Source organism: Klebsiella sp. KPN54798, assembly GCF_021184225.1.
Taxonomy (GTDB): domain Bacteria; phylum Pseudomonadota; class Gammaproteobacteria; order Enterobacterales; family Enterobacteriaceae; genus Klebsiella; species Klebsiella pneumoniae.
The window spans coordinates 4,628,112-4,683,476 of sequence record NZ_CP089234.1 but is presented as its reverse complement, the minus strand read 5'-3'; the positions used below and the strand labels follow the sequence as shown (position 1 = coordinate 4,683,476).

The following is a 55,365-nucleotide window of genomic DNA, read 5'->3' as shown; positions in this document are numbered from 1 at the left end:
TGCTTAGCGAAAACAACGTTACCCGGGCGGCGCAGCGGCTGAATCTGTCGCAGCCCTCGGTGAGTATTCAGCTCGCCAGGCTGCGGGAGATTTTCGCCGATCCGCTGCTGATGCCGGGCCCGCGCGGCATGCAGCCCACCGCCCGCGCCGATGAGCTTCGCCAGCCGCTGCGCGCCGCATTAGCCGCGCTGGAGCAGGCGGTGGCGCCGGTCAGCCCTTTTGATCCGGCCACGGCGGCGGAGACCTGGCGGGTGGCGGCGACGGACTATATGGCCTCGGCGATCCTCCTGCCGATGCTGGCTGGGTTACGCCAGGCCTCTCCCGGCAGTCGGCTGGCGGTATTCGAATTACAGCCGGCGCGGCTGGAGCAGCAGGCGGCCAGCGATACAGTAGATCTCTTCTTTCATACCCGCGAGGGCGCGCCGCCGGGGCTGCATCAGCGCCTGCTGTTTCGCGAACGCTACGTGCTGGCTGGACGGGCGGAACATCCAGCGCTGCGGCCTGGGCTTAGCCTGGAAACGTTCTGTCAGCTGGAGCACGTGATCGTCTCCCCGGACGGGGGCGGCTTCAGCGCGGCGACCGATATCGCGCTGGCGAACCTCGGACTGACGCGGCGGGTTGTCCTTTCCGTGCCATATTTCCTGTTTATGCTGGAGACCCTGCGCAATAGCGATCTGGTGGCGGTCCTGCCGGAGCGGCTGGTGCGCGGGCAGAGCGGGCTGGTGGTCGTCGAGCCGCCGCTGGCGGTCGCCGGCTTTGAGATGCTGATGCTGTGGCACGAGCGCTGGCACCGCGACCCGGCGCATCAATGGCTGCGTCAGTTCATTGTGAATTCACTGGAGGAACAGACATGCTGAGTGGACTGAATCACCTGACCCTGGCAGTCAGCCAGCTGGCGCCGAGCGTGGCGTTTTATCAGCAGCTGCTGGGCATGACGCTGCATGCCCGCTGGGACAGCGGGGCTTATCTCTCCTGCGGCGATTTGTGGCTGTGCCTGTCGCTGGATCCGCAGCGGCGCGTTACTCCGCCGGAGGAGAGCGACTACACCCATTATGCGTTTAGCATTAGCGAAGCCGATTTTGCTAGCTTCGCCGCCCGCCTTGAGGCTGCCGGCGTGGCGATCTGGAAGCTGAACCGTAGCGAAGGCGCTTCGCACTATTTCCTCGACCCCGATGGCCACAAGCTGGAGCTGCACGTCGGCAGTCTCGCCCAGCGTCTGGCCGCCTGCCGCGAACAGCCGTATAAGGGGATGGTGTTTTTTGATCAGTGAAGCTGCTTCGCAGACGTTAGATCACCCGTAGCCCCGGTAAGCGCAGCGCCACCGGGGAGAACAGGTTAAATTCACTCCATCGCCACCTTCACCGCTTCTCCCAGCTTCACCATCACCGCTTTATGTTTCTCGGTCGGCGGCAGGGCGCAGTTGATCCTGACGCAGTTGCGATACTTGCCCGCTGCCGAAAACAGCGAGCCCGGCGCAACCTGGATCTTCAGCCGGCACAGCTGCTTGGCGACGCAGACCATATCTACCTGCTCCGGGAGCTCAACCCACAGCATAAAACCGCCCTTCGGCCGGGTGACGCAGATCCCGCAGGGGAAAAATTCCCGCAGCCAGCAGGTGTAGATCTCGATATTGCGCTGATAGATCTGCCGCATCCGCCGCACGTGGCGGTGGTAGTGGCCTTCGCGAATAAAATTACAGGCCGCCAGCTGAGTGGAAGGGACGTTGGTCCCGCTGGCGGCGTACTTCATCTGTAGCAGCTTGTCGTAGTAGCGCCCGGGGGCGATCCAGCCGATACGCAGCCCGGGGGCGATGGTTTTGGTAAAGGAGCTGCAGAGCATCACCCGGCCGTCGATATCCCAGGAGTGGATCGTGCGCGGGCGCGGGTATTCGGTGGCCAGCTCGCCGTAAATATCATCCTCGAAAATAACGATATCGTAGCGTTGGGCAAGGTTCAGCACCGCGCGCTTGCGGGCGTCCGGCATGATAAAGCCCAGCGGGTTATTGCAGTTTGGCACGAGGATCACCCCTTTGATCGGCCACTGATCCAGCGCCAGCTCCAGGGCCTCGATGCTGATCCCGGTTTCCGGATCGGTGGGGATCTCAATGGTCTTTAATCCCAGCCCGCGCAGCATCTGCATGGTGCCGTAGTAGCAGGGGGATTCAACGGCGATGATGTCCCCTGGCTGACACACCGACAGCAGGGCCAGCGACAGCGCGCTGTGGCAGCCGCTGGTGAGCACCAGATCGTCGGCAGTTACCACCGATCCGCCGTCGAGCATCAGGCGGGCGATCTGCTCCCGTAGCTCGCGACGCCCGGCCAGCTCGTCATAGTTCAACACCTCAGTGAGGTTGTGCTGGATAGCCCGGCTCAGTTCACGCCAGATGGGCTTCAGGCTTGGCTGCGTCACGTCCGGCGAGCCACCGCCGAAGGGGATGATCGATTTATCGTAGCGGGCGTCAAGCATGGTCAGCACCTGATCCCACTGGGTGATCTCCACCGGGCGCTGGACCGGACGCGACATCGGCGGCACCGGCGGCTGGGCTTTGCGCGGGGCGACGAAATAGCCCGATCGCGGCTGCGGCACAATCATCTGCTGCTGCTCAAGCAGCTGATAGGCCTGCTGGACAGTGCTGATGCTGACGCCGTGCTCCTGGCTCAGGCTGCGCACCGACGGCAGCTTTTCGCCATGGCGATACAGGCCCTGTTCGATGCGTTCGGCCAGCAGCGTAGCGAGATGTTGGTAGCGGGTCATACTGTATCCTTAATTGCCGCCATACAGATGGAATAACCAGTACAGATTGGCGTAAAAATTGGGCTCTGGTGTACGTTTTAGCTAATCTGTATGTTAAAGAAAAGCGTTTTGTGAATCTGTATTCCTTACCCCCAAATCCGTGAAGATAAAGCCTCTGGCAAGGTGAGGAGGTAGAGGATGGAATTTCACGAGAACAGGGCAAGACAGCCATTTATCGGTTTCGTACTGCTGGTGCGGTTTATCAAAAAATGGTGGCTTCAGGAGCAAACGCGCAGAGTTTTGCAGCAAATGAGCGACGAACAGCTGAAAGATATCGGCCTGCGTCGGGACCAGATCAATTAAAACGTGCAGTTTTTTACAGGCAAACCTTCTTCATTATCCCGGTGAGCGCAAAGTGCCGCCGGGATACATTCACGAAATTTATCAATTGATGCGGCACGACCTTCCGTTTCTTGATACTTACCCTGATAAGTATTATTTTCTTCTCAATAATGAGAGGAAGACCCGTGACTGAAGACGAACTGTTTGCCCGCCGCCCGCTGGGGATGCGGATGGCTATGGTGGTGCGCCAGTGGCGCGCCATTATTGACTCCGCTATCACCGATACCGGACTCACCCAGTCCAGCTGGACGGTGCTGATGCAACTGCATCAGCTGGGAGACAACGTCTCGGTCAGCGAACTGGCGGAGGTGCAGGGCATTGAACTGCCGCCGCTAATGCGCACCCTCTCATTACTGGAAAAGCAGGGCTATCTGGTGCGTTCCACATCGCCATATGACAAACGCATTCGCCTGCTGACGCTGACCGCTGAGGGGCGGGCTATTCTGGAAAAACTGAGCTGCGTGATCGAGACCTATCAGGAGCGCGTAACCCAGACCATCCCGGAGGCCGATCTCGCCACCTTCAGCGCCACGTTAAATCAAATCGCCTGCCGTTTGCGGAATATCCGCGAAGAAGATAACAAGATCTAACACACTATGATGACGCCTGAACAAAAATTTGCCCGCTGGGTACGGGTGAGTATTGCCGCTTTTCTGGGAATATTCGCCTGGTTTATCGTTGCCGATATCTGGATCCCGCTGACGCCGGACTCCACCGTCATGCGCGTGGTGACCCCGGTTTCGTCGCGGGTCTCCGGCTATGTCTCGCACGTCTACGTGCACAACAACAGCCAGGTGAAAAAGGGCGACCTGCTGTATGAGCTCGACCCAACGCCATTCATTAATAAAGTTGAAGCGGCGCAGATCGCCCTCGAGCAGGCGAAACTGAGCAACCAGCAGCTGGACGCGCAAATCGCCGCCGCCCGCGCCAACCTGCGCACCGCGCAGTACACCGCGCGTAACGATAAGGTCACGCTCGATCGCTACCAGCGCTTGAGTACGATGCAGAACGTCTCGCAGTCCGACCTCGATAAGGTGCGAACCACCTGGCAGACCAGCGAGCAGTCGGTCTCGGCGCTGAACGCGCAGATCCAGAACCTGCTGATCCAGCGCGGCGAGCGCGACGATAAGCGCAACGTCACCCTGCAGAAATACCGTAATGCGCTGGAGGAGGCGCAGCTGAACCTGGCCTGGACCAAAGTGCGTGCGGAAACTGACGGCATGGTCAGCAACCTGCAGCTGAACCCGGGGATCTACGCCACCGCGGCGACGGCTGTGCTGGCATTGGTTAACAACAACACTGACATCGTCGCCGACTTCCGCGAAAAAAGCCTGCGCCACACCGCGGTGAATACCGATGCGGCGGTGGTCTTTGACGCCCTGCCGGGTCAAGTCTTCCCGGCGCACGTGACCAGCAGCGACGCCGGGATTCTGGCGGGACAGGAGGCGGTGAACGGTCAGCTGTCGCAGCCGGAGCAGTCCACCCGCTGGGTGCGCGACGCCCAGCGGATGCGCATTCACGTCGCGCTGGATCAGCCGCTGGACAAACCGCTGCCGACCGGCGCTCGCGCCACGGTGCAGCTGTACAATAGCGAGGGACCTTTCGCCCGCACCTTCGCCGGCCTGCAGATCCACCTGGTGAGCTGGTTGCACTATGTCTATTAATACCCTGGCGCATGTCTTTACCCCGCACGGCAATATCGTCTACACGGCGAATGATTTTCGCCAGACGGTGCGTATCGCCGTGGCCGGGACCATTGCGCTCAGCATCTCCACCTTCTACGACGTACAGTACGGCGTATTTTTCGTCGTTTATCCGCTGATGCTGATGTCGCTGGTACCGATGTTCAACCTGCACGTCGCCCGCCAGTTTATATTTAGCGCGGCGGTAAACTGTGTCGAAATGGTGCTAATTGTCGGCTATTTGTCGCAGTGGCCGGTGATCATGACCCTGGTGGTGTTTGCCCTGTACGTGATGCGTTTCCGCTTTATGAGCCAGGGACCGCTGTTCCTGTTGGGATCAATGGGGGTGGTGTGCCAGAGCACGATGCTCAACTTTATGAGCTATCCCACCAGCAACTGGCACACCCTGATGTTCTCCAATATGGAAGCCTGCGTGATGGCCGTGGCGCTGAGCGCGCTGCTGCATTACCTGATCCCGGACGTCGAACCGCGCAAGCCGCCGCCGCGGATTGAGAAAGACGCCGCCCGCATCCGTCATGAGTCGCTGCTCTCCGGTACGGTAGCGACGATCATCTTTGTGGTGTTTCAGATCTGCGATCTCAGCGACTCGCTGTCGGCGCTGATGGCCGGGATCCTGATCCTGTTCCCGATGCACTATCGCGGGGCGGTGATCAGCTCGATCTGGCGCGTCGTCGGGGTGGTGCTGGCCTGTCTCTATATACTGGTGGTGCAGCTGATTATCTATGATTTCAGCAACCACATGATCCTGATGATGCCGCTGATTGGTCTCGGGCTGGCCTTCAGCGCCCGCCTACACGTGATGGAGAAAGTGGGCGCCGGGGTGGGCTTCGCCAGCATCACTACCATCGGCATTATGTTCGGCCAGAATTTGCATCCGTATCAGGATCTGGTGTTCAGCGATCTGTACCGCATCACCTCGGTGACGGTCTCGCTGGTGGTGACGCTGACCCTGGTTTTTCTCATGCACCGCCTGCTGAACTGTTTCGCGGCGACGCGTTTTGTGGTGAGCGATTAACCTGCAGGTGGGAAGGTGGCGAGACAGCGCCATGCTTCCCCGTTCTGCTGATACAGCGCCGCCGTCTGTTCCGGGACGATCCAGCCTCGCGCATCGGCTTCCGTCCCCTCCAGCAGGATGCACAGCCCGCAGCCGCTGCGCAGCTGGCGGGGTATATCTTTGACCTCGAAGGCCACTCCCGCCGCCTGCATGGCTTTGCGCATCCGCACCACCCCCACCGTGGAGTGAAATAAAAACAGAAACGTTGTCATCCGCGCCTCCGCTGGCGCTGGCCGATCAGCGCCGCGCCGATCGCCCCGGCAAACTGGGCGTCGGGATGGGTTGTCACCGCCATGCCGACATGGCTTTCCAGCATCCGGGCAAAGGCGGCGCAGTGGCTGACGCCGCCGGTAAACAGCAGCGGCCCCTGCGCCGATAAGCGGCCGATAAAGTTCGCGCTGCGCCGGGCCATGGCGTTAATCACCCCGGCCAGAATCGCCTCCGGCGCGACGCCGGCCGACCGCAGGCTGATGACCTCCGATTCGGCAAACACCGTGCACATACTGGTAATGGCGTGCGGTTCCACGCCGTCGGTAATGGCGTCCAGTTGTTCGACGCTGGCGCCGAGGGTGCGTGAAATGACTTCCAGAAAACGGCCGGTGCCGGCGGCGCATTTGTCATTCATCAGGAAGTCGCTGAGGTTGCCCCCGGCGTCCAGCTGGATAACTTTGCTGTCCTGGCCGCCGATATCAATCACCGTGCGGGTGTCCGGCGCCAGCAGGCGGGCGCCGAGGCCGTGACAAGAGATCTCCGTCACCTGCTTATCGGCAAAATCCACCAGCTGGCGGCCATAGCCGGTGAGGGTTAAAAAAGGCGTCTCCGTGAGGCCAGCGCGCAGTGTCTCCCAGGCCTCGTGGATGGCGTCGGCGGGGCGAAAGGGAGTGGGGCAGAGGAAGCGGCGCACGATGACGCCGTCCGCCAGCAGGATGCCTTTTGTGGCGGTGGAGCCGGAATCAATGCCAACCGTATAGTTCACGCCAGCTCCTTAAAGCATTTCGATAAAGGCGGCGACGCGGGTGCTGAGCTGGCCGAGGTCCGCTGTCGAATAGTCGGTTTCAATCGCCATGTAAGGAAGATCGTGCTGTTGGCGCAGATGGCGTTTAATCGCCAGCGATTCCACGGCATAGGTATGGCAGGCCTGCAAAATGACGTCGATCACCCCGTCGGCCTGATACTCCTCCACCATCTGGCTCAGCAGCTGCAGACGCTGGTCGTTGGGGGAGATACAGGAGCAGCCGATGGCGAGATATTTATCGGTTAAGGCGTCGTAGACGTCACCCTCTTCCGCCACGCAGCGCTCGGTCGCTTTCGCGCCGGTGCAGTTCTCATAGCCGACCACCCAGCCGCCGTTTTCCTCGATGGCGCGGACCACTTTTTCCGCCGCGCCGCCGATCGGGCAGCCGGTGATCAGGATCCGCGGACGAGGTTCCAGCCGTTTACCCTGCTGCCACTCCTGATGGATGCGCTCCGCCATGGCATGCAGTTCATCAATCAGGGCGGTTTTGTCGAAACGAAAAGTGGCGCCGTACACCACTTTCAGGATGTCGCCGCCGCTGAGCGCCGGCGGATTGAGCTGCCCGAGACGATAAAAGTGGGCCAGCGCCCGGCGCTCGCGATTTTTCAACACGATGGCTTCGCGCAGCGCCGCCTCGCTAATCGGCGTGCCAAACCGGGCCTCAATCACCTGCTGCAGGCGCAGGATCTCCGTTTTCCACAGTGCGCGCGAGGCGGCATCGCTGGCGCTGTTCGGCAACTGCATGACGTGGACCGCCTTGAACTCGGCCATGTACTCATACATTTTCTTTTTGCCGTCGCAGGTGGTTTCCCCAACCACCAGGTCAGAGAAATAGAAGTAGGGACATTTATCGGTTTTGCCGAAGCCGTAGCTGCTTTTGATAAGCGGGCAGAGGTTGCGCGGGAGATCTTTTTCCGCTTCCTCGATGGTTTCATCGGAGGTTGAGCACAGCGAGACGACAACGGCGCCCGCCGCCATGGCGATCTCCTGGGGCATAAAGGTGCAGTAAGTGCCCACCAGCGGTACGTTCTGCTCTTTAAGATCCATGACGGTGAGAAAGCCCTTCTGGCGAGCTTCTGAGAACTGGTCAAAAATGGCGGGTAGATCGGTGATAAGCGACATGGTTTTCCTTCCCCGTACACGGGAGATGCTGAAAGAGTCGCCATTATAGCCATGGTGTATGCAGGGTTTTATTGATCTCCTGCGTCTGTACGCGGTGTTAATAGACCTTTTTCAAATCCATCTCTTCCTGGATACGCTCGCTCCACGCCTGATGGGTGCGGATGGCCTCTTCGATACCGGCGTTGTAAAACAGCGGCCCCAGTTCTTTGGCGATAAAGTCGACGAAAAATTCGGCGTCAAACTGCTCCAGTTCGAGGTCGAAGGTCTCTGCGCAGTACTTGCTGAGCTTGTCGCGCAGCAGGTCGCGCTGCGCCTGGCTGAGTTCAATGTCATTCATGATGGGGCTTTCTCCGTAAAAGGGCTCACGACTGCCGGGCTTCGATCACCGCTTGTCCGCGCTGGTGGCGTAACAGTCCGGCCAGGCAGCAGGCGGCGACAATCCCGGCGGCCACCGCCAACAGGTGGAAGGGGAGTCTGCCGCCATGGAACCACAGCCAGCGCGCGCCTTCAATTGATAACGCGCTGACGCTGAGGATCACGATATTCAGCGAGGCGGAGACCGTGCCTTTCGGCAGGTCGTTGGAAAAGAGGGTAAAGCGAAACAGCGTCGGGAAAATCAGCCCGATGCCGAAGGCGTAGAAGCAGGTGCCGACCACCGACCACAGCCAGACGTGGGGCCATACCAGATTGCCAACGATCAGGATGGCCAGGCCGAGCATCTGTACCGGCACCGCGCTGAGGACAAAGCGCGGGCGGGTGGGGTCTTTTACCCAGCGCGCCACCGACAGGTTGGCGATGATAACGGCGCTGAAGACCGGCACCTGGCTCCAGGCGAACTCGCTGGTGGTCAGTCCGCCGGCGTCCATTAAAATCACCGGCGATACCGCCACCCAGCTCATCAGCGGAATATAGCTCAGCGACAGCGTGGCGGCGCCGAGTAAAAAGATGCGGTTGCGAAAGACGTTGCGAAAATCGCGCAGCACGCCCAGGGGGCTGAACGGCACATCGCCGCGGCGCACCGTCTCCGGCATGGTCAACAGCAGGCCGAGCCAGGCCACCAATCCCATGGCGGCGATAATGCCGAACAGCGCTTTCCAGTGAATGAAATGCATCAGCGCCGCGCCGGAGAGCGGACCGACGATCGGCGCCACCAGCACGACGGAGGTGATCACCGCCATCAGTCTGATCGATCTTTTTTCCTCAAAGGCCTCTTGTACGGTGACGTAGCCGACGGTGGCGATAAAGCAGATGCTGGTGCCTTGCACGAAGCGGGCAATCAGGAACTGCGTCATGGAGGTGGTGAACAGGGTCGCCAGGCATGCGAGGGTGAAAATCAGCGCGCCGGTGAGCAGCACCGGACGCCGTCCTATCCGGTCAGAGAGCGGCCCCAGCAGCCACTGTAGCGCCATGCCGCCGGCCATATACAGGCTCACCGAGGCCGGAGCCAGCGCCACATCAGCATTGAAATCCCGCACCACGTGCAGGATCCCCGGCTGGATCAGATCGGTAGTGAGATAAGCGGAAAAATCATACAGAATTAACGCCGCCGGGAAGAACAGCGCGGCGGCGTGTCGGCTCAGCCAGTGGGAAATCCTGTGCATCATCTCGCCCTCCCTGTGGAATATTTATCAGCGCTATTGTTCGGATAGTATCATTGCTAACCAATATGCAGATGCAGCAGCGAGGGGATCTGCGAGAGCAGCCACAACAACAGGCCGATGGTTCCCCCCACCAGGGTACCGTTGATGCGGATGAACTGCAGATCTTTACCGATATTGAGCTCGATCTGCCGCGACATATCGCGGGCGTCCCAGCTCTTCACTGTGTCGCTGATATGGCGGGTGAGGAAGGTGGCGAACTCCGGCGCCACCCGGTGCGCCGCCTGCTCCAGGTGTTCGTTAAGCGATTCGCGCAGCGCATCGTCGCGGAGTAAGGTTTCACCGAACCACTGCCCCGCCTCGGCGATACGCTGCTTAATACGTGAGTCGTCGTTGCTGATATCGTTTTTTACCCAGCCGCGCAGGTCGCCCCATACTTCGCCAAGATAGTGGTTAAAGGTCTCATCATTTTTTAGCCAGGCTTTGATGTTATCGGCCTTCTGCGCCATATCCGGGTCGGATTTCAGGTTATCGATAAGCTTTTGCACGGCGCGGTCAAAAGTCTGACGGATCTGATGCGTACGGTCGTGAGTCACCTCGTCCAGCAGGGTATTCACCGCGTCGGTGACCATCTCAGCGCTGTGCTCGCCGAGCCACTCGGTGGGTAGGAGTTTGGCCTTCAGCGGGTGTTCGGTCTCCAGCCAGTGTACGATGCCGCGGGCGATAAAGGCGCGGGAGCTGTCGCGCTGCAGCAGGGCGATCAGTTGGTTTATCAGCGAATCGAGCAGCTTTTGATGGCGATTGTCGCGGGTCAGTCCCTCCAGCATCATGGCGCTGGTCTGCGTCAGGTCGACCTTATCGATAGCCTTATGCACCGCGCGTCGCAGCAGACGTTGAATGCGCGCGTCATCGGTCAGTTCGAGAAAACCGCTCATCACCTGCAGCAGGTGCTGGCCGACCCGTCGGGCGTTCTCCGGCTGGCTGAACCAGTTGCCGAGCATCAGGGCTGGCTGATAGCGGCGGATCAGCGCGACCAGCGACGGGGTATCAAGGAACTTTTCCTCGACAAAGCGGCCGAGGTTGTCGGCGATGCGGTCTTTATTGCGCGGAATAATCGCCGTATGGCGGGCGACAAAGGGCAGCGGAATACGGCGAAACAGAGCCACGACCGCAAACCAGTCGGCCAGCGCCCCGACCATCGCCGCTTCGGAAATAGCTTTTAGCGCACCGACCCAGGGCGACGGTGGTAGCGCGAGGGTAGTGATAAAAATGGCGGCTGCAATCAGCAGCAGCGACAGCGCCAGCAGTTTGGCGCGTTTCAGTTCAGCGAGTTTTTCCATATGCTTAAGCATATAGCCTGACGGCGAGGTCGTGCAAAAATCGCCAGATAATCCACAGGCCGAAGAGCATCAGGATCGCCCCCGCCGCCCGCTCGAGCCGCCAGACGATGGCGCCCAGGCGGCGCTGTATCTGCGGCAGCGCAATCGCGCTCACCAGCAGTAAATCCCAGAAGAACACCACGCTGACCATCCACAGCCCGCTCACCGTTTGCTGAAGCAGGGTCACAGCCGGCCCGAGCAGGGAAGTCATCAGCGCCAGATAAAACAGGGCGTTTTTGGGGTTGAGCAGCGATGACCCCAGCCCCAGCAGCAGTTGCCTGCCGAACCCCGGACGCGCTGCGCGAACGCTCTCCACCGCCAGCGTCGCGGGACGGCTGCGTATCAGCAGGCTGCCAATCCACAATAAATAGCCCGCCCCCAGCAGTTCGATGAGCAAAAAAAGCAGCGGCGCCTGGCGCAGAAGCCCCCAGCCGACGATGGCGAGCACAATATACAGCGCATTGCCTGCGGCGATGCCGAGACACAATCCGATGCTGCCGCGGATCCGGTAGCGCACGGCGTAGCCGATCAGCAGAAAAAAATCAGGGCCCGGACTGAGCAGAGCGACAAAGTGGGACAGGGCTAGCGCCGGGAAGACGGCGGGAAAGAGCGTCGATAAGGTATGCATAGTGGCCTCGATAATGGTGCAGAGGCCACCCTACGCCAGGTGGCGTATTACTTATTGTCAGATATTGATCTGCTTTGCGCATACTGCCGCGGCGTGGCGGCGGTATAGCTGACAAAGGTTTTATGGAAATGGCTCTGATCGGCAAAGCCGGCCTGATAGCCGACGTCGGCGATAGGATCCCCGGCGCGTAAGCGCGTTTTCGCATATTCGATGCGCGCCATGTTGATCAAACTGGCAGGCGTCAGGCCGGTATCTTGTTTCACGGCGCGGATAACGGTCTCTTTACGAAGCGCGCTGTCGTGGGCCAGCTTATCCAGCGACGGCGACGCCGGCAGATCCATCGCCAGGCGCTGAAACAGCAGGGCGCTGGCGTGATGTGGCGCCTGCGGCGCGGCGGCGCACAGCGGCAGCGCGTGCAGGAGTTGCGCCAGCCGGGCGGGCAGTTGTTCAAGGCTCCCGCGGCTCATCAGGGCGACAACCTGCTGGAAACTGGCAAAGAGAGGGCTGTCGCGCAGCAGCGGCTGCGGCGAGGTGATACTGGCGCCAGGGGGAATATCCGGGCGCTGCGCGTGGCACCATGTCGCGTCCAGGTAAAGCATGTGATAGCTGCGCGGCCTGCCATGCAGCGGATTACATCTATGCGGCGCGTGCGGCGGGATCACGATCAGATCCCGGGCTGCAGCAGGTACTCCTGGCCAGCGCACAGGCAGCGCGTTTCCCCCTCGATAATCGCCCCTACGGAAAGCTGGGGTGGCTGTGGCGCTTATAGGCCTGGCGGCTGCGCCAGGTGCTGCGCAGCTCCAGCCACGGCAGACGATCGTCTCGCCAGAAGGTTTGGGGAATATCTCGGGTATGGTTCACTGCTTTGGCCTTTGCTGCGGGGATAAGCCGTTTATAGCATGCTGCGCCGAGGCTGTCGCCCGCCTGGATTTGCGTACCGCGTCGAAAAAGGATGTCACGCTTGCAGTCCGGGGAAATATGTTTTCGTAGCGGAATGTAAAATCCCGGTTTCCGGGGTGCCAGAGACATTCATGGGATGTAGAGTCCCTGCAGGATAAGCAGGCAGGGATGAGCCGATGGCAAAGGGCACCACCTCGACGCCGCATGATGCGGTGTTTAAACAGTTCCTCACTCAGGCCGACACCGCGCGCGATTTTCTGGCGATCCATCTACCGCCTGCGCTGCGTCAGCGCTGCGACCTCGATACCTTACAGCTGGAGTCGGCAAGCTTTATCGAGGAGAGCCTGCGGGCCTGGTACTCCGATGTGCTGTGGTCACTCAAAACCGCCTCTGGCGAGGGCTACATTTATGTGGTTATCGAACATCAGAGCTCGCCGGATGCGCAGATGGCCTTCCGCCTGATGCGCTACGCCATCGCCGCGATGCAGCGCCATCTTGATGGCGGTCATACAAAACTGCCGCTGGTGGTGCCGATGCTCTTCTATCACGGAGCGACCACGCCATACCCGTGGTCACTCAACTGGCTGGACTGTTTTGCCGATCCACAGCTGGCGAGTGAGCTTTATATCTCGCCCTTTCCGCTGGTGGATGTCACGGTGATCCCCGACGATGAGATCGTTCGCCACCGGCGCGTGGCATTACTCGAGCTGATACAGAAGCATATTCGCCAGCGCGATTTAATGGGCATTGTTGAGCAACTGACGACGATTTTACTTAGCGGGGACGCTAATGACAGACAGCTAAAAACGCTGTTTAATTATCTGCTGCAGACTGGCAACGCGCGCCGCTTTGGCCGGTTTATCCACGAAGTGGCGCAACGGGTTCCTCAGCACAGGGAGAGATTGATGACTATTGCTGAAAGATTACAGGAAGTGGGCCGCAGAAAAGGCAAACGGGAAGGCCGGCTTGAAGGCAGACAAGAAGGTAGACAAGAAGGACAGCATGCCGAGGCGCTGCGCATTGCCCAGAGGATGCTGGCTGACGGCATTGCCCGCGAGACGGTGGTGAAAATCACCGGCCTGACCGCCGACGAGATCGCCGCGCTGGCGCATTGATAACGCCGGGGCGGCCTGACGGTCGCCCCGGTTAGCCTCGTTATGGAATATTCCGGATATACCTAACTTTACCCGCATCGCCAGCCATCTCGACTACCCTTAATATCCTTAACGGCATTTTTGACTGCCTTAGTAGCGATAACAAGGAGACATGCGATATGGCCTATCAGACGGTGAATCCTGCGAACAATCAGCTTATTAAAACGTACCCGGCGCACAGCGATGCGGACGTGGAGGCGGCGCTGCAGCAGGCGGATGCGCTCTACCATTCTGCCTGGGCAAAAGGCGATATTGAACCGCGGCTGGCGGTACTGCATAAGCTGGCGGATCTGATCGATAGCCGGGCGGAGGAGCTGGCAAAAATCGCTAGCCAGGAGATGGGGAAACTCATTAAGCAGAGCCGCGGCGAAGTGAAACTTTGCGCGCAGATCGCCCGCTATTACGCCGATAACGCCAAATCGTTCCTGGCGCCGGTGAAGTATCCCTCCGAACTGGGTGAAGCCTGGGTTGAGCACCATCCCATTGGCGTCTTACTGGCGGTGGAGCCGTGGAACTTCCCCTATTACCAGCTGATGCGCGTCCTGGCGCCAAACCTGGCGGCCGGTAACCCGGTTATCGCCAAACACGCCAGCATTGTGCCGCACTGCGCGGAGACCTTTGCCCATCTGGTGCGTGAGGCCGGCGCTCCGGAGGGGGCGTGGACCAACCTGTTTATCTCCCAGGATCAGGTGGCGAAGATTATCGCTGACGATCGCGTGCAGGGCGCGGCGCTAACGGGGTCGGAGAAAGCCGGCAGCGTGGTGGCGGCGCAGGCGGCGAAGCATATTAAGAAATCAACGCTGGAACTGGGCGGCAATGATGTGTTTGTCGTGCTGGACGATGCCGACCTGGAGCGCGCGGTGAAAATCGGCGTCCAGGCGCGGCTGAACAACGCCGGCCAGGTGTGTACCGCTGCCAAGCGCTTTATCCTGCACGAAAATATCGCGGATGCGTTCCTGACAAAATTTAGCGAGGCGTTTCGCCAGGTGAAAATCGGCGATCCGCTGGATGAAAGCACCACGCTGGGGCCGCTCTCTTCCAAAGATGCGCTGGATACCCTAAGCAAACAGGTGGACGAGGCGGTGAAAAATGGCGCTAAGCTGCATCTGGGCGGCAAAGCGGTGGCTCGAGAAGGCAATTTCTTTGAACCCACCATTTTGACCGGTATCACCCGTGATAATCCGGCGTACTTCGAAGAGTTCTTTGGCCCGGTGGCGCAGATCTACGTGGTGAAAAACGATGAGGAGGCAATCCAGCTGGCCAATGATTCCCACTATGGTCTGGGCGGCGCGGTGTTCAGTCAGGATATCGAACGCGCCAAACGGATGGCCTCCGCCATTGAAACCGGAATGGTTTATATCAACTGGCTCACCGATACCGCGCCGGAGCTGCCGTTTGGCGGCGTGAAGCGTTCCGGTTACGGACGGGAGCTCTCCGATCTCGGCATCAAAGAGTTTGTGAACCAGAAGCTGGTGGTGGTGCGCCGCTAAGCCTATGACCCGGCCATAAAAAAACCTGCCATTCGGCAGGTTTTTTTATGGCTAATGCTCAGCGCACCTTAACTTTATCGCGGGGCGTTGATCATAATCAGAAGGTGACCCCGCCGCCCACATAGGCGCCATCAATCAGGGTGTGGTTCGGGCGACCCTCTTTACCGTCAACGCTCACATGGCGGTAACCCACTTTCAACGTCACTGGACCAATCGGAGACCAGCTCACGCCGCCGTTCGCTTCAACATAGTTTTTCACGCTGTTGTTCAGACCATCCGGCGCGACATACCCTTCGCCAAACACGTGGATGCTGTCGGTCAGGGCCACGTTCACCCCGCCGCCGACCGGAAACGCGACGCCGTTATCGCCTTTTTTCGGCCCGAGGTAGATGGCTTTCGCGCCGGCGTTGAGCATCACCGGGCCCACTTCCAGGTTGTAACCCGCGCCCACGCCGCCGGTCTGGCTACCATCATCGGTATTCTTCAGCCAGTTGCTTTCGGCGTACAGGCCAGAAGAGGATTTACCCATTTCCATATTCAGATTAGTGAAGTTTTTACCCTGTTCAACGGTAAACCCCACCGCCATGGCGGAACCAGAGACCGCGGTCAGGCCTGCAAGAATAAGGATGTTAAGCTTTCTCATGGTTTACTCCTCGTCAATAAAGTTGTCTGAGGGCACCTTAACAAGCGATGTTTACCTCTGCAAATGTGACTTGCGTCGATTTTTTATGCTGCTTTTGTCAGGAAGGTGTTTTGAAAATGTTGTAATGACGTTGGGTTACGGCGAGGTCAATCATCAAATTTAGCCTGTTTAGCCGCGGTTTAATTGGTGGGCTAAACAGAAACTGAACAGAGCAGTCATTAATTATTAAGGGGCCTATTCATTCAGTTTCTTATAATTTCCAAAAATGTTTCTACTGTTACTTATTAAAACGTTGCTTTACATTTTTCGACGCGTTGCCGACGTTTGGTCCCTGTTTTTGACGAGGTCTCAGAGAGAAGGGGGCCTGCGCCTTAGGGCGCAGGCGGGCAGGTTAGCGTCGTAACCCGGCAAACGCCGCGCGAATTTCCTCTTCCGGCAACTGAATGCCGATAAACACCAGCGTGCTGTGCGGCGTTTCATCGCCCCACGGGCGATCCCAGTCGGCGCTGTAGAGGCGCTGCACGCCCTGGAACAGCAGGCGATTTGGCTCGCCGTCGATCCACAGCATGCCTTTATAACGCATCAATTGCTCGGCGAAGGAGAGCAGCAGATTTTCCATTACCCGTGAAACTTCACTGATATCCACCGGATAGTCGAGCTCGACCACAATCGACGAGACGTCATTCTGTTTTTCTGCCACAAAATGAAAGCGCGGTGTGGCGCTGACAACCTTCTCTTCCAGCATAAAACCGCTGGTGTTAAACAACTGGCTTAAATCGATATCGCCGTGAATGACGGTATAAATCGGCGCCCGCGCGTTAATGCGCGCCAGCCGTTCACGCAGCTTTTCGGTGTCGCCGGCGACGTCGATTTTGGTTAACAGGATCCGGTCCGCGTAGCCGACCTGCGACTGGGCGATGGTGAACTGATCCATCTGCTGGTCGGCATGGACGGCGTCAACCAGGGCGATCACGCCGTCCAGCAGATAGCGCTCGCAGAGCACCTGATGGGAGAAAAAGGTCTGGATAATCGGCCCCGGGTCGGCCATGCCGGTGCATTCAATCACCAGCCGGTCAAACTCGATTTCGCCGCGATCGCGACTGTCGAGGAGATCGAGCAGGGCGTCTTCCAGTTCGTTGGAGCGTGTACAGCAGATACAGCCGTTGGTCAGGGTTTTAATCTGCGTGGCGCGGTCGCCGATGAGCTGATCGTCAACGGAGACTTCGCCGAATTCGTTTTCAATTACGGCGATTTTGAAACCGTGCTGCTCATTGAGGATATGGCGCAGGAGGGTGGTTTTTCCTGCGCCGAGAAAACCGGTGAGTAGGGTGACTGCAATCGGTGCCATTATTGCCTCCATTAACAGCAGCGTACGCCGCCTTTGCCGTCTCCGCCGTAGCGGGCCTGCTGGCGTTCGCGGAAGAATTCTTCATAAGTCATGTAGGGCTGATCCGGATGGTTGGTTTGCATATGCGTGACGTAGTTGTCGTAATCCGGAATGCCAATCAGCATTTTTGCCGCCTGACCGAGATATTTTTTTGCCTGACCTAAGTTACCAAACATTGTAAGTTCCAGATAACGAATAAAGCCGGATGGCGGCTAGCGCCTTATCCGGCCTACGTTAATGCGCTTTTGGTAGGCCGGATAAACGTAGCGCTATCCGGCATCAGGGTTAATGATGTGACGAGGTCTTCACGCCGCCTTCCGGTACCGGCACGTACGGGGTCTCTTTGTCGGTACGCACCTTATTGTTGCGCACGTTGAGCCAGGTTTTGATGCCGTAGAAGATGATGCTGTACACCACCACCAGGAACAGGATACTCAGCCCGGCGTTGGTGTAGTTGTTGACCACGATATGGTTCATGTTGGCAATCTGCTGCGCGGTCAGCTCGCCGCCGGCGGCAATCTTCTCTTTATACTGCTGAGCCATAAAGAAGAAGCCTTCCATCTGCGGATTGCTGCTGAACAGCTTCAGACCCAGCGCCCAGGTGGTGCACAGCAGCAGCCACGCTGCCGGGATAACGGTGACCCAGATATATTTGGTGCGCTGCATCTTGACCAGCACCACGGTGCCAAGCACCAGCGCCACGGCGGCCAGCATCTGGTTAGAGATACCGAACAGCGGCCACAGGCTCTTCACGCCGCCCAGCGGGTCGACCACGCCCTGATACAGCAAGTAGCCCCACAGCCCGACGCAGCCGGCGGTACCGATAATCCCGGCGACCAGCGAGTCGGTTTTTTTCAGGAACGGCACGAAGTTACCCAACAGATCCTGCAGCATAAAGCGGCCTGCGCGGGTACCCGCATCCAGCGCGGTGAGGATAAACAGCGCTTCAAACAGGATACCGAAGTGGTACCAGAAGCCCATATCCGCCATCGGGATGATTTTATGGAATACGTGGGCGATACCGACGGCCAGCGTCGGCGCGCCGCCAGCGCGGTTCAGTACCGAAGGTTCGCCGATATCTTTCGCCGTCTGCAGGATCTGCTCAGGTGAAATCACAAAGCCCCAGGAGCTGACGGTCGCCGCCGCGTGGACGGTGACTTCTTTCAACTGCGCGGCGATCATCGCCGCGTTTTCACCGCCCATTTCATGCAGGTTCGGCATGACGATGCCCAGGCCTGCCGGCGGGGTGTTCATTGCGAAATAAAGGCCCGGTTCGATAATCGAGGCGGCGACCAGCGCCATGACTGCAACAAAGGATTCCATCAGCATCGCGCCGTAGCCAATAAAGCGGGCATCGGTTTCGTTGGCCAGCAGCTTCGGCGTGGTGCCGGAGGCGATCAGCGCGTGGAAGCCGGAGACCGCGCCGCAGGCGATGGTGATAAACAGGAACGGGAACAGCGCGCCTTTCCACAGCGGACCGGTACCATCAATGTACTGGGTCACTGCCGGCATTTTCAGGTCCGGGTTGAGGATAACGATCCCCAGCGCCAGGCCGACGATTACGCCGATTTTCAGGAAGGTGGCCAGATAATCGCGCGGCGCCAGAATCAGCCATACCGGCAGCAGCGCGGAAATAAACGCGTAGCCAATCAGGGTAAAGGTGATGGTGGTGTCTTTAAAGGTCAGCGCCGGGCCCCAGTACGGGTCGTGGGCAATCACGCCGCCGAACCAGATAGAGGCCACCAGCAGCACGATACCGATAACCGACACTTCACCGACGCGGCCTGGGCGCAGGAAGCGCATGTAGATCCCCATAAACAGGGCGATAGGCACCGTCGAGCAGACGGTAAACACGCCCCACGGGCTTTCCGCCAGCGCTTTCACCACGATGAGCGCCAGCACCGCGAGGATGATGATCATAATCAGGAAGCAGCCGAACAGGGCGATAGAGCCCGGAACCGGCCCCATCTCCTGTTTAATCATCTCGCCCAGCGAGGCGCCGTTACGCCGCGAGGAGATAAATAGCACCATGAAGTCCTGTACCGCGCCCGCCAGCACCACGCCGGCCAGCAGCCACAGGGTGCCCGGCAGATAGCCCATCTGCGCGGCCAGTACCGGGCCGACCAGCGGGCCGGCGCCGGCAATGGCGGCAAAGTGGTGGCCAAACAGCACGTAGCGGTTGGTTGGCACATAGTTCAGGCCATCGTTATTAATGACCGCCGGCGTGGAGCGCGTCGGGTCAAGCTTCATCACCTTCTGCGCGATGTACAGGCTGTAATAACGGTAGGCGACGAGGTACACGGAAACCGACGCGACGACGATCCACAGGGCACTGACGTGCTCACCGCGGCGCAGGGCGACGACTGAGAGGCAAAATGCCCCGATGATTCCGAGAATCACCCAGGGTATGTGCTTGAATAGTTTTTTGGTATCCATAGTAAAACCTGGCGTTAATTAGATGAATAATTGGCCGAAGCCGTCTGGTTTTAAGTAAGGGTTGATGGAGGTATTGATTAGCTAGGCTGCCTCCGATCTTGCCAGAACAGCGCGCGCGTAAAGTTGGGTAAATCGGTGAGTGGTTGTATAGGGGGTTAAGCGGTTACTTGCGGGGGTAAGCGGTTAGATATGAGTACGAGAGCGCGTAAATGTGTGATTAAGCTCACAATATTATTCTGCGCATCTCAAAGATATGCTTTCAAACTGAGGATAACGGTTTTTATCACCCGCAGATCACTATCTTTATTTCAAGTAGAGGTATTTTGATATTATGCTGACTTTGCCATGTCGTATGGATAGCGTTTAACAAAGGGAATTCGAGTTATGAAATTTGTAAAGATAATGATCATCGCCAGTGCTTTTTACTTAACATATGCTCATGCAAGAGAGATACATCAGGCTGTTGATGAGCCGGCAGCCCCTTATAATTTGCGCTGGGGGATGAGTTACGATGAGGCCAGAAACACGCCTTTATATTCTCTGGAGGTATCAGATATCAATTATGCCGGAAAAGACCCGGATCTGATTATCTCAACGCTGACTCCCCAGGAAGTGGGGCGTTGAAATATCAGGAGATGAAGCTTTATTTCGATAAGAATAAAGGGCTGAAAAGTGTTTTTGTTAGCGCTGATGTTGATTCCAGTCAGCAGGCCTATAAAGTTGATGATGGCCGGGAAGCACTCGCCTTATATAATGAGGAAGTTAAGGTTCTTGATCGAGAATATGGGCCAGCGACAATCAAAGAAGAGTTCATTGCAGAAAAAGGGAAATTCTATCAAAGTCTTTCCGCCTGCATTGCAAAACAGCAGGAGTGGTATAATAAAAGATTAGATCTGAATAAAATAACAAATTGTTCAACCTGGCAACGTACTTATAAAAAAGGTCGGGTAACCGTTTTGCTATACATCGAACCGAGACAAGTTTCCAAACATTATATTTATAAATAAATTAAAGGACTTAACGGTGAGAATATATAAGATTTTTTTTAGAATTATTGCCATGGTCATTATGGTTATGATCCTTTCTGATTGTCGTCAGTCGTATTATATTGCCAGAAATACGGGGCGCAATATAATGACCTTATCCGACCATCAGCGCGCTAAATCGGCGTTAAACGCTAACGATTTAAATGCAGCTCAGGGCTACCTGACGGGAGAAAAATACAATAATCGCTACAGGCCTGTTAGCGGTGAGGAATCCTGGGGAAGTTTACAATATCGGGCGGCGAAAATCGTCGCCAACGCCGCGGCGAACGGTCAAAAAGTGCGTGATGATGCGCTCTATCTCGCTTATATCTCTTTGTTTGAAGCAGAAGAGGGAGTGCCCGAACATCCCGATATTATGTTGGGTTACATGCATAAAGCCATGGCGCTACTGTTAGCGAATCCGCAATTACTCGATAAAATCGATTCTAAAAATGTCAGTACTTTACCCAGCCAGTTTACCCTTGAACGCTATGCTGTATGGCAATATTTATACGATGGCGGCGAGATTGACTGGACCAAAAAAGCGCCTGAAGGTGAAGGTTATACAATTGCTGGTGAAAGCTATCAGACCTGGAATATCAAGTTAAAAAAAGCTATCTGGAATCGGGGAGACGCTTTTTTAACAAATATAGGTAAACAACAATTTATTCATGACGCTATAGATTATTCGCAATTCCCGGTTATTGCCTGTACCGCCAGGCGAAAAGGCTGGCACTTAACATTACCTGCTGACTACCGGGAACAAAATTTCCGCGGCGGTGGACGTTTTGATTGGGCTTCATGTCGCGCTGTTGAATAAGGTTGGCGGGTGAGATGACGCATATTAAGCGCCAGGTTTACGTATCGGGCGATAAGTAAACCTGGGCGCGGATTTTAGACTGCCACTTCCATTTCCATCATCACCGGGTGGAAACGGCGTTTAAAGTAAATCAGGCCGTGCCCTTGCGGGCTCAGGGTAATATTGCGGATCTCCACCAGATACACCAGGTGGGTACCGATGGTTTGCACCTGGCTAATTTCGCCTTCGAGGCTGGCCAGCGAGCCCTTCAGCACCGGCTGCCCGAGCGCGCCCTGCTGCCAGCCGCTGAGGGCAAACCGCTCTTCCATCGTCACCCCGGTCATCCCGGCGAAATGACGGGCCATGATTTCCTGTTCGTGGTTCAGCACGTTGATGCACAACTTGCCGTTACCCTGAAACACCGGGTTCATCGCGCTGTTGGCGTTGATACAAACCATCACCGATGGCGGCGTATCCGTCACCGAGCATACCGCCGTGGCGGTAATGCCGCAGCGGCCGGCTTCGCCTGCGGTGGTGACAACGTTAACCGCAGCCGACAGGCTGGCCATGGCATCGCGAAAACGCAGGCGTTGTTCATCTAATTGCATTATGACCTCCCGCTGTGAATTACTTCAGCAGCTTATCCAACATGTTGATATCAGCATTATTGTGCAGATGCGGCACCGTCCAGCCGTTCTGGTCGTACTCGGACAGGCAGCGGTCGACCATCGCCATCATCTTGTCCATATTGCCGGAGCTCTGCGCCTGGCGCAGACACTGCAGGCGAATTTCATCCTGGCTACCGGAGTAGTTGATTTCATACAGTTCATGGCGGCCGCCGAATTCGCTGCCGATGGCGTCCCACATCAGTTTGAGGATCTTGATGCGTTCAACGTGATCCATACCGTTGGAGCCGCGCACGTACTTCGCCAGATACTGATCGATCTGCGGGTTGTTCAGATCGCGGGCGCTGGACGGCAGATAAATCAGGCCGCTGGTGACGTTGCGCTCGATGATGTTCTTGATCTTGGCGTAGGCCATCGGGGCCATCACGCGATAGGTCTGCAGCGCGGCGTGATCCGGCAACCATGCGCCGTTGACCCACGGCGTCGCTTCCGAGCACATGGAATCGCTTAACGCCCAGAACATGTTGCGCCACGCCACCACTTCGCCAAGGTCGGCCTGCACGCCACGGAATTCGAGGGTGCCGGTACATTCCAGAGAACGCTTCAGCAGGGCAGTGATAAAGTCCAGTTTTACCGCCAGACGCACGCAGGCCTGCAGGGGGTACATGCGGGCAAAACCGCCTTCCATGGTCCAGCGACGGCAGCGGTCAAAGTCGCGATAAATTAGTACGTTCTCCCATGGGATCAGCACCTTATCCATTACCAGAATCGCGTCGTTCTCGTCGAAACGGCTGGAAAGCGGATAGTCGTACGGCGATCCGGTCGCGCCGGCGACCATCTCATAGGAGGCGCGGGAGATAAGCTTGACGCCTTCGGCATCCATCGGCGCGACGAACATCAGCGCGAAGTCCGGGTTCTCGCCCATCACCTGTGCGGAGCCGAAGCCGATCATGTTGTAGTGGGTCAGCGCCGAGTTGGTGGCGACCACTTTCGCGCCGCTGACGATGATCCCGGCATCGGTCTCTTTTTCCAGCTTGATGTAGACATCCTTCACTTCATCAGCCGGCTTGTGGCGGTCGATCGGCGGGTTGACGATCGCGTGGTTAAAGTACAGGCCGGTTTCCTGAATGCGGGTGTACCAGTTGCGGGCGTTCTGCTCGAACTGGCCGTAAAACGCCGGGTTGGCGCCCAGCGCGCAGCCGAAGGCGGCTTTGTAGTCTGGGGTGCGGCCCATCCAGCCGTAGCTTAAGCGCGACCATTCGGCGATGGCGTCGCGCTGCTGGCGCAGATCGTCGGCGCTTTTCGCCACGCGGAAGAATTTATGGGTGTAGCCGCCGCTGCCGGTATCGGTGCCCCAGCACAGGGAATCCTGCATCTCCGGTTTGTGCAGCGCATCGTACAGCTGAGCGACGGAGGCCGCGGCATTACGGAAGGCCGGATGCGTGGTGACGTCTTTCACGCGCTCGCCGTAGATATAAATTTCGCGGCCATCCTGCAGGCTTTTTAAATACTCTTCGCCAGTTAACGGGCGTTTCGCGTCGGCGCGGAAATCTTCAGGTTTCATAGGGGCCTCTTCAGTATTTATCGGAATAATGATGTTAAATATATGTTTTGTTTTTGTTGTTTAATTGAAGCGGTTATGGCGCTTGTCGTGAAGGGACGTTTGCGACAACGGCGGGTACTTTTCAGGCGGGAGTGAATTTTGTGATCTCTGCAACTTTTACCGGCTGGCGCGGCGCTGACCCGCCCTACGGTCTGTAGCCCAGGCAAGCGCAGCGCCGCCGGGGTATTACGACACCGGTACTTTTTGCGCCCGGTAGCTGCTGGGCGAGCAGCCGACCTGGCGGCTAAAAAAGCGCGCAAAATAGGCGGGGTCTTTAAACCCCAGCTGCCAGGCTATCTCATTGACCGCACTATCGGAAAACAGCAGCAGGCGCTTCGCCTCGCGCAGCTGACGGTCGAATATCAGCCGCTTCGGCGAACGGTTGGCGAAGCGGCGACAGATGTCGGTCAACCGCGATTCGGTCAGATGCAGCTCCCTGGCGTAATCCGGTACCGTCCAGTGCTGATGGTAGTGGCCGTCGATCATCTGGTTAAAGCGCTGGAATAGTTTCAGCTCGCCGCGCATCCCGCTGGCGGCGTGATCGTCGAGCTTTGCGTTACGCAATAGCAGGGTAAAGACCGCCTGCGCCAGTAGCGCCAGGGTATGCTCCCGCCCCGGCAACTGGGCGGTAGATTCCCGGCGAATCAGCTGCCAGTAGTGGGCCAGCGCCGCCAGCTCGTCGGGTTTATCCGCCAGCGACAGGCAGATCCCCGGCAGGCCGAAGGTCTCCCGCGTGCCGGGATAAAGCACCTCCAGCAGCGGCCAGATCAGCTCCTCATGGACCGTCAACACATGACCATCGCTATCGGACTCGGTAATAAAAGCGTGCGGTACCGAGGGCGGCGTTATCACAAACAGCGGCGCCTGCACCGAATAGCGATGGTCATCAAGCTGCAGCTCAATCTGTCCGGTATCAAGGTAGTGCATCTGGAAATAGCGGTCGTGGCGATGCGCCTGCATGTCGCGGCCAAAAAAGGCCGCCATGCGGGAGAACGACTGGTAGTGCACCTCTTCGGTACCCAGACTCTCGTCGTAATCTTTATTGATGTCGATGTTGGCGATGGAATGCTGGCACATACCCGCTCCTTAGTGGCCTTTTTGCGCCGCTAAGCCCGGCGTGGCGGCGGCGTCCTCACGCTGGCTCATTGGAATGCGGGTAAGCACCAGCGCGCCGACGATCAGTAATCCGGCGACAAACCACAGCCCGGAGCTAAAGCTGCCGGTGGTATCGCGCAAAATGCCGATCAACAGCGGGCTGACGGCAGAGCCGACGTTGCCGATAGCGTTGATCACCGCCAGCGCCACCGCGCGCGACTGCAGGCTGATCACCCGATCCGGGGTGGTCCAGAAAATGGCCATCGCGGTAAAGGATCCCACCGAAGCCATAATAATGCCGATCAGTTGGATCAGGCTGTGGTGCGTTGCCGAAGCCAGCAGCCAACCTGCCGCGGCGAACAGGTAGGGCAGGATGGTATGCATCTTGCGCTCTTTGCGGCGGTCGGATCGGCGGCTCCACCAGATCATGCCGAAAATAGTGCAGAACTGCGGGATCGCCGCCAGCAGGCCAATCATGATGTTGCTGCTGCCGGTGTTGAAGCTCTGCAGGATCTGCGGCGTCCAGATATTAATGGCGCTGAGGGTATTGGTCAGGCAGAAGTAGGCGAGGGTATACATCAGCACCGCTGGCGTCAGTACTTCGCGCAGCGTGGAACGCGGCGAAGCCGGGACGATCGCCGCATGTTCCCGTTCGCGATCGATCATCGCCTTCAGCGCCTGTTTCTCTTCGTTGTCCAGCCAGTTGGCTTTATCCGGCGTGTCGTTGAGGAAGAACCAGGTGACGACGCCGAGCACCACCGACGGCAGGCCTTCCAGCAGAAATAGCCATTGCCAGCCTTTCAGGTTCCACAGGCCGTCGAGCGCCAGGATATAGCCGGAAAGTATCGAGCCGAGCATCATGGTCACCGGCATGGCGATCATAAACAGGGCGTTGGCGCGGGCGCGATGGTAGGCCGGAAACCACCAGGTCAGATAGACGAGGATCCCCGGCAGAAAACCGGCCTCGGCGATGCCGACCAGCATGCGCAGGATGTACAGCGTATGCGGGCTGGTGGCGAACATGGTGCAGGTCGAGGCGATCCCCCAGACCACCATGATCCCGGCGATCCAACGGCGCGCGCCGACTTTCGCCAGCATGATATTGCTGGGGATCCCGCACAGCACGTAGGTGACGTAGAACAGCGTCGCCGCCAGGCCGAACATGGTGGAGGTCAGGCCGAGATCTTTACCCATCGTCAGACCGGCGAAGCCGATATTAATTCGATCCAAAAATGAGAAAACAAAGAGAACAAACAGGAAGGTAATCAGGCGGCGGAACAGCTTTTTGATCACCCGGTTTTCTACTTCAACGGCTTTATTATCATTGTGTTGCAGGGTAGAGGTAGTCATGTTGCGCTCCACATTATCCGTTCAATAGACGGATTTATTGTTATCGGTTGTGGTGGTTGCGGTGTGGGTAAACCGGGCCGCCAGCGCTTCTGCGCCGCGGGCCAGCAGGGTGGTATCGACGCCGACGGCGACGAACAGCGCGCCCAGTTCGAGATAGCGTTTCGCCAGCTGTTCATTGGCCATCAGGATCCCCGGCGCCTTGCCGGCCTGACGGATTTGCTGGATGGCATCTTCAATGGCGGCCTGCACTTCCGGGTGCTGCGGATTGCCGCCGTGGCCCATATCAGCGCTGAGATCCGCCGGGCCGATAAACACACCATCTACCCCGTCGACATCGAGGATCTGCGGCAGATTTTTCAGCGCTTCGCGAGTCTCAATCTGTACCAGGACGCACATGGCGTCATTGGCCTGGTGGATATAATCCGGGACGCGATTCCAGCGTGAGGCGCGGGCCAGCGCGCTGCCGACGCCGCGGATGCCGGCTGGCGGATAGCGGGTGGCTCTGACCGCCAGCCGCGCCTCTTCGGCATTCTGCACCATCGGCACCAGCAGGGTTTGCGCGCCGACATCCAGCAGCTGTTTGATCTGCACCGGATCGTTCCACGACGGACGCACCACCGGCTGGCTGGGGTAGGGCGCAATGGCCTGCAGCTGGGTCAGCACCGTTGGTACATTGTTGGGCGCGTGTTCGCCGTCGATCAGCAGCCAGTCGAAGCCCGCGCCGGCCAGCAGTTCGGCGCTGTAGCTGCTGCACAGCCCAAGCCACAGGCCGATTTGCGGACGGCCCGCTTTTAAGGCGTCTTTAAAGGCGTTATTCATGGTGTTTCTCCTAGACAAACCGGCAGCTGATGGCGCCCATGTTGCCGTAGTCGACGTGGAAGGTATCGCCCTTGCGCGCCGGGACCGGGCGGGTGAAGGAGCCGCCGAGGATAATCTCCCCGGCTTCGAGCTGGACATCGTACGGCGCCAGCTTGTTGGCCAGCCAGGCCACGCCGTTGGCCGGATGATTGAGTACGCCCGCGGCGACGCCGGTCTCTTCAATTACGCCGTTGCGATACAGCAGGGCGGAGATCCAGCGCAGGTCGAGCTCGTCCGGTTTAATCGGCCGGCCGCCGAGGATCACCCCGGCGTTGGCGGCGTTGTCGGAGATGGTGTCGAACACTTTGCGCGGACGCTGGGTTTCCGGGTCGATGTTGTGGCAGCGCGCGTCGATAAGCTCCAGCGCCGGGATAACGTAGTCGGTGGCGTTGTAGACATCAAACAGCGTACAGTTCGGGCCGCGCAGCGGTTTGGCTAGCACGAAGGCCAGCTCGACTTCGATACGCGGAACGATAAAGCGGTCGGTGGGAATATCGCTGCCGTCGTGGAAGAACATATCGTCGAGCAGCGCGCCGTAGTCCGGCTCGCTAATCTGCGAGCTGGCCTGCATCGCTTTAGAGGTCAGGCCGATCTTGTGGCCTTTGAGCACGCGGCCTTCGGCGATCTTCATCTCGACCCACTCGCGCTGGACGGCGTAGGCGTCCTCAATGGTGATCGATGGATAATCCAGCGAGATCGCGCGGATCTGTTCACGCTGCTTTTCGGCCTGGTTCAGCCGCTGGGCAATCAGGGTACGGGTCTGTTTATCGAGCATAGAGATTCCTGTGGCATTGCATTGCCGGATGGCGCTTCGCTTATCCGGCCTACAAATTCATGGCCGTTGTAGGCCCGGTAAGCGCAGCGCCACCGGGCAATTTGCACATTATTTAAATAACGCGTGCACGTTGTTTTGTTTGTAATTCAGCGTCGGGTCGAGCTCTTCCATGGCGAACGACAGCGCCAGATAGCGGCTCTCCATTAGCGTCGCGAAGTGGGATTTGATCAGCGCGAACAGCATATCTCCCACGTCCTGACGGCTCTCCAGGCTGCGCCCGGCGCCGATCTTCAGGGTCATATGCACGAAGGCGTAATCCTGCCTGCCGTCGGCCATCTGCCAGGTATCCAGCCAGTGGGCGCGGCTGCGGATCCCGCCGATCGGAAAGATGCCGGTGGCGGCCAGCGCCTCGTTGACTTTGGCGAACAGCCCAGGCAGATCGGCCTGCTCGCGGATGTTGTCGGTACATTCGGCGATAAAATGCGGCATGGGGCCCCCTTACGCCTGCGCTGGCAACGGGAACACGGCGTTAACCTGGCCGGTACCGGAGCTGGCGAATAGCTCGGTGATAAACTCCACCTTGCCGTCGTATTTATCCCAACCCAGCAGGCCGAGCAGCATCACCGTGTCGTGCATGTTGCCTTCGCCGTAGCAGTAGTCGGCATACTCCGGCAGCATGGTGCAGAACTCTTTGAATTTGCCCTCGCGCCACAGCTTCACCACCCGCTCATCCATTTGATGGTCAAATTCGCGGGTGTAGCTGTTCATGCCCTCTTCGGCGCGCTGGTCGTCGATAAAGCGGTGCGACAGCGAACCGCTGGCCAGCACCGCCACGGTGCCGTCGTATTTCTCAATGGCTTTGAGGATCGCTTCGCCCAGCCTGCGGCTGTCGGCAAAGTCGTGAACGGTACAGAAAGCAGAGATAGATACCACCTTGAAGTGCTTATCGCTGTTCATGTAGCGCATCGGCACCAGGGTGCCGTACTCCAGCTTCAGGCTGGGAATATTGTGCGCTTTGGCACGCACCCCAAGCTTCACCGCCTCGTCGGCGATAAGCTTGCCCAGCTCCGGGTTGCCGTCGTAGTCGTAGGTCATGTCGCGAATGAAATGCGGCAGTTCGTTACTGGTGTAGACGCCCTGAAAATGGTCGGCGCAGTTGATGTGGTAGGCGCTGTTGACCAGCCAGTGGGTATCAAACACGATGATGGTATCGACGCCCATTTCACGGCAGCGCTTGCCAATTTCTTTATGCCCGTCGATCGCGCCCTGACGGCAGCCGTGGTTTTTCCCCGGCAGCTCAGACAGATACATCGACGGCACGTGAGTGATTTTTGCTGCTAACGCTAATTTACCCATATCAGACTCCCCATTTCGGGATCGGATGGTCGCCCATCGAGATGCAGACGTTTTTCATTTCGGCGAACACTTCAAAGCTGTACTCGCCGCCTTCGCGGCCGGTGCCGGAGGCCTTCACGCCGCCGAACGGCTGACGCAGGTCGCGCACGTTCTGGGTGTTGACGAACACCATCCCGGCTTCAATACCGCGCGCCAGGCGCAGCACTTTGCTGACGTCCTGGGTCCAGATATACGACGCCAGGCCGTATTCCACATCGTTCGCCAGGCGCAGCCCTTCCGCTTCGTCTTTGAACGGCAGCAGGCAGGCGACCGGGCCAAAAATCTCTTCCTGGGCGACGCGCATACGGTTGTCGACATCCGCCAGCACCGTCGGGCGCAGGAAGTTGCCGGCTTTCAGATGCGCCGGCAGGTCGGACGGTTTATCCGCGCCGCCGGCCAGCAGGGTGGCCCCCTCTTCGATGCCGAGGCGAATGTAGCCGGACACTTTCTCCCAGTGCTGCTGGCTAATCAGCGCGCCGATCTGGGTGTTCGGATCGGTCGGATCGCCTACGCGCAGGCGATTGGCGCGCTCGGCGAAGCGTTTAACGAACTCGGGGTAGATACTCTGCTGAATAAAGATGCGCGAGCCGGCGGTGCAGCGTTCGCCGTTGATCGAGAAGATGGTGAACAGCGCGGCGTCAAGCGCGCGCTCGATATCGGCATCTTCAAAAATCAGCACCGGCGATTTTCCGCCCAGCTCCATGGAGTACTTTTTCAGACCGGCGTTTTTCATGATGTTGCGGCCGGTGGCGGTGCCGCCGGTGAAGGAGACGGCGCGCACATCATGATGGCGCACCAGCGCGTCGCCGGCGGTGGCGCCGTAGCCCTGCACCACATTGAGTACGCCAGCCGGGATCCCGGCTTCCAGCGCCAGCTCGCCCAGACGATCGGCGGTCAGCGGCGACAGTTCGGACATTTTCAGCACCGCGGTATTCCCCAGCGCCAGGCACGGCGCCACCTTCCAGGTGGCGGTCATAAACGGCACGTTCCACGGCGACACCAGCGCGCAGACGCCAACCGGCTGCACGAGGGTGTAGTTCAGCATCTTGTCGTCGACCGGATAGGTCTTGCCGTTCATCTGCTGGCATACTTCGGCGAAAAATTCGAAATTGTGTGAGGCGCGCGGGATCAACACGTTTTTGGTCTGGTGGATCGGCAGGCCGGTATCGGCGGTTTCCATCGCCGCGATCTCCGGGACGTTCTGATCGATCAGATCCCCCAGGCGGCGCATCAGGCGCGCGCGCTCTTTCATCGGCAGGTTAGCCCACTTCGGGAAGGCCTCTTTCGCCGCCGCCACCGCCTGGTTTATTTCGGCTTCACCGCCGGAGGCGACTTCCGCCAGTACCTCGCCGGTGGCCGGGTTGGTGGTATGAAAATAGTCTGCGCCGGCAACGTTTTTACCGTTGATCCAATGGTTAATCTTTTTCATGACAGTGTCTCCTCATACGCTTGCTGGCTGATGATATGGTTGACCAGGCGGCCCACGCCCTCGACTTCAACGATCACCTCGTCGCCCGGTACCACGTCGGATAGCCCTTTCGGCGTGCCGGTGGCGATCATGTCGCCCGGTTGCAGGGTCATAAATTCGCTTAAATAAGCGATGAGGAACGGGATGCTGAAGATCAGATCGGCGGTGGTGCCCTGCTGGCGCAGCTCGCCGTTGACCCAGGTGCGCAGGGCCAGATTATGCGGATCCGGGATCGCCTCTTTGCTGACGATCCACGGGCCGATCGGCGTCAGGGTGTCGCGGCTTTTCACCCGCAGGTTCGGGCGGTAGTAGTTTTCCAGATAGTCGCGGATCGCGTAGTCATTGCACACGGTATAGCCGGCGACATAATCCATAGCCTCGGCTTCGCTGACGCGGCGCGCGGTTTTCCCAATCACCACCACCAGTTCGGCTTCGTAGTGCATGTATTCGACGTTATCCGGGCGTACCGACTGCTGCTGGTGGCCAGTAAAGGTGTTCGGCGCTTTGATAAACACCAACGGCTCGGTTGGCGGTTTAAATTCCAGCTCGCTGGCGTGGTCGGCGTAATTCAGCCCCAGCGCGAACAGCGTGCCGTTGGCGGGCGGCAGCCAGCGGAATTCACCTTCTTTTAATACCGTGCCATCGTCCAGGCGCACCTGGTCGCGTTCATTGACCAGCACATCGCGTACCTGTCCTTGCCATTCAATGCGTGCCTGTTTCATGCCAGCTCTCCTTCTGCGACAACCGGGTTTTCGAGCGCCGGGAAACCGTCGGCGAGAATACGTACCCGGTCGCCGGGGCGCAGCGTGACGCGGGAGTGGGGCGTGCCGATAAGGATCGCGTCGCCGGGATTGAGGGTAGCGAACTCGCTTAAGGCGCTCAGCAGCTGCGCGGCGCTACGCTGCAGATCGCCGGTATGCCAGCTATCCGCCTCGCGGCCGTTGATTTCGGTGATGATGGTCAGGTTATCGACGTTGCGCACCGCCGACAGCGCGCCGATGGGACAGAAGCCATCACGGCATTTGGCCTTGATCGCCGGGCGATAAAAACTCTCTTCCGGCAGGCTAACGTCGTTAGCCAGCGCGTAGCCGGCGATATAGTTCGCCGCCTCTTCCGCCGCCACTTTACGCGCGGTTTTGCCGACAATCAGCGCCACCGTCGCGCCGCTTTGTACGGTCTCGCCCTGCGGATGGGGAATGGCTTCGCCATCGCCAATCACGGTATTACGGGGTTTGATGAACCAGACCGCGGTTTTCGGCGGCGTCTTGTAGGGGGCCTGTTGAAACGCTTCGCGCCAGGCGTCGAGCTGGCTGCGATGATTGAGCGCAACGGCGAAGATGGTACCTTTCATTCACCACTCCTCTGGGACTGATTTTGGATTCCAAGGGATTTCATTAATATGTTAATGATCATCTTTTATGCTTTGCGTCGAGGTTTAGCAACTGGAAGTGAATGTTTTGTGATCGGATTAACACAATATTTACATAACAATTACTTATTTGTTATAAATCAATGGATTGAATATTTTTCAGGAAAAGACTGGTACTTTTCAGGTGCAGAAACCGGTTGTACATGGCAGGATTAACGCTAATTATTAAGTTATTAATAAGTTTTTGGTGAGGCTGTTGAGGGGATACTATGCATGATTCATTAACCATTGCCTTGTTGCAGGCGCGTGAAGCGGCGATGGCCTACTTTCGACCGATCGTCAAACGGCACAATCTCACCGAACAGCAGTGGCGGATCGTGCGAATTCTCGCCGAACGTCCGTCGATGGACTTTCACGATCTGGCCTTTCGCGCCTGTATCCTGCGCCCCAGTCTGACCGGTATTTTGACGCGCATGGAGCGGGATGGGCTGGTGCTGCGCTTAAAGCCAGTTAACGATCAGCGCAAGCTGTACGTTTCGCTGACGCCTGCCGGTACCGCGCTGTACGAAAGCGCTCAGGCGGAGGTGGAAGAAACCTATCGCCTGCTGGAGGCCCAGTTCACCACGGAAAAGCTGCAGCAACTGACCTCGCTGCTGGAGGAGTTTATTGCGCTTGGCGTCCCTGCCGGGCGCGGCGATGAAGAAGAGTAGCGGTTACGGCTCGGCGCTCAGCCTGGCGAGGGCAATAAGCGTTTCCGCGCGGGCGGGGGACAGCGGCTCTCTCGGCTGCGGCAGCGGCCAGCCATACAGCCAGCGGGCGCTGGGTCAGTTTGGCCTGCAGCCAGTCGTCGGCGGCAGCTACGTCGCCGCAGCGCACATCTTCGCAACGGCACAGCAGGCTCTCCGGCGTCGCCGCGTTTTTCAACGACTCCGCCAGCCGGAAGGTGCGGTTTATGGCGTCGGCGAAGCGCTGCCAGCGCCGGGAGCAGCGCTTGCTCAATGATATTCGTCACGTCGCCTCCGGCCTGGTTCATCGTATCCGCCACCGCCTGCAGGCCGCCCGCGCTGCAGCAGAGGATCAGTTTCTGCCAGTAAACCACGCCGCCGCCGTCGGCGGTTTCAAACAGCACGCTGTGCGCGGAGGGGCGGGCAATCAGCCGCGCGCCGTTCACCTCCCGGATGGCGGCGATGTCGTAGGGGATTTACTACTGGGGCGCGCGCAGCTGCCTGCCGCAGGCTAACTTTAGCGGAGACGAAGAAGAGTAAAGGAGAACAGTATGGAGTCGGTAACTCTATCGTTACCTGAAGCTTATGACCTGGCGCTGGAGGTACTCAGCGCCAATGGATTTAGCGCCGACCACGCGGCGGCGATTGCCCGCAATGTGACCGCCGGGGAGCGCGACGGCTGCGCTTCCCACGGCCTGTGGCGGCTGTTGGGCATTGTCGATACCCTGCGCAAAGGTAAGGTATCGCCCGATGCCGAGCCGCAGATCCATGACCAGGCGCCGGGGATTGCGCGGGCGGACGCCGGGGGCGCTTTTTCACTGCTGGCCTACGAGCGCGCGCTGCCGCTGCTGCTGGAGAAGGCGCGCCACAATGGCATTGCGGCGCTGGCAATTAATCGCTGCGTTCATTTTTCCGCGCTGTTTGCCGATATTGAGCCGTTGACCGAGGCAGGGCTGGTAGGGCTAGCCTGTACGCCAAGCCACGCCTGGGTCGCCCCGGCGGGCGGCACACGTCCGCTGTTCGGCACCAACCCCATCGCCTTCGGCTGGCCGCGGCAGGATAAGCCGCCATTTATTGTTGATATGGCGACCAGCGCTGCGGCGCGCGGCGAGATCCAGCTGCATCAGCGCAGCGGCAAAGCGCTACCGGAAGGCTGGGGAATCGACAGTCAGGGACAGCCAACGACCGATGCCGCAGAGGTGCTGAACGGCGCGATGTTGACTTTCGGCGGCCATAAGGGCTCGGCGCTGGCGGCAATGGTTGAGCTGTTGGCCGGGCCGCTTATCGGCGATATGACCAGCGCCGAATCGCTGGCGTGGGATAACGGCGCGGGCGGTCTCCCCTACGGCGGCGAGCTGATTCTGGCGCTGGATCCGCAGCGTTTTCTCGGCGCGCAGGCACCAGAGCAGCTGGCGCGCGCCGAAACGCTGTTCATGGGTATGCAGGAACAAGGGGCGCGTCTACCGGGCGAGCGGCGTTTTGCCTGCCGCCAGCAGAGTGAACGGCAGGGGGTCATTATCAGTCGTTCATTGCATGATGAGATTTGCGCCTTGCGCCGGGGCGGGTAAGGCGCGAAGCGCCGCTACCCGGATGCCTGTCAAAACAGCGTGTCGAGCTCGTCCAGCACGTTGTAGTCGTCATCGACCAGCAGCAACGTCTTCCACTTATCAAAGGTCAGACACGGGTGCGAGGTGCCGAACAGCAGAATATCGCCGACCTGCACATCGCTGCCCGGCGCCAGGCGCAGCATACAATGCTGATCCATGATGCCGGTGCTGACGATCGACTCCGCGCGCAGCGCTAACTGCTGGCCATTACGATAATGGGCGATCGGTTGCGGCAGCCCGGCGTCGAAAGCGCAGTCGCGCTTGCCGAAATTCACTACCGCGCGATCCGCCTCCGGCACCGATTGCACCATCGCCATCAGCTCCAGCGCTGAAGTGAGATCGCCGGCGAGATCGCAGGCAATCGGATCGCGGGCGATCAGCTCTTGTTGGGCGAGATCGTAGATCCCGCGATCGTGGGTGATATAACAGCCAGGGCGGATGACGATACGGCAGCGGCGCGGTTTTGCCGCCGCCAGCCAGATGTTGCATACCACGTCATACCAGACGGTGCCCGCGCCGGTGAGAATAAATTCGCCGTCAACCAGCGGCTCCATGCGGCAGGCAAGCGCCGCGGCCTGCTGTAACAGCGCTTCCACCTGCGGCTGCGGATCGTCGCCGTGCAGCACCCCTTCATACAGTTCCAGTCCGCGTAGCCGTAACCCCGGCAGGTCGCTTACCCGCTGCGCCAGCGCCAGCGCGTCATCAACGCTACGACAGCCGCAGCGCCCGCCAGGCACGCCAAGTTCAATCAGCACATCCAGCGTTTGTCCCTGGTCTGCGAAGAATGCGGAGAGGGCGCGCACGTTGACCTCGCTATCGACGCAGCAGATAAAATCCACCGCCCGATAGTGGGCTTTTAGCTGCGCGACCACCTGCATATTGGCTTTGCCGACCAGCTGATTGACCATCAGGACGCGTTGGATGCCGCTGGCCATTGCCGCGCTAGCCTGCCAGGCGCTGCCCACGCCGATCCCCCACGCCCCCGCTCGCTGCTGCGCCTGAAATATCCATGGCGTCATTGTCGTTTTACCATGCGGCGCCAGCGATACGCCGCGGGCGTCGGCGTAGCGCTGCATCCATGAAATATTATTTTCCAGCGCCGACTTTTTTAGCAGCGCGGCGGGTAGACAGACCTCTTCCGCCAGCAGATTAGCCGGCGCGGACATGAGGGCGGATTTGTGCGGGATGAGCGGTGCTGAATGGTATTTCATAACACTATCCTTTCAGGGTTTATAATCGGTTAGTCGCTGGGTATCATTTATAAATATTTGATAAATATATTTTTAATATAATAATGTTATTCGTTTTGAATAAAAGTATCACAAAACGATCTGAGTTTTGCGTAGTTTTCCACTGTTTTTTGCGCTTGTAAATGGTTAACTTATCGGCATGTCGAAAGGGAGTAATTGCTATGAAAGTTGACTGGCTTTTCAAAAACGTCACGGTGATCGACGGGAGCGGCGGGCCGCAATACCGTGCTGATGTGGCGGTGAAGGGCGATCGAATTATGGCTATCGCCCCGGCGCTGGACGTTGCGGCGGAGCAGGTGATTGATGGCCAGGGGCGGGTACTGGCGCCGGGCTTTATTGATGTGCATACCCATGATGATATCAACGTGATCCGCATGCCGGAGTACTTGCCGAAGCTCAGCCAGGGGGTGACGACTGTGATCGTCGGCAACTGCGGGATCAGTGCGGCGACCGCCACCATGCGGGGGGAAGTACCGGACCCAATGAATCTCCTCGGCGAGCAGCAGCACTTTATCTATCCCACCGTGGAGGCTTATGCCCATGCGGTGGAGGCGGCGCGACCGTCGCTGAATGTCGGCACGTTAATCGGTCACACCGCGCTGCGTAATAACCATATGGACGATCTGTTTCGTCCGGCGAACGAGACGGAAATCGCCGGCATGCGCGTACAGCTACGCGATGCGCTGCGCCAGGGAGCATTAGGGCTCAGTACCGGGCTGGCCTACGCCAGCGCCTTCCAGTCGACCACCGAGGAGGTGATGGCGCTGGCGGAAGAGCTGGCGGCCGGGAAGGGCGTCTATACCACCCATTTACGTTCAGAGTTTGAGCCGATTCTCGAGGCGCTGGACGAAGCCTTCCGTATTGGTCGCCACGGCAACGTGCCGGTGGTGGTTTCGCACCACAAGTGCGCCGGGGCGAAAAACTGGGGGCGTACCAAAGAGACGCTGGCCTTTTTCGATGAGATGCGCCAGCAGCAGGATATCGCCTGCGACTGTTATCCCTACTCCGCCAGCTCGTCGACGCTGGATATGAAGCAGGTGACCGACGAGTTTGATATCGTGATTACCTGGTCCGAAGCGCAGCCGGAGCAGGCGGGGAAAACGCTGCAGCAGATCGCCGATGAGTGGCAGGTGAGCCTGCACGACGCCGCGGCGCGGCTGATGCCGGCGGGCGCTATTTATCACAACATGGATGAGCAGGACGTACGGCGGGTGATGCGCTATCCGGTCACCATGATTGGCTCTGACGGGCTGCCGAACGATCCGATGCCGCATCCGCGCCTGTGGGGCGCCTTCCCGCGGGTGCTCGGCCACTATAGCCGCGACGAGCAGCTATTCCCGCTGACTACCGCGGTACACAAGATGACCGGGCTGTCGGCGGCGCGCTTCCAGCTGGCGGATCGCGGGCTGGTGAAAATTGGCTACTTTGCCGACCTGGTGCTGTTTGACCCGCAGACGGTGCGCGATGTCGCCAGTTTCTCCGACCCGAAACGACCGGCGGACGGCATTGAGGCGGTGATGGTCAACGGCGTGATGAGCTACGGCAGTGATAAGAAAATTACCGGACGGGCAGGGCGTTTCCTGCGTCGTCGGATGGACTAAGGAGTTGAGTATGAGTATCAAGCGTTATGGCGTAGAAGGTGGTACCGGTACCGGCGGGCAGCACCTGCCGTTCGCGCGGGCGGTGGAAGCGGGAGGCTGGCTGTACGTTTCCGGCCAGACGCCGATGAAAAATGGCGAAGTCGTGGAAGGCGGGATTGTCGACCAGTCGCGTCTGGCGATTCAGAACTGCGTAGATATCATGACCGAAGCGGGCTACACCCTGGCCGACGTGGTGCATGTTAAAGTGATCCTCACCGATGCGCGCTATTTTCAGTCGTTCAATAAGGTATTTCGCGAGTTCTTTGGCGACAACCCGCCTGCCCGCATCTGCTGCGTAGCGGACCTGGTGGTGGATTGTAAAGTCGAAGTGGATGTGACCTGTTTTAACGCTGCGCGACAATAACGCTCGAAACCTAAAATAAATCCCTCCCTTTGCGGGAGGGAGCATCAAAAAAGTGTGATATCGGCACCAGAGTGAATAAATAAATCGGTGCCACTGGGTTCGCTATGCCTTTTTTCAGGCATGGTTCCTGTTAACTCATAATATTCAGCGGCACGAATATTATTTATTACGTCTGGATGTGAGCCATGAATAATATGTCATTTATGATTTGGTTTTCCGTTTATGCCTGCGCGATGATTACCTTAGGCTGGTACGTTTCGCGCAAACAGAAAACCGGCGAAGACTTTTTACTTGGCGGTCGTTCGCTGCCGATGATCCTCACTCTCGGTTCGACGGTCGGCACCATGGTGGGGACCGGCTCCAGCGTCGGCGCCGTCGGCTTTGGCTACAGCAACGGCTGGGCCGGGATGCTTTACGGCCTCGGCGGCGCGGTGGGGATTCTGCTGGTGGCATGGTTATTCGCGCCGGTACGTAAACTTCGCTTCATGACCATGAGTGAAGAAATGTCGTATTACACTGGCGGCAGTAAAATTATAAAAAACCTCGTCGCGATACTTATTTTTATTGCCTCTATCGGCTGGCTGGGGGCGCATATATTAGGCGGCGGATTATATCTGGCGTGGGCCAGCGGCATTGATATTAATGTCGCGAAAATTATTATCGCGCTGGCTTTTGTGGTTTATGTCGGTATCGGCGGCTATTCCGCAGTCGTGTGGATCGATACCATTCAATCGATCGTGCTGTTCGTGGGCTTTATTTTAATGGCGATACTGGCGGTTCATCACGTTGGCGGCTGGAGCCATATTCAGCAGGCCGTCGATCCGGCGGCGCAAAGCCTGTTCGCGGTCGATAAATTAGGCGTGCTGCCGGCGCTATCATTGGCGATGGTGATTGGCGTCGGCGTGCTGGCGACGCCTTCTTATCGCCAGCGTATTTACTCGGCGAAGACCGTCTCCTCGGTGCGCCAGTCCTTTACCATTACCGGCCTGCTGTATCTGGGCTTCTCCTTCCTGCCGGCGATCATCGGTATGGCGGTATGGACCATGAACCCGCAGCTGGAAAACAGCGGCTTCGCCTTCTTGTTTGCCACCCAGGTGCTGCCGCCGGTGCTGGCGATGGCGATCCTGATTGCCGGGATGTCGGCCAATATGTCTTCCGGTAGCTCTGATGCCATCGCCGCGGTGTCCATCATGCTGCGCGACCTCTACACCCTGGTGACCGGCCATATGCCCGCGCCGGAGAAAGCGATTCGCCTGTCGCGGATCTTCCTGGTTCTGGTGATTGCGCTGGCGCTGCTGTTTGCCCTGACCTCCAACGACATCATCAGCTACATCACCAAAATGATCTCAATGATTATGTCCGGGATGTTTATCTGCACCATGCTTGGCCGTTTCTGGACACGCTTTAACTGGCAGGGCGCGGTCGCCGCGCTGGCCGGCGGCGCCGGGGCATCGGTTGCGGTGCTGGTGGATAGCGACTGGCTGGCGTTCTGGGGCAACCCGTGTATTCCGGCGGTGCTGACGAGCCTGGTGGCTTCGGTTGTGGTGACGTTACTGACCCCGGCCAGCAGCATGAGCCGCGAGCAGGCTCTGGAGATGATTACCCGCGAGCGTGAAAGCCGCCCAACGCCGCCGCCGCTGCCGCTGCCGATTGGCAAACGTCATACCTCACGCGGGTAAGGGGTAATCATGAACGAGTATATTGCCGTCGATTGGGGCTCCACCCAGCTGCGGGCATGGCGGATGCGTGATGGCGAATGCATCGACAAGCTGAAACTGCCCTGCGGCGTCACGCGTCTGAACGGGCAGCGCGCCGAAGCGGTATTTCAGCAGCAGATGGCGCCGTGGCGCGGTGACCCCGCGCTGCCGGTGGTGATGGCGGGCATGATCGGCAGCGATGCCGGTTGGCAACCGGTGCCTTATCTGGCCTGCCCGCTGGCGCTGGAGGCGCTCAACGGTCAGTTATATGAGGTGGCGGAAAAAGTGTGGATCGTGCCGGGGCTGAAAGTGGCGCAGGCTGCAGATTACGACGTAATGCGCGGTGAAGAAACGCAGCTGCTGGGCGCCTGGCAACTGATGCCCGCGGAGTGTTACGTGATGCCCGGCACCCACTGCAAATGGGTGCAGGTGCAAAACGGCGTGGTGCGCCAGTTCGCCACGGCGATGACCGGCGAACTGCATCACCTGCTGCTTAACCATTCGCTGCTCGGCCAGCAACTGCCTGCGCAGTTGCCGGATGAAGCCGCTTTCGCCCTCGGTATGGAAAAAGGGTTAAATCAGCCGGCGTTATTGTCCGGGCTTTTTAGCGCCCGCGCCGCGCGGGTGTTAGGCGCGCTGGCGGCGACTTCGGTGAGCGATTATCTCTCCGGGCTGTTGATTGGCGCGGAGGTGGCGACATTCAGCGAACGCTATCGCGCCAGCCGCGTGGTGCTGGTTGGTGAGCACTCGCTCAACGCCCGTTATCAGCAGGCGATGGCGGCGCGTGGGTTAGCCGTTTCCCGTTGCTCCGGCGAGGCGGCGTTTCTTTCGGGTATAGCGAGGATGATTGATGGACAAGATTAAGCTGGTGGCGATTTTACGCGGCATTCAACCCGCTGAGGCGGCAGATCATATTGAGACGCTAATAAATGCAGGCTTTCGCTATATCGAAATCCCGCTCAACTCGCCGGACTGGCAGCAAAGTATTCCGGCGATGGTGCGTCAGTTTGGCGAGCGGGCGATGATTGGCGCGGGAACGGTGCTGAAGGTTGAACAGGTTGATTTTCTCGCTGAAGCTGGGGCGAAACTTATCGTGACGCCCAATACGGCCCCGGCGGTGATCCGCCGCGCGGTAGATAAGGGGATGCTGGTGTGCGCCGGCTGCGCGACGGCCTCCGAGGCGTTTAGTGCGCTGGATGCCGGGGCGCAATGGCTGAAAATCTTTCCGTCATCAGCATTCGGCGCGGACTATATTCGCGCGCTGAAAGCGGTGTTGCCGCCGGAGGTGCCGGTGCTGGCGGTCGGCGGCGTGACGCCGGAAAATCTGGCGACCTGGATACAGGCGGGGTGCGCCGGTGCCGGTCTGGGCAGCGATCTTTATCGCGCCGGACAGGCCGTGGAACGTACCCGCGAGCAGGCGGAGAGGTTTATCTCCGCCAGTAAAAGTTAGTCCCCCAGCGGCTGCCGATCGACGCCGCCGCGGTGGCTGTCGAGCGCCAGCTTAATACGGCGTAATTTGCCTTTTGCCTGGGTTTTGTTGGCCATCGCCAGTTCGGTGGCCAGCACATCGACCATCGCCAGCATCGCGTAACGGGAAGTGCTGGGCTTAAAGATATAGTCGTTTTCCCGTACCAGCAGCGGTAGCACCAGATCCGCCTGTTCAGCCAGCGGTGTTCCGGCGGGGGTAATCGCAATAACCTTCGCGCCGTACTGGCTGGCAATCGCCGCGCTCTCGATGATTTCCCGGGTATAGCCGCCCAGAGACAGCACGATCACCACATCCTGCGGCGTCACCGCCGAGCTCATCATGCGTACCAGCAGACCATCGCTCTGGCTGACTACCGGCAGACCGAGGCGAAACAGGCGATACTGAATTTCCTGAGCGCAGATGGTCGAACCGCCGCCCATCCCCAGGGCGAGGATCTGCCGCGCATCGCTCAGCCAGCTCACCGCGCGCTTCAGCGCCTCGATATCCAGCGCCCGCCGGTTGGTCTCCAGTACGCTGATGATTGACTCATAGATCCCCTGGACGCCTTCGAGATCCGGAACATCGAGGATAAACCGCTGGCCGACCGCAAGAGATTGCGCAAGCTTCATCTTCAGCTCGCGGACGTCTTTACAGCCGAGCGCCCGGGCAAAACGGGTGACCGAAGCCTGGCTGGTTTGCGTCAGACGCGCTATCTCGGCGATGGGCAGCTCCGCCGCCGCCGCGACATCATCGAGAATAAACTGCGCAATGCGTTTTTCGGTCGCCGTGAGTTCCACAAAGCGATCGGTTATGCAGGAAATAATATCGATTGACCAGGACATACGGTAACAACGGGTAAGTTTTGAATGGTACTTTGTACCATATTGCGCCGCTGAAATCAGTGCTGAAGTCTACAACGCCAGGCGCATGGCGCAGCGCGACTCGGGCGGCAGGCCGTGCCGGGTCTCCTGTTCCCTTTTTGCCGCCAGCCCGGCGGGCAGGGTCAGCTCATCGAGCATGGCGAATCCCAGACGGGTATAAAACGGCGCATTCCACGGCACCTCGCGGAAGGTGGTGAGGGTTACCGCCGGGTAGCCCATCTGCCGTGCGCTCTCGATAACCCGCTCCAGCAGCATCCGGCCGATGCCCTGTTGCTGCCAGGCCTGGTGGACGGCGACTTCGACGATAAATAACGCATCGTCGAGCGGTTCGGTCAGAATAAAGCCAACGGGTTGCCCGGCGGCTACCGCCAGCAGGCTATGCTCCGTTTCCAGATAATCATGATGGCGCGCAACGCTAATCACCTCGCTGTCCGCCAGCCAGGCGAGAGAAGGGATCTGGCGAAATGCCTGGGCGGCAGAACGTTCAATGGCGGGCAGAAGGGCGATATCGCTCTCCTGAGTCAGGCGTAATACGGCACCGGCAGTTATAGTGTTAGTTTTCATCACCTCAGCATAGCAGCCTTCGGGAGAAAAGTATGGAGCTGACCGCCGTTCCCGCCACGCAGTTCAGCAGCGTGCAGTTAACGGATATTCTCAACGCCTGTTTTGAAGCCTACCTGGTGCCTGTTACCCAGTCGGTAGAGGGATTTGTTCAGCGTTTTAGCGCCGAGGGGATGAGCTTGGTCGATTCCCGCGTCTGGCTGGCCGGAGATGAACCGGCGGCGATCGCGATCGTCGCGCGCCGGGGGAGTGCCGCTCGCCTGGCGGCCTTTGCCCTGCGCCCGGCCTGGCGCGGCAAAGGCCTGGGCCGGAAACTGATGCAGGAGCTGCTGATGCTTTTGCAACAGCAGGGGATCGAGACGGTATTCCTGGAGGTGATCCGCGATAACCATGCGGCCGTCGCGCTGTATCAGTCGCTGGGCTTTACGCGACGCTATGGGCTCTGCGGCTACCTGAGTACAGAACTTCTGCCCCCGGTGCCGGGCGTATTGCAGCTTTATCCCACCCTGTCCCTGCTTCGGCGCGCCATTGAGGAGAGTAACAGCCAGCTTCCCTGGCTGCTGGATCCGCTTACCTTCGCCACTCTGCCATGTCAGGTCGTGACGCTGGAACAGCGCGCCTTCGCGGTTCTAACGACGGCGGGCTCGCGCCCTGTACTGTCGTTTTTGTGGGTGGAGCCCGCCGCCCGCCGCCAGGGGCTGGCGCGTGAGCTGCTGATGGCGCTGGCGCAGCAGTTCCCGGGCATTGGTACTTCGGTGACGGTCCCGGAAACTTTTACGCCGCTGTTTGCCGCGGCCGGCTATACGCCGCTCTCGCTGCAGCAGTATGAAATGACGATGGATCTGGCCGACGCGAAGTCGGCTTAGCCAGGAGTGTGCGCTGGACCGCAAAAAAACAGCACGGGCCGTCGATAAGCCTCTCTTTTCCCGCATCATATCCCTTCGTAATGGCGAAGAGGGGGATGCGATGCGTAAAACGGAACTGTTGGCTTTTTTGCAAAATCAGACCGATTTTTTCGATCCGGATAACCTGAGCGAGGTCTTTACCGCCAGCTGGCTGGCCCGGCGTTTCGCGATGCAAAGAAATACCGCCAGCCATTATCTCAATCAGCTGGTCGCTCAGGACGTGCTGGTGAAAATCAACACCCGGCCGGTCTATTTTCTGCATAAAAAAGCCTTTTGCCAGCAGTTCTACCCGCTTTCCCGCAGTGAGTATGCCAGCATGGCGGAGTTACTCGCGGAGAGCGACCGCCAGCCGGAGCAGGCGGACCATTTTTCGTTGCTGACCGGGCATGATGGCAGCCTGCGTAAACCGATTGAGCAGATGAAAACCGCGCTGTTTTATCCTAACGGCGGGCTACCGCTGCTTATCACCGGCGACAGCGGGACCGGCAAAAGCTATATGGCTGAGCTGATGCATGAGTTCGCCATCGCCCAGGGGCTGCTGGCGCCCGATGCCCCCTTTGTGAGCTTTAACTGCGCGCAGTATGCGAGTAATCCGGAGCTGCTGGCCGCCAACCTGTTTGGCTACGTCAAAGGCGCGTTTACCGGTGCGCAGAGCGATAAAGCGGGGGCGTTTGAGGCGGCAAACGGCGGGATGCTGTTTCTCGATGAGGTCCATCGCCTGGATGCTCAGGGACAGGAGAAGCTGTTCACCTGGCTGGATCGTAAGGAGATCTACCGGGTGGGGGAGACCGCGCAAGGCTTGCCGATTTCGCTGCGGTTGGTGTTTGCCACCACCGAAGATATTCACAGCACTTTTCTCACCACCTTCCTGCGCCGAATTCCGATCCTGGTTAGCTTGCCCGATCTTCAACACCGTAGCCGCGAGGAGAAGGAGGCGCTAACGCTACAGTTTTTCTGGCAGGAGGCGCGCACGCTTGCCGCCCGGCTGCAACTAACGCCGCGACTGTTGCAGGTCCTGACGCAGTATGTTTATCGGGGCAACGTCGGCGAGCTGAAGAATGTGGTGAAATACGCCGTGGCGTCAGCCTGGGCCAGGTCTCCGGGCCGCGAAATGTTGACCGTGACGCTGCACGATCTGCCGGAAAATGTCATGGCCGCGACGCCAGCGCTCAGCGAAGCGATGGGCCAGCAGGAGCCGCTGCTTATCGAGCCGCAGACCAGCCTGGTCTGGCTGCTGCGTGCGCGCGACCCGGTACAGGGGCTGATCTATGACGTTCAGTGTCGGGTTCTGGCGCAGTATGAAGCGGTGCTGAATAAAAAAACGGTCTGGGAAGAGGCGCAAAGGAGCATGGGGGAAGAGATTGAAACCCTCTTCGATCGGTTGATCTTTGATAATCACGACTCCAGTAGCTCGCAGATGCTGCTGCTGATCGCTCATCAGGTTCGGGAGGAGTATTATCGCCTGGAAAAGCGCTTCAATATCCAGTTTAACGGCAACTGCCTCTACGCGCTGAGCCACTACCTGATCCACCGATCCCGACAGGCGCAGTCCACGATAAACAATGAAAAAGCCCGCCAGCTGGAGGACTTCCTGGTACAGAAGTTTCCGCTGCTGTATCGCTTTTGCGAAGCGATCCTCGGTGCGTTGACGCTGAAGCTGGATATTGAACCCCAGCGTATCGACCTGCTGCTGTTAGTGCTGTGGTTCCACAAGAATGGCGCCATCAGCCAGCAGCAGGTGACCCGGGCGATAATTCTCGCTCACGGTTACGCTACCGCCAGCAGCATCGCCAACGTGGCGAACCGCTTGCTGAAAAGCCAGCTCTTTGAGTCATTCGATATGCCGCTGGACGTGACGCCGGAGGCTATCGCTAACCAGGTGATGGCCTACATAGAGAGCCATGCCCTGGCATCAGGATTGATAATCCTGGTCGACATGGGATCGCTGAACGCCATTCACCGCCATTTTAATCGTCGCCTGAGTACGCCGATGGCGATCATCAACAATGTCTCCACCGGTATGGCGATGTACGTCGGGGAGCGCATTTTGCAGGGCGTTATGCTGGAAGATATCGTCCGCGAGATCGGCGATGACCTTGCGGTTGAGCACCAGCTCTATTACCCGCAAACCGATAAGCCGCGGGCGATTTTAACCACCTGCGCGACCGGTTTGGGCGCGGCGGCGAATCTGTCGGCGCTGTTAAAAGCCAGCATTCCTGAAGCGCTTGGCATTGATATTGTGGCCTGCGATGTGGAGACCCTTGCCGATCCCGCGCGACGGGAGCCGATGCTAAGCCGCTATGAGGTGCTGGCGATCGTCGGCACCCTGGATCCGCATCTTGCCAATCTACCCTGGATCTCGCTGGATTCGCTGATCTCTGGCGAAGGGAGTCGTCCGCTGATGCGCATTTTTGGCGAACTGGCGACGGCGGAGCAGGTCAGCGAGATCAACAACCTGATCCTGAAAAACTTTTCGCTGCGCCGGGTGATCGAGTCGGTGACGATCCTCGATACGGCTAAGGTGATCAACCAGGTTGAGCAGTTTTTGCTGCGCTATGAGCATCTGGCCGGGCGCGATGTACCTAACGATCGTAAGGTCGCGCTGTATGTGCATATCAGCTGTCTGATAGAGCGATTAATTCGTCACGCTTCCCCAGCCCAATACACTGGAGGGCAGTGTCCGGATCGCGAGCTGGCTACGCTACGCGAGGCCTTTAGTGTCATAGAGAGCGGGTATAGTGTCAAAATTCCCGTTGTAGAGCTCTGCTACATTCACGATATCCTGACGCGGGAAACGGAATTTATTCAGGAAGATCAAGACTTTTAACACATCTCTTCTTTTTTATCCTTGCGTTAGCCGACGCGCCACTGTTTCTGGCACGTCGGTTGCAATTAAGAAAGCAGTGGAATGCGCTTTCGAGGTAAGGATGAAACGACACTATATTTTTGCCAGCCATGGCAGCTTTGCTAACGGTTTGTTGAACTCCGTGGAACTGATCCTCGGTAAACAACCCGATATACATACCTTGTGTGCCTACGTGGAAGAAGAGGTCGATCTGACGCAGCAGGTGGAAGCGCTAGTGGCGCGTTTCCCGGCGCAGGATGAGCTGATCGTGATTACGGATATTTTTGCCGGTAGCGTGAATAACGAGTTTGTTCGTTTTTTATCTCGCCCACATTTCCATTTATTATCCGGTTTAAATCTGCCGTTAATTATTGACTTGCTGATTTCCGCAGCCGAAGACAATACCGAAAAATTAATTACCGAGGCATTAACAAACGCCAAAGAGAGCATTCAGTACTGCAATCAAACGATTGCCAGCGCGATGACTATGGATAAAGACTTCTGAAATGAGGAAGCATGATGATTACATTATTAAGGGTAGACCATCGATTACTTCACGGCCAGGTGGCCTTTTCCTGGACCCAATATGTCGGCGCCGATTGTATTTTAATCGCCAACGATAGCGTCCCTGGCGATGAGTTGCGGAAAACCACCATTAAGCTTGCCAAACCGCCCTCGGTGAAGCTGGTGATTAAAAATATAAATGATTCTATTGAGGCAATAAAAAGCGGGGTTACCGATAAATATAATTTATTTATTGTTGTGGAGTCGGTTAATGACGCCTGGCGTATTGCCAGCGCCATCGACGAAATAAAAAGCATAAATCTTGGCGGAATAAAGGCTAAAGAGGGCAGTAAAAATATCTCTAAGGCGATTAATTTACTGCCGACAGAAATAGAACAGCTACAACAACTGGTGGGCAAGGGCGTCGAAGTGGAGATTCGCCAGGTCCCGAACGATCGCAAACAGCTTTTTGCGGAATGCGTGTAATTCCGGAGGACAGATTATGGTAGAGGCTCTCTTACTGGGTCTGGTGGCGTTTATCGCGCAATCGGAATATGCCTTAGGGACGTCGCTAATTTCACGGCCTATCGTCACCGGGCTGTTGACCGGGCTGGTGCTGGGGGATGTACAGACCGGCGTCATTATGGGCGCGACGCTGGAGCTGGCGTTTATCGGCTCTTTCTCCGTTGGCGCCTCGATCCCACCCGACGTCGTGACCGGCGGTATTCTCGGCGTGGCGTTCGCCATTACCTCTGGCGCAGGCACAGAAACGGCGTTGCTGCTTGGCCTGCCTATCGCCACGCTGACTTTGATCCTGAAAAATATCTATCTGGGGATGTTCATTCCAATGCTTAGCCAAAAGGCGGACGGGTATGCGGAACGGGCGGATCTCCGCGGCATTGAGCGGATGCATTTGATTGCCGGATTCGGCCTGTCGCTGATGCTTGCCGCGGTGGTCACCGTCTCATTCCTGGTGGGCAGCAACGCGGTGAAATCCCTGCTCGATACGATCCCGGAATTTATCAAACATGGGCTCAGCGTCGCCACCGGCATCATCCCGGCCCTCGGCTTCGCGATGCTCGCCAGGCTGCTGATTAACAAGAAAGTGGCGCCGTATTTTTTCCTCGGTTTTGTGCTGATGGCCTATTTGAAAATCCCGGTGACCGGTATCGCCATTCTCGGCGCTATCGTGGCGGTGGTCATGGTTAACGTCACCGCGTTGAATTCACCTCGTATCACGACAGAACAAGGAGTCAGCGATGACGACGAAGATGATTTCTGAAGAGACCCTGCAGCCGCAGGCGCAGGAAGAAACCCGGATTACGCCGCGCGATTTACGCCGGGTGTTCTGGCGCTCTTTCCAGATGGAGTTCTCGTGGAACTATGAGCGGCAGATGAATCTCGCCTTTGTTTACGCGTTGATCCCGGTGCTGAAGAAGCTCTATCCGCGCAGAGAGGAGCTGGCCGCAGCGCTGAAGCGGCATCTGGTTTTTTTCAATACCACGCCGCATATCGTCACCCTGCTGCTGGGGATCACCACGGCGATGGAAGAGAAAAACAGTCAGCAGAAAAACATGGATGCCACTGCGATTGATAACGTCAAAGCCTCACTGATGGGACCGTTAGCCGGGCTGGGTGACTCTTTCTTTTGGGGGACGCTGCGCCTCATCGCCACCGGGATCGGCACCAGCCTGGCGCTGAAGGGCAACATCCTCGGGCCGATCCTGTTTCTGCTGGTGTTTAACGTGCCGCACATTCTGGTGCGCTGGTGTTTTACCCGCTGGGGCTACGTACTGGGCACCGGGGTCCTGCAGCGGATCCAGAAGAGCGGAATGATGGAGAGCCTGACCTACGGGGCGTCGATTATCGGTCTGATGGTAGTCGGGGCGATGACCGCTTCAATGATCGATATCACCATTCCTCTCTCCTTCGGCGCCGGGGAGGCCAAAACCCAGGTACAGGACATTATCAACGACATTCTGCCCTGCATGCTGCCGTTGGTGAGTTTTGGCATCGTCTACTGGCTACTGGGACGGAAAGTTAAACCGCTCTCAATTATTGGCGGCATGGCGCTGGTGGGCATTCTGGGTTCGTGGATCGGATTGTTTTAACGGGAGTGAGCTATGCGACCAACAATGATGACATATATCAGTGAAGAGCCGGCCTGCCTGGCGCAGATCCTGCGCGACTACCGGCAAAAGCTGGCGCCGATTGAAACCTTCGTCCGCCAGCACCCGGTACGGCGGATATTATTGCTCGCGACCGGATCGTCGCTGAATGCCGCGCTGTGCGCGCGCTATTTCTTTGAGCAACGCTTCGGTGTGCTGCTTGACATTAAAGAGCCGTACAACTTCACCCATTACGACGCGATCGACCCGCATGCCGATCTGGTGGTGGCGATTTCACAGAGCGGAAAAAGCGCGTCGACGCTGGAGGCGATGCGTAAGGTACAGGCTTCCGGCAAGTCGGTTTTCGCCCTGACCTCAGATCCGCAAAGCCCGATAGGAGGCGCCAGCGATGGCGTTCTGGATATTAATACCGGGATCGAGAGCGTAGGGTTTGTGACCCGCGGCTTTAGCGCGACGGTGCTCAACCTGTTGCTGATAGCGCTGATCATTGCTCGTAAGCAGGAGAAAGCCAGCGAGGTCGAGGAGCAGCACTATCTCGCTGAATTGCAGCGGCTGGTAGCGGCGATCCCGGAGGTTATCGTCCGCACCTCGCGCTTTATTGACCGCCATAGCGAAACGCTGCGCAGCGGCGAGCGCTTTGTCGCCACCGGCTACGGCGCGCTGGTTGGCGTGGCGAAGGAGTTCGAAACCAAATTTACCGAGACGGTGCGCGTGCCTTCCAGCGGCTTTGAGCTGGAAGCCTATATGCATGGCCCCTATCTGGAAGCCAATGCCCGCCATGTGATGCTGTTTATTGAAGATACGCCGGACGCGCGAACCCGGGCGCTGCGCGACTATCTGGCGCCGTCCATTGGCCGGGCCTTTACCCTGACGCTGGGTGACGAAGAGGATGCTCAAACGCTGGCGCTAAACTGTCCGTGCGAGCATCACCTGGCGCCTCTGCTGCTGATTGTCCCAGTGCAGATGCTCGCCTGGCATACCGCAGGACTGAAAGGCATCGATCTGGCTAAACGTATTTTCGACGATTTTGACCGCGTCTTAAAAAGTAAAATCTGAATATTCAGGAGAAAACTATGTTGGGTTTTAATCAGGACGAGTACCTGACCAGTGCTCGCGAGATCATCGCTGCGCGTAAACAGGCTGAAACCGTAGCCGACGATATTTATGACAGCGGCTGTAGCGCATTATTTTTTGCTTCGGTAGGTGGTTCCCTGGCGCCGATGATGGCAATTAATGAATTTGCCAAAGAATTAACCAGCGTGCCGGTATATCTTGAACAGGCCGCGGAGTTAATCCATCGCGGACATAAAAAATTAAATAAAGATGCGGTTGTCGTTACGTTATCTAAATCCGGCGATACCAAAGAGTCGGTCGCCATTGCCGAATGGTGCAAGGCACAGGGGATCCGCGTGGTGGCTATTACTCGTCACGCCGACTCGCCATTGGCTGCCGCCGCCAGCTGGCATATTCCGATGTGCCACAAAAATGGCGTGGAATATGAATATATGCTGCTGTACTGGTTATTCTTCCGCGTTATTTTTCGTCACGGCGAGTTTGCTGATTATGCGCGATTTGCCAGCCAGCTCGAGTTACTGCCGGAAAATCTCCTGCAGGCGAAACGCCAGTTCGATCCCCGAGCGGATAGCATTGCCGCGCAATACCATGACTGCGACTATATGATGTGGATTGGCGGCGCGGAAATGTGGGGCGAGGTCTATCTGTTCTCAATGTGTATTCTCGAAGAGATGCAGTGGAAGCGGACGAAGTCGGTGAGCTCCGCTGAATTTTTCCACGGCACCCTGGAGCTGCTGGAAAAAGAGGTTCCGCTGTTTCTGGTGAAAGGCGAGGGGAGATGCCGGGCGCTGGACGAACGCGTCGAGCGTTTTGCCGAAAAAATAACTGACCATCTGGTGGTTATCGACCCGCGCGACTATCCGCTGAACGGCATTGATGACGCGTTCCGCTGGATTATGGCGCCGTGCGTGGTGTCCACCCTGCTGGTGGACCGGCTGGCGGCCCACTTTGAACACTATACCGGCCACGACCTCAATATCCGCCGTTACTACCGGCAGTTTGATTACTAAGCCGTGATGATGGCGGCCAGCCGGGCTGGCCGCCATGCTATTCTCCGAGGCGCTTCCCAGAAAATTGTCGTCAAACCCAACCGGGTAAAAACCGGTGATAGAGTCCGGCTTACCTTCTCTTTCAGGCAAGCGGATGGCCATGAAAAAACGGATGACCTCGACGCCGCACGATGCGGTCTTTAAGCGATTTCTTCGTCACCCGGAGACAGCGACTGATTTCCTCACCCTCTACCTTCCCGAAGCGATCCGTCAGCGGTGCGATTTCTCTACCCTGAGGCTGCAATCGGCGAGCTTTATCGATGAGGATCTGCGCGCCTGGTATTCAGATGTCCTCTGGTCGGTGCAGACCACCTGCGGCACGGGGTATGTTTACGTGGTGATAGAGCACCAGAGCTCACCGGATAGCCATATGGCCTTTCGCCTGATGCGCTATGCGATTGCCGCAATGCAGCGCCACCTGGATGCCGGGCACAAAACGCTGCCGCTGGTGGTGCCGATGCTTTTTTATCACGGTGCAACCAGTCCGTATCCTTTTACCCTCAACTGGCTGGATGAATTTGCCGACCCGCAGCTGGCGAAGACGCTGTATGGCTGTCCGTTTCCATTGATCGACGTGACGGTGATGCCGGACGATGACATCGTGCAACATCGGCGAGTCGCCTTGCTGGAGCTGATGCAAAAACATATTCGCCAGCGCGATCTCAGCGGCATAACGGAGTCGTTGGCGGCCGTTGTGATGCTGGGATACACTAACCGTCGGCAGTTGAGAATGCTGTTTCACTATATGCTGCAGTACGGTAATACGGCCGAGCCGGGCGTGTTTCTCCGCCGGCTGGCCCGCCGTCTGCCACAGTATGAGGAGACATTGATGTCTATCGCGCAAAAGCTTAAGCAGGAAGGTCGGCAACAAGGCCGACTGGAAGGCCGGGAAGAAGGGCACCTGGAGGGCTTGCAGGAAGGCAGCCGACGCGAGGCGCTGCGCATTGCCGGCAGTATGTTACAGAATGGCCTCGACAAAGAGATGGTAAAGAAGATCACCGGACTGTCGGCTGATGAACTACAGCCGCTGTGTGGTTAACGTCCTGCCACGACAACCGCTGCCCGGCGCGAAAATTCGCCGGGCAGGATTGCGTTAGCCTTCGCTTTTCACCACTTTGATCTCCACCATGCCGATCCCCAACTGACGCGGGGAGTGGCCGAGGATATTGCCCTCGTTAGTGGTTTGCGGGTCCGGCGGGGTGATGATCAGCGTGTTGCTGCGCGTTGGGTTGTCAAAATGCAGCGTCGTGGTAGTCACGTCATTATCCAGAGTGAGCACTTGCTTACTTTCTCCAACTCGCACCGGAATCGGCTTATTGGCGTTTGGGCCATAAGCTTTGGCGGTGATCACCAGATCAAATTTCTCCGGTAGCGGCTCTTTATATTCAATCTTCACGTCGCTGCCCAACTGAGCATTGGACCACCGCCCCCACGACTCGGGACGCGAAATACCGCTGAACTGTTTAACCTCTTCCGGGGCGCCAGCGACGTTAAACACGAAGCTGTCGGCCTTATAGCGAATATCGTTGTCGACAATTTTCAGCGTATCGACGTTGCCCTTATAGCGCTCCATATCGATAAGGGTGTCCCTGAAGGCGGTCTTGCCGTGCCACTGCGGCTTATCAACGTGCTGGACCTTCTGCTCACCCCCCAGCTGTCCCTGCGAGACGCACCAGTCGGTGGAGAGCGCCAGCTCAGGCGACCACAGCTGGCCCATTTTATAGCAGCGATCGACCCACACGAAATTATCCCGTGGCGCGAAATCGGCCAGCTGGAAGCGCAGCGGCGCAGAGTATTCACTCTCTGGCAGCGGTTCTACGCGCTGGTCAGATACCCGCAGCAGCAGCGGCAGACGGAAATGGCTGCCGGAGAAAGCGATCATATTTTTCTGCGAGTCGATGGTGAAATTCTTCATTTCTTTGGGGAAATTCCACAGGCGGATCACGTCAGGCTTCCATGCCAGGACTTTCTCTTTCATATTCATGAAAATACCGGAGAGCGACTGGCCGGAGAGGCTGCTACGCCCGAGGCCGATATAGTTATCGCCGCCGAGAATATCCAGCACCGTCGCGCCGTTATCCATGGTGTTGCGTTTCACCGCCAGGGTCTCCTGCTGCGGTTTATCGCCGCGCAGGACGAAGAACAGATTGCTGCGATCGTGCTTGTTGAGATAATCCCAGGCGCTGTTCTTCATGGCCAGGTGATCGGAAGAGACCACGATGACCGTGTTTTTGAAATAGGGTGAGGCTTTAATCTTCTCTATCAGCGCGGCGATATGTTCCTGACTGCAGCTAACGGCGCTGAAAGAGAGGTTTTTCTTGCCGTCCACATCATAGCGTTTACGCTCGCAGGTGCGTGAGATAAAACCGTCGGGATGGTGGGTATCCACCGTCAGGGCGAAGAGCGAGAAGCGTTTCCCGGACTGCGACAGCTCTTCGAATTTTTTCCAGGTCTCGTCGAGTACGGTGTCGTCATAGAAGCCCCAGTCGTTGCGGTAGGTAGGATCCGCCACCGTAGTTTTTAGCTCTTCCGCCCCGTACAGATGATCGAAGCCGTGGGATTTAAGAAACACGTCTTTGCCGGCAAAGCGCAGGTTAGCCCCCTGCACAAAGTAATTCTCGTAACCGGAGTTCTTCAGAATATCGCCAAGGCAAATATTCTGTGGAAAGAAGCTGGAGACTGAGGCTGAGGCATTACCTTCGAACGGCGCGAACAGCGGAATGCCGCACTGTGAGGCGACCATGCCGGCGATAGTGTAATCGGTCCCCGGCAGCTGCATGGTATTGCTGAAATCAATGGCCTCATCTTTAATTCTGCCAAGCTCAGGGGTGAGGTTGGGGAAGGCGTCGTTATCAAAATAGGTGCGCTCGAGACTTTCGCCATAGATATAGACCAGGTTCAGCTGCGGATTGTCGATTTGCTTCGACGGCTCTTTATAGTACGCGGCAAAGTCTGGATCGCCCTCGCGTGACTGGGATTTCACCAGCTCGCTGATCTGATGGAAGGCCGGGCTGGCATCAACGGAGGCCAGCGCCAGCAGTAGCGCCGCCAGGCTGTAACCGACGTGATGAGGATGATGCCGACGGCGGCGCAGCACCCAGCCGAGGGCGCCAAAGACGGCGACCAGTGCGACGGCCACGCCGACCCCCGGCAGTATATATTTGCCGATCCCGGCGCCGGTCAGGCTGTTGGTCAGAGTGTAGAGTACCGCGTCGTTGATGCCGTCGCCGGTGAAGTAGTCACTGGCGTAGAGGGTGATATTCAGCACCACGAACAGGCCTAACACCGTGAGCGTGGCGGCAAACCACCAGGTGTTACGACCCGCTTTCCAGGCATACAGCACCACCGAAGCTAAAAATAAGGCGATGGATAACAACTCTGACACAGCTCATCCTCATTAATGCCAGTTATCGGCTGGCAGAACAGATTACTTTTCAAGCCCCACTGTAATTGCAGCGCCATCTTGCTGCAATTCTAGCGTCATGAAAGTGTGCAGTTATTCAGAATTGGTTTAGAAGTTGCCTTTTTTGATCGGCATCGCATCGTGCGAAATGGGAAAACGGAACAGGAAAACTGCAAAAAAAGCGTTTCAGGCCGCGGCGCCGCCGCGAAGGCAACAAATGCGGCCTTGTCAGTCAGGATCAGGAGAGGAAATTAACACCCTGTTTTAAGACCAGATCGCAGGCTTTGGTTTTTACCTGTTTCGCCAGCGAGCTATTGCCGAGCGTATTCAGGTCCAACTGCTGGCCGTTTTTGCTGTTGAGCAGCCCCTGCAGGCCATCCAGATAGCTGGTGTCCTGTTTTTGTTTTTCCGGCGTGCTAAGCCCCAGTTTATCCAGCACCTGATTTTTGACGTTATCGGCGCTGGTCACGGAGGCCAGCTTCTGTTTCGCGCAATATGACAGTATCCCGGCCGCATTATTCATGCTGCTGGCGGTCAGGGATTGGCTGCTGCCGTTGAGCAGGCTGGTTAGCGAGGAGACGGACATGCCGCCGCTGGCCTGGGCGTTACTGCCGCTGAGCTGGCTGGCAGCGCTGTTAAGGGAATCCTGCCAGGAGGCGGCGTGGGCGCCAGAGAGGGTAAACGCGCTAACGGCAAGCGCGGCAATAACGCTATTTTTAAACGATTTCATAGACGGACTCATAAGCGTGACTGAATAATCGCTTTAGTATAACGCCGTCGTCGCCCGGAAATCTCTTAATACTCCTTGCCTGTAACGCGGTGCCGGTAACTTTCCCAATTGAAGATAACCCACAGGCTGTTGCCGAGCCGCATACGGTCCATCACCCGCTCGCCGAGCAGTTTGTTCATCTCTTCCATATTGCTGTTGGTGAGCATCCCGGTAGGTCGTTTGGAGGATGAGCGCCGGTCAACTATCTGATTGATAATGACCTTTTCATAGCGAGACTCCGTCTGCATCCCAATTTCATCGATCACCAGCAGGTCGACCATGCTGAGGTCGTTAAGCAACTGTTCTTCGCTCGTTTCCCGGTTGCCGAAGGTATCTTTCATCGCCGACATAATATCGGCCACGGTGATGATTAAGACCGATTTCCCGCGCAGCAGCAGCTCGTTGCAAATGGCTGCCGCCAGGTGGTTTTTGCCAGTGCCCGGTTTACCGGAGAAGATAAAGCTGGCGATATTGCCATCGAACTCTT

At 58.0% G+C, this 55,365-nt stretch carries 55 protein-coding genes and 4 pseudogenes (2 of these 59 running past the window's edge); 26 read left to right on the top strand and 33 right to left on the bottom strand.

All coding sequences use genetic code 11. From position 1 onward, the window contains the following. Positions 1-857 carry the 3' portion of a LysR family transcriptional regulator gene (locus LPQ25_RS22540; RefSeq protein ID WP_012737343.1) on the top strand. It extends 52 nt beyond the left edge of the window, so only the last 857 of its 909 coding nucleotides appear in the window; the start codon falls outside the window, past its left edge; its stop codon occupies positions 855-857. Further along, positions 851-1,270 (top strand): FosA5 family fosfomycin resistance glutathione transferase, encoded by a 420-nt coding sequence (gene fosA, locus LPQ25_RS22535; RefSeq protein ID WP_004146118.1) that lies wholly within the window; start codon positions 851-853, stop codon positions 1,268-1,270. Before LPQ25_RS22540 ends, fosA begins: the two co-directional genes overlap by 7 nt. Before the next feature lie 71 nt (positions 1,271-1,341). On the opposite strand, the gene LPQ25_RS22530 is transcribed toward fosA, so the two are convergent. Beyond that, positions 1,342-2,754 (bottom strand): aminotransferase-like domain-containing protein, encoded by a 1,413-nt coding sequence (locus LPQ25_RS22530; protein ID WP_002887384.1) that lies wholly within the window; start codon positions 2,752-2,754, stop codon positions 1,342-1,344. A 177-nt stretch (positions 2,755-2,931) separates the two neighbouring features. Here LPQ25_RS22530 and LPQ25_RS22525 point away from each other — a divergent pair, with 177 nt between their 5' ends. The 4 genes from LPQ25_RS22525 (at position 2,932) to LPQ25_RS22510 (ending at position 5,853) form a co-directional block, all read left to right on the top strand. Continuing rightward, a complete protein-coding gene (locus LPQ25_RS22525) occupies positions 2,932-3,096 on the top strand; it encodes a DUF1127 domain-containing protein (RefSeq protein WP_002887388.1) in 165 nt (54 codons plus the stop codon). A gap of 164 nt (positions 3,097-3,260) precedes the next feature. Beyond that, positions 3,261-3,725 carry a MarR family winged helix-turn-helix transcriptional regulator gene (locus LPQ25_RS22520; protein WP_004177547.1) on the top strand — a complete coding sequence of 155 codons (465 nt, stop codon included), beginning with the start codon at positions 3,261-3,263 and terminating at the stop codon, positions 3,723-3,725. Between the two features lie 6 nt (positions 3,726-3,731). After that, positions 3,732-4,799, top strand: a complete 1,068-nt coding sequence (locus tag LPQ25_RS22515; RefSeq protein WP_002887394.1) for an HlyD family secretion protein — start codon at positions 3,732-3,734, stop codon at positions 4,797-4,799. Beyond that, complete coding sequence (locus LPQ25_RS22510) at positions 4,789-5,853, top strand: DUF2955 domain-containing protein (protein ID WP_002887411.1); 1,065 nt, start codon at positions 4,789-4,791, stop codon at positions 5,851-5,853. Before LPQ25_RS22515 ends, LPQ25_RS22510 begins: the two co-directional genes overlap by 11 nt. On the opposite strand, the gene LPQ25_RS22505 is transcribed toward LPQ25_RS22510, so the two are convergent. From LPQ25_RS22505 to LPQ25_RS22470, 8 genes and pseudogenes are all read right to left on the bottom strand, one after another. Continuing rightward, positions 5,850-6,104, bottom strand: a complete 255-nt coding sequence (locus LPQ25_RS22505; RefSeq protein WP_002887412.1) for a putative Se/S carrier protein — start codon at positions 6,102-6,104, stop codon at positions 5,850-5,852. The two genes, LPQ25_RS22510 and LPQ25_RS22505, sit on opposite strands and share 4 nt — an antisense overlap. Beyond that, positions 6,101-6,868 carry a putative 2-hydroxyacyl-CoA dehydratase activator YjiL gene (gene yjiL, locus LPQ25_RS22500; protein WP_002887413.1) on the bottom strand — a complete coding sequence of 256 codons (768 nt, stop codon included), beginning with the start codon at positions 6,866-6,868 and terminating at the stop codon, positions 6,101-6,103. Before yjiL ends, LPQ25_RS22505 begins: the two co-directional genes overlap by 4 nt. Positions 6,869-6,877: 9 nt before the next feature. Beyond that, complete coding sequence (locus LPQ25_RS22495; RefSeq protein ID WP_002887414.1) at positions 6,878-8,029, bottom strand: double-cubane-cluster-containing anaerobic reductase; 1,152 nt, start codon at positions 8,027-8,029, stop codon at positions 6,878-6,880. A 97-nt stretch (positions 8,030-8,126) separates the two neighbouring features. Continuing rightward, the gene (locus LPQ25_RS22490) at positions 8,127-8,366 is read right to left on the bottom strand and encodes a DUF2164 domain-containing protein (RefSeq protein WP_004146111.1); all 240 of its coding nucleotides are present in this window, start codon (positions 8,364-8,366) and stop codon (positions 8,127-8,129) included. A gap of 25 nt (positions 8,367-8,391) precedes the next feature. Continuing rightward, entirely contained in the window at positions 8,392-9,633 is a 1,242-nt protein-coding gene (gene mdtM / locus LPQ25_RS22485; protein ID WP_004192185.1) for a multidrug efflux MFS transporter MdtM, read from the bottom strand. Positions 9,634-9,686: 53 nt separating this feature from the next. Then, entirely contained in the window at positions 9,687-10,979 is a 1,293-nt protein-coding gene (locus tag LPQ25_RS22480) for a DUF445 domain-containing protein (protein ID WP_014908036.1), read from the bottom strand. After that, the gene (locus LPQ25_RS22475; protein WP_012737348.1) at positions 10,972-11,634 is read right to left on the bottom strand and encodes a LysE family translocator; all 663 of its coding nucleotides are present in this window, start codon (positions 11,632-11,634) and stop codon (positions 10,972-10,974) included. The genes LPQ25_RS22480 and LPQ25_RS22475 overlap by 8 nt, the downstream gene beginning before the upstream one ends. 47 nt (positions 11,635-11,681) lie before the next feature. After that, a pseudogene (locus LPQ25_RS22470) lies at positions 11,682-12,495 on the bottom strand (AraC family transcriptional regulator). Positions 12,496-12,710: 215 nt separating this feature from the next. Here LPQ25_RS22470 and LPQ25_RS22465 point away from each other — a divergent pair. Both LPQ25_RS22465 and LPQ25_RS22460 read left to right on the top strand, forming a co-directional pair. Then, positions 12,711-13,649, top strand: a complete 939-nt coding sequence (locus LPQ25_RS22465) for an Rpn family recombination-promoting nuclease/putative transposase (protein ID WP_012737350.1) — start codon at positions 12,711-12,713, stop codon at positions 13,647-13,649. Between the two features lie 158 nt (positions 13,650-13,807). Continuing rightward, positions 13,808-15,178 (top strand): NAD-dependent succinate-semialdehyde dehydrogenase, encoded by a 1,371-nt coding sequence (locus LPQ25_RS22460; protein WP_004146105.1) that lies wholly within the window; start codon positions 13,808-13,810, stop codon positions 15,176-15,178. Between the two features lie 97 nt (positions 15,179-15,275). On the opposite strand, the gene LPQ25_RS22455 is transcribed toward LPQ25_RS22460, so the two are convergent. The 4 genes from LPQ25_RS22455 to LPQ25_RS22440 all read right to left on the bottom strand — a co-directional run bounded on the left by LPQ25_RS22455 (position 15,276) and on the right by LPQ25_RS22440 (position 19,644). Continuing rightward, positions 15,276-15,821, bottom strand: coding sequence for a YfaZ family outer membrane protein (locus LPQ25_RS22455; RefSeq protein WP_012737351.1), 546 nt, complete (start codon positions 15,819-15,821; stop codon positions 15,276-15,278). A gap of 391 nt (positions 15,822-16,212) precedes the next feature. Next, complete coding sequence (gene yjiA, locus LPQ25_RS22450) at positions 16,213-17,169, bottom strand: GTPase (RefSeq protein ID WP_004211331.1); 957 nt, start codon at positions 17,167-17,169, stop codon at positions 16,213-16,215. Positions 17,170-17,180: 11 nt separating this feature from the next. Next, positions 17,181-17,384 carry a YbdD/YjiX family protein gene (locus LPQ25_RS22445; RefSeq protein ID WP_002887451.1) on the bottom strand — a complete coding sequence of 68 codons (204 nt, stop codon included), beginning with the start codon at positions 17,382-17,384 and terminating at the stop codon, positions 17,181-17,183. Between the two features lie 109 nt (positions 17,385-17,493). Next, a complete protein-coding gene (locus tag LPQ25_RS22440) occupies positions 17,494-19,644 on the bottom strand; it encodes a carbon starvation protein (RefSeq protein ID WP_002887454.1) in 2,151 nt (716 codons plus the stop codon). Between the two features lie 384 nt (positions 19,645-20,028). Between LPQ25_RS22440 and LPQ25_RS22435 the strand changes: the two are divergent. Both LPQ25_RS22435 and LPQ25_RS22430 read left to right on the top strand, forming a co-directional pair. Continuing rightward, a pseudogene (locus tag LPQ25_RS22435) lies at positions 20,029-20,651 on the top strand (hypothetical protein). 127 nt (positions 20,652-20,778) lie between these two features. After that, positions 20,779-21,489 (top strand): ascBF operon repressor, encoded by a 711-nt coding sequence (locus LPQ25_RS22430; RefSeq protein WP_002887465.1) that lies wholly within the window; start codon positions 20,779-20,781, stop codon positions 21,487-21,489. A 74-nt stretch (positions 21,490-21,563) separates the two neighbouring features. On the opposite strand, the gene LPQ25_RS22425 is transcribed toward LPQ25_RS22430, so the two are convergent. The 12 genes and pseudogenes from LPQ25_RS22425 to LPQ25_RS22370 all read right to left on the bottom strand — a co-directional run bounded on the left by LPQ25_RS22425 (position 21,564) and on the right by LPQ25_RS22370 (position 32,212). Continuing rightward, positions 21,564-22,076 carry a 4-hydroxyphenylacetate 3-monooxygenase reductase subunit gene (locus LPQ25_RS22425; RefSeq protein WP_002887467.1) on the bottom strand — a complete coding sequence of 171 codons (513 nt, stop codon included), beginning with the start codon at positions 22,074-22,076 and terminating at the stop codon, positions 21,564-21,566. Between the two features lie 19 nt (positions 22,077-22,095). Continuing rightward, entirely contained in the window at positions 22,096-23,658 is a 1,563-nt protein-coding gene (gene hpaB / locus LPQ25_RS22420) for a 4-hydroxyphenylacetate 3-monooxygenase, oxygenase component (RefSeq protein WP_002887473.1), read from the bottom strand. Between the two features lie 225 nt (positions 23,659-23,883). Then, positions 23,884-24,774, bottom strand: a complete 891-nt coding sequence (gene hpaA, locus LPQ25_RS22415) for a 4-hydroxyphenylacetate catabolism regulatory protein HpaA (protein ID WP_004192167.1) — start codon at positions 24,772-24,774, stop codon at positions 23,884-23,886. Between the two features lie 9 nt (positions 24,775-24,783). After that, on the bottom strand, positions 24,784-26,142 hold the full coding sequence (hpaX, locus tag LPQ25_RS22410) for a 4-hydroxyphenylacetate permease (protein WP_004211337.1): 1,359 nt from the start codon (positions 26,140-26,142) through the stop codon (positions 24,784-24,786). 21 nt (positions 26,143-26,163) lie between these two features. Then, on the bottom strand, positions 26,164-26,961 hold the full coding sequence (hpaI, locus tag LPQ25_RS22405) for a 4-hydroxy-2-oxoheptanedioate aldolase (RefSeq protein ID WP_004211339.1): 798 nt from the start codon (positions 26,959-26,961) through the stop codon (positions 26,164-26,166). 10 nt (positions 26,962-26,971) lie between these two features. Continuing rightward, positions 26,972-27,775, bottom strand: coding sequence for a 2-oxo-hept-4-ene-1,7-dioate hydratase (gene hpaH / locus LPQ25_RS22400; protein WP_048336837.1), 804 nt, complete (start codon positions 27,773-27,775; stop codon positions 26,972-26,974). A gap of 108 nt (positions 27,776-27,883) precedes the next feature. After that, positions 27,884-28,264: a 5-carboxymethyl-2-hydroxymuconate Delta-isomerase gene (locus LPQ25_RS22395; RefSeq protein WP_004151392.1), complete on the bottom strand. Its 381-nt coding sequence runs from the start codon at positions 28,262-28,264 to the stop codon at positions 27,884-27,886. Between the two features lie 9 nt (positions 28,265-28,273). Then, complete coding sequence (hpaD, locus tag LPQ25_RS22390) at positions 28,274-29,131, bottom strand: 3,4-dihydroxyphenylacetate 2,3-dioxygenase (protein WP_012737354.1); 858 nt, start codon at positions 29,129-29,131, stop codon at positions 28,274-28,276. 1 nt (position 29,132) lies between these two features. Further along, positions 29,133-30,599 (bottom strand): 5-carboxymethyl-2-hydroxymuconate semialdehyde dehydrogenase, encoded by a 1,467-nt coding sequence (gene hpaE, locus LPQ25_RS22385; protein WP_012737355.1) that lies wholly within the window; start codon positions 30,597-30,599, stop codon positions 29,133-29,135. Continuing rightward, on the bottom strand, positions 30,596-31,360 hold the full coding sequence (locus tag LPQ25_RS22380) for a fumarylacetoacetate hydrolase family protein (RefSeq protein ID WP_002887498.1): 765 nt from the start codon (positions 31,358-31,360) through the stop codon (positions 30,596-30,598). The genes hpaE and LPQ25_RS22380 overlap by 4 nt, the downstream gene beginning before the upstream one ends. Beyond that, a complete protein-coding gene (locus LPQ25_RS22375) occupies positions 31,357-31,989 on the bottom strand; it encodes a fumarylacetoacetate hydrolase family protein (protein ID WP_004894500.1) in 633 nt (210 codons plus the stop codon). Before LPQ25_RS22375 ends, LPQ25_RS22380 begins: the two co-directional genes overlap by 4 nt. A 58-nt stretch (positions 31,990-32,047) precedes the next feature. After that, positions 32,048-32,212 (bottom strand): annotated as a pseudogene (locus LPQ25_RS22370) (hypothetical protein). Between the two features lie 64 nt (positions 32,213-32,276). On the opposite strand from LPQ25_RS22370, the gene hpaR reads away from it, so the two are divergent. Next, on the top strand, positions 32,277-32,717 hold the full coding sequence (gene hpaR / locus LPQ25_RS22365) for a homoprotocatechuate degradation operon regulator HpaR (protein WP_002887503.1): 441 nt from the start codon (positions 32,277-32,279) through the stop codon (positions 32,715-32,717). Positions 32,718-32,720: 3 nt separating this feature from the next. Here hpaR and LPQ25_RS22360 read toward each other — a convergent pair. Continuing rightward, positions 32,721-33,193: pseudogene (locus LPQ25_RS22360) on the bottom strand (hypothetical protein); the annotation flags it as partial. 90 nt (positions 33,194-33,283) lie between these two features. Here LPQ25_RS22360 and LPQ25_RS22355 point away from each other — a divergent pair. Beyond that, entirely contained in the window at positions 33,284-34,300 is a 1,017-nt protein-coding gene (locus LPQ25_RS22355; protein WP_012737358.1) for an Ldh family oxidoreductase, read from the top strand. Between the two features lie 29 nt (positions 34,301-34,329). Here LPQ25_RS22355 and LPQ25_RS22350 read toward each other — a convergent pair whose 3' ends face one another. Beyond that, positions 34,330-35,550 carry an amino acid deaminase gene (locus tag LPQ25_RS22350; protein WP_004146936.1) on the bottom strand — a complete coding sequence of 407 codons (1,221 nt, stop codon included), beginning with the start codon at positions 35,548-35,550 and terminating at the stop codon, positions 34,330-34,332. Positions 35,551-35,593: 43 nt separating this feature from the next. Then, positions 35,594-35,773: a hypothetical protein gene (locus LPQ25_RS22345; RefSeq protein ID WP_041168995.1), complete on the bottom strand. Its 180-nt coding sequence runs from the start codon at positions 35,771-35,773 to the stop codon at positions 35,594-35,596. Between LPQ25_RS22345 and LPQ25_RS22340 the strand changes: the two genes are divergently transcribed. The 5 genes from LPQ25_RS22340 to LPQ25_RS22320 all read left to right on the top strand — a co-directional run bounded on the left by LPQ25_RS22340 (position 35,751) and on the right by LPQ25_RS22320 (position 40,740). Next, positions 35,751-37,190 carry an N-acyl-D-amino-acid deacylase family protein gene (locus LPQ25_RS22340; RefSeq protein ID WP_002887553.1) on the top strand — a complete coding sequence of 480 codons (1,440 nt, stop codon included), beginning with the start codon at positions 35,751-35,753 and terminating at the stop codon, positions 37,188-37,190. The two genes, LPQ25_RS22345 and LPQ25_RS22340, sit on opposite strands and share 23 nt — an antisense overlap. 10 nt (positions 37,191-37,200) lie before the next feature. After that, positions 37,201-37,593 carry a RidA family protein gene (locus tag LPQ25_RS22335; protein ID WP_002887555.1) on the top strand — a complete coding sequence of 131 codons (393 nt, stop codon included), beginning with the start codon at positions 37,201-37,203 and terminating at the stop codon, positions 37,591-37,593. A 185-nt stretch (positions 37,594-37,778) separates the two neighbouring features. Next, entirely contained in the window at positions 37,779-39,272 is a 1,494-nt protein-coding gene (locus LPQ25_RS22330) for a sodium:solute symporter family protein (RefSeq protein WP_012737360.1), read from the top strand. Between the two features lie 9 nt (positions 39,273-39,281). Beyond that, entirely contained in the window at positions 39,282-40,154 is an 873-nt protein-coding gene (locus LPQ25_RS22325; protein WP_012737361.1) for a 2-dehydro-3-deoxygalactonokinase, read from the top strand. Beyond that, entirely contained in the window at positions 40,141-40,740 is a 600-nt protein-coding gene (locus LPQ25_RS22320) for a 2-dehydro-3-deoxy-6-phosphogalactonate aldolase (RefSeq protein ID WP_004146077.1), read from the top strand. Before LPQ25_RS22325 ends, LPQ25_RS22320 begins: the two co-directional genes overlap by 14 nt. On the opposite strand, the gene LPQ25_RS22315 is transcribed toward LPQ25_RS22320, so the two are convergent. Further along, entirely contained in the window at positions 40,737-41,600 is an 864-nt protein-coding gene (locus LPQ25_RS22315) for a MurR/RpiR family transcriptional regulator (RefSeq protein ID WP_004177525.1), read from the bottom strand. The genes LPQ25_RS22320 and LPQ25_RS22315 overlap by 4 nt on opposite strands. Before the next feature lie 69 nt (positions 41,601-41,669). Further along, positions 41,670-42,203 (bottom strand): GNAT family N-acetyltransferase, encoded by a 534-nt coding sequence (locus LPQ25_RS22310; RefSeq protein ID WP_002887560.1) that lies wholly within the window; start codon positions 42,201-42,203, stop codon positions 41,670-41,672. Positions 42,204-42,235: 32 nt separating this feature from the next. Here LPQ25_RS22310 and LPQ25_RS22305 point away from each other — a divergent pair, with 32 nt between their 5' ends. The 9 genes from LPQ25_RS22305 to LPQ25_RS22265 all read left to right on the top strand — a co-directional run bounded on the left by LPQ25_RS22305 (position 42,236) and on the right by LPQ25_RS22265 (position 51,745). Beyond that, the gene (locus LPQ25_RS22305; RefSeq protein ID WP_012737363.1) at positions 42,236-43,066 is read left to right on the top strand and encodes a GNAT family N-acetyltransferase; all 831 of its coding nucleotides are present in this window, start codon (positions 42,236-42,238) and stop codon (positions 43,064-43,066) included. 100 nt (positions 43,067-43,166) lie between these two features. Beyond that, positions 43,167-45,932, top strand: coding sequence for a sigma 54-interacting transcriptional regulator (locus LPQ25_RS22300; protein WP_012737364.1), 2,766 nt, complete (start codon positions 43,167-43,169; stop codon positions 45,930-45,932). Between the two features lie 100 nt (positions 45,933-46,032). Beyond that, positions 46,033-46,455 (top strand): PTS sugar transporter subunit IIA, encoded by a 423-nt coding sequence (locus LPQ25_RS22295; RefSeq protein ID WP_002887606.1) that lies wholly within the window; start codon positions 46,033-46,035, stop codon positions 46,453-46,455. Positions 46,456-46,469: 14 nt separating this feature from the next. After that, positions 46,470-46,940: a PTS sugar transporter subunit IIB gene (locus LPQ25_RS22290; protein ID WP_002887607.1), complete on the top strand. Its 471-nt coding sequence runs from the start codon at positions 46,470-46,472 to the stop codon at positions 46,938-46,940. Positions 46,941-46,956: 16 nt separating this feature from the next. Further along, entirely contained in the window at positions 46,957-47,736 is a 780-nt protein-coding gene (locus LPQ25_RS22285) for a PTS mannose/fructose/sorbose/N-acetylgalactosamine transporter subunit IIC (RefSeq protein WP_002887608.1), read from the top strand. After that, positions 47,714-48,565 carry a PTS system mannose/fructose/sorbose family transporter subunit IID gene (locus LPQ25_RS22280; protein WP_004146068.1) on the top strand — a complete coding sequence of 284 codons (852 nt, stop codon included), beginning with the start codon at positions 47,714-47,716 and terminating at the stop codon, positions 48,563-48,565. Before LPQ25_RS22285 ends, LPQ25_RS22280 begins: the two co-directional genes overlap by 23 nt. 12 nt (positions 48,566-48,577) lie before the next feature. Continuing rightward, positions 48,578-49,639, top strand: coding sequence for an SIS domain-containing protein (locus LPQ25_RS22275; protein WP_012737366.1), 1,062 nt, complete (start codon positions 48,578-48,580; stop codon positions 49,637-49,639). A gap of 17 nt (positions 49,640-49,656) precedes the next feature. After that, a complete protein-coding gene (locus LPQ25_RS22270) occupies positions 49,657-50,667 on the top strand; it encodes an SIS domain-containing protein (protein WP_004146946.1) in 1,011 nt (336 codons plus the stop codon). Positions 50,668-50,800: 133 nt separating this feature from the next. Next, complete coding sequence (locus LPQ25_RS22265) at positions 50,801-51,745, top strand: Rpn family recombination-promoting nuclease/putative transposase (protein WP_014908029.1); 945 nt, start codon at positions 50,801-50,803, stop codon at positions 51,743-51,745. A 54-nt stretch (positions 51,746-51,799) separates the two neighbouring features. Here LPQ25_RS22265 and opgB read toward each other — a convergent pair whose 3' ends face one another. The 3 genes from opgB to dnaC all read right to left on the bottom strand — a co-directional run. Then, a complete protein-coding gene (gene opgB, locus LPQ25_RS22260; RefSeq protein ID WP_012737368.1) occupies positions 51,800-54,091 on the bottom strand; it encodes a phosphatidylglycerol--membrane-oligosaccharide glycerophosphotransferase in 2,292 nt (763 codons plus the stop codon). 256 nt (positions 54,092-54,347) lie between these two features. Continuing rightward, the gene (locus LPQ25_RS22255) at positions 54,348-54,839 is read right to left on the bottom strand and encodes a YjjA family protein (protein ID WP_002887620.1); all 492 of its coding nucleotides are present in this window, start codon (positions 54,837-54,839) and stop codon (positions 54,348-54,350) included. Between the two features lie 65 nt (positions 54,840-54,904). Beyond that, on the bottom strand, positions 54,905-55,365 hold the 3' portion of the coding sequence (gene dnaC / locus LPQ25_RS22250; RefSeq protein WP_002887623.1) for a DNA replication protein DnaC. 277 nt of this gene lie beyond the right edge of the window; 461 of the gene's 738 nt are visible here — the last part of the coding sequence; the start codon falls outside the window, past its right edge — the gene reads right to left on this strand; its stop codon occupies positions 54,905-54,907.

Bases quoted from the DNA above. Each gene is read 5' to 3' on its own strand.
- fosA (WP_004146118.1), top strand. From the start codon at position 851: ATGCTGAGTGGACTGAATCACCTGACCCTGGCAGTCAGCCAGCTGGCG.
- LPQ25_RS22530 (WP_002887384.1), bottom strand. From the start codon at position 2,754: ATGACCCGCTACCAACATCTCGCTACGCTGCTGGCCGAACGCATCGAA.
- LPQ25_RS22525 (WP_002887388.1), top strand. From the start codon at position 2,932: ATGGAATTTCACGAGAACAGGGCAAGACAGCCATTTATCGGTTTCGTA.
- LPQ25_RS22515 (WP_002887394.1), top strand. From the start codon at position 3,732: ATGATGACGCCTGAACAAAAATTTGCCCGCTGGGTACGGGTGAGTATT.
- LPQ25_RS22510 (WP_002887411.1), top strand. From the start codon at position 4,789: ATGTCTATTAATACCCTGGCGCATGTCTTTACCCCGCACGGCAATATC.
- LPQ25_RS22505 (WP_002887412.1), bottom strand. From the start codon at position 6,104: ATGACAACGTTTCTGTTTTTATTTCACTCCACGGTGGGGGTGGTGCGG.
- LPQ25_RS22495 (WP_002887414.1), bottom strand. From the start codon at position 8,029: ATGTCGCTTATCACCGATCTACCCGCCATTTTTGACCAGTTCTCAGAA.
- LPQ25_RS22490 (WP_004146111.1), bottom strand. From the start codon at position 8,366: ATGAATGACATTGAACTCAGCCAGGCGCAGCGCGACCTGCTGCGCGAC.
- mdtM (WP_004192185.1), bottom strand. From the start codon at position 9,633: ATGATGCACAGGATTTCCCACTGGCTGAGCCGACACGCCGCCGCGCTG.
- LPQ25_RS22480 (WP_014908036.1), bottom strand. From the start codon at position 10,979: ATGCTTAAGCATATGGAAAAACTCGCTGAACTGAAACGCGCCAAACTG.
- LPQ25_RS22475 (WP_012737348.1), bottom strand. From the start codon at position 11,634: ATGCATACCTTATCGACGCTCTTTCCCGCCGTCTTCCCGGCGCTAGCC.
- LPQ25_RS22465 (WP_012737350.1), top strand. From the start codon at position 12,711: ATGGCAAAGGGCACCACCTCGACGCCGCATGATGCGGTGTTTAAACAG.
- LPQ25_RS22460 (WP_004146105.1), top strand. From the start codon at position 13,808: ATGGCCTATCAGACGGTGAATCCTGCGAACAATCAGCTTATTAAAACG.
- LPQ25_RS22455 (WP_012737351.1), bottom strand. From the start codon at position 15,821: ATGAGAAAGCTTAACATCCTTATTCTTGCAGGCCTGACCGCGGTCTCT.
- yjiA (WP_004211331.1), bottom strand. From the start codon at position 17,169: ATGGCACCGATTGCAGTCACCCTACTCACCGGTTTTCTCGGCGCAGGA.
- LPQ25_RS22445 (WP_002887451.1), bottom strand. From the start codon at position 17,384: ATGTTTGGTAACTTAGGTCAGGCAAAAAAATATCTCGGTCAGGCGGCA.
- LPQ25_RS22440 (WP_002887454.1), bottom strand. From the start codon at position 19,644: ATGGATACCAAAAAACTATTCAAGCACATACCCTGGGTGATTCTCGGA.
- LPQ25_RS22430 (WP_002887465.1), top strand. From the start codon at position 20,779: ATGACCTTATCCGACCATCAGCGCGCTAAATCGGCGTTAAACGCTAAC.
- LPQ25_RS22425 (WP_002887467.1), bottom strand. From the start codon at position 22,076: ATGCAATTAGATGAACAACGCCTGCGTTTTCGCGATGCCATGGCCAGC.
- hpaB (WP_002887473.1), bottom strand. From the start codon at position 23,658: ATGAAACCTGAAGATTTCCGCGCCGACGCGAAACGCCCGTTAACTGGC.
- hpaA (WP_004192167.1), bottom strand. From the start codon at position 24,774: ATGTGCCAGCATTCCATCGCCAACATCGACATCAATAAAGATTACGAC.
- hpaX (WP_004211337.1), bottom strand. From the start codon at position 26,142: ATGACTACCTCTACCCTGCAACACAATGATAATAAAGCCGTTGAAGTA.
- hpaI (WP_004211339.1), bottom strand. From the start codon at position 26,961: ATGAATAACGCCTTTAAAGACGCCTTAAAAGCGGGCCGTCCGCAAATC.
- hpaH (WP_048336837.1), bottom strand. From the start codon at position 27,775: ATGCTCGATAAACAGACCCGTACCCTGATTGCCCAGCGGCTGAACCAG.
- LPQ25_RS22395 (WP_004151392.1), bottom strand. From the start codon at position 28,264: ATGCCGCATTTTATCGCCGAATGTACCGACAACATCCGCGAGCAGGCC.
- hpaD (WP_012737354.1), bottom strand. From the start codon at position 29,131: ATGGGTAAATTAGCGTTAGCAGCAAAAATCACTCACGTGCCGTCGATG.
- hpaE (WP_012737355.1), bottom strand. From the start codon at position 30,599: ATGAAAAAGATTAACCATTGGATCAACGGTAAAAACGTTGCCGGCGCA.
- LPQ25_RS22380 (WP_002887498.1), bottom strand. From the start codon at position 31,360: ATGAAACAGGCACGCATTGAATGGCAAGGACAGGTACGCGATGTGCTG.
- LPQ25_RS22375 (WP_004894500.1), bottom strand. From the start codon at position 31,989: ATGAAAGGTACCATCTTCGCCGTTGCGCTCAATCATCGCAGCCAGCTC.
- hpaR (WP_002887503.1), top strand. From the start codon at position 32,277: ATGCATGATTCATTAACCATTGCCTTGTTGCAGGCGCGTGAAGCGGCG.
- LPQ25_RS22355 (WP_012737358.1), top strand. From the start codon at position 33,284: ATGGAGTCGGTAACTCTATCGTTACCTGAAGCTTATGACCTGGCGCTG.
- LPQ25_RS22350 (WP_004146936.1), bottom strand. From the start codon at position 35,550: ATGAAATACCATTCAGCACCGCTCATCCCGCACAAATCCGCCCTCATG.
- LPQ25_RS22340 (WP_002887553.1), top strand. From the start codon at position 35,751: ATGAAAGTTGACTGGCTTTTCAAAAACGTCACGGTGATCGACGGGAGC.
- LPQ25_RS22335 (WP_002887555.1), top strand. From the start codon at position 37,201: ATGAGTATCAAGCGTTATGGCGTAGAAGGTGGTACCGGTACCGGCGGG.
- LPQ25_RS22330 (WP_012737360.1), top strand. From the start codon at position 37,779: ATGAATAATATGTCATTTATGATTTGGTTTTCCGTTTATGCCTGCGCG.
- LPQ25_RS22325 (WP_012737361.1), top strand. From the start codon at position 39,282: ATGAACGAGTATATTGCCGTCGATTGGGGCTCCACCCAGCTGCGGGCA.
- LPQ25_RS22320 (WP_004146077.1), top strand. From the start codon at position 40,141: ATGGACAAGATTAAGCTGGTGGCGATTTTACGCGGCATTCAACCCGCT.
- LPQ25_RS22315 (WP_004177525.1), bottom strand. From the start codon at position 41,600: ATGTCCTGGTCAATCGATATTATTTCCTGCATAACCGATCGCTTTGTG.
- LPQ25_RS22310 (WP_002887560.1), bottom strand. From the start codon at position 42,203: ATGAAAACTAACACTATAACTGCCGGTGCCGTATTACGCCTGACTCAG.
- LPQ25_RS22305 (WP_012737363.1), top strand. From the start codon at position 42,236: ATGGAGCTGACCGCCGTTCCCGCCACGCAGTTCAGCAGCGTGCAGTTA.
- LPQ25_RS22300 (WP_012737364.1), top strand. From the start codon at position 43,167: ATGCGTAAAACGGAACTGTTGGCTTTTTTGCAAAATCAGACCGATTTT.
- LPQ25_RS22295 (WP_002887606.1), top strand. From the start codon at position 46,033: ATGAAACGACACTATATTTTTGCCAGCCATGGCAGCTTTGCTAACGGT.
- LPQ25_RS22290 (WP_002887607.1), top strand. From the start codon at position 46,470: ATGATTACATTATTAAGGGTAGACCATCGATTACTTCACGGCCAGGTG.
- LPQ25_RS22285 (WP_002887608.1), top strand. From the start codon at position 46,957: ATGGTAGAGGCTCTCTTACTGGGTCTGGTGGCGTTTATCGCGCAATCG.
- LPQ25_RS22280 (WP_004146068.1), top strand. From the start codon at position 47,714: ATGACGACGAAGATGATTTCTGAAGAGACCCTGCAGCCGCAGGCGCAG.
- LPQ25_RS22275 (WP_012737366.1), top strand. From the start codon at position 48,578: ATGCGACCAACAATGATGACATATATCAGTGAAGAGCCGGCCTGCCTG.
- LPQ25_RS22270 (WP_004146946.1), top strand. From the start codon at position 49,657: ATGTTGGGTTTTAATCAGGACGAGTACCTGACCAGTGCTCGCGAGATC.
- LPQ25_RS22265 (WP_014908029.1), top strand. From the start codon at position 50,801: ATGGCCATGAAAAAACGGATGACCTCGACGCCGCACGATGCGGTCTTT.
- LPQ25_RS22255 (WP_002887620.1), bottom strand. From the start codon at position 54,839: ATGAAATCGTTTAAAAATAGCGTTATTGCCGCGCTTGCCGTTAGCGCG.